This window comes from Nostocoides sp. HKS02, assembly GCF_009707485.1.
Lineage (GTDB): Bacteria > Actinomycetota > Actinomycetes > Actinomycetales > Dermatophilaceae > Pedococcus.
The window spans coordinates 3,359,301-3,416,056 of record NZ_CP046121.1 but is presented as its reverse complement, the minus strand read 5'-3'; the positions used below and the strand labels follow the sequence as shown (position 1 = coordinate 3,416,056).

At 69.0% G+C, this 56,756-nt stretch carries 55 protein-coding genes, 1 tRNA gene and 3 pseudogenes (2 of these 59 cut by a window edge); 13 read left to right on the top strand and 46 right to left on the bottom strand.

Annotation, left to right across the window (positions count from 1 at the left end; all coding sequences use genetic code 11):
• Positions 1-717 carry the 3' portion of a hypothetical protein gene (locus tag GKE56_RS16435; protein ID WP_154685459.1) on the top strand. It extends 3 nt beyond the left edge of the window, so 717 of the gene's 720 nt are visible here — the last part of the coding sequence; its start codon lies beyond the left edge, outside the window; it ends in the stop codon at positions 715-717.
• Between the two features lie 75 nt (positions 718-792).
• Positions 793-1,137 carry a hypothetical protein gene (locus tag GKE56_RS16430; RefSeq protein WP_154685458.1) on the top strand — a complete coding sequence of 115 codons (345 nt, stop codon included), beginning with the start codon at positions 793-795 and terminating at the stop codon, positions 1,135-1,137.
• A gap of 126 nt (positions 1,138-1,263) precedes the next feature.
• Here GKE56_RS16430 and GKE56_RS16425 read toward each other — a convergent pair whose 3' ends face one another.
• Entirely contained in the window at positions 1,264-1,887 is a 624-nt protein-coding gene (locus GKE56_RS16425; protein WP_154685457.1) for an antibiotic biosynthesis monooxygenase, read from the bottom strand.
• A 350-nt stretch (positions 1,888-2,237) separates the two neighbouring features.
• Positions 2,238-2,849, bottom strand: a complete 612-nt coding sequence (locus tag GKE56_RS16420) for an NADPH-dependent F420 reductase (protein WP_154685456.1) — start codon at positions 2,847-2,849, stop codon at positions 2,238-2,240.
• A 209-nt stretch (positions 2,850-3,058) separates the two neighbouring features.
• Here GKE56_RS16420 and GKE56_RS16415 point away from each other — a divergent pair, with 209 nt between their 5' ends.
• Positions 3,059-3,721, top strand: a complete 663-nt coding sequence (locus GKE56_RS16415; RefSeq protein WP_230209048.1) for a TetR/AcrR family transcriptional regulator — start codon at positions 3,059-3,061, stop codon at positions 3,719-3,721.
• Between the two features lie 69 nt (positions 3,722-3,790).
• On the opposite strand, the gene GKE56_RS16410 is transcribed toward GKE56_RS16415, so the two are convergent.
• The 6 genes and pseudogenes from GKE56_RS16410 to GKE56_RS16390 all read right to left on the bottom strand — a co-directional run bounded on the left by GKE56_RS16410 (position 3,791) and on the right by GKE56_RS16390 (position 10,052).
• Positions 3,791-5,896, bottom strand: coding sequence for a hypothetical protein (locus tag GKE56_RS16410; protein ID WP_230209047.1), 2,106 nt, complete (start codon positions 5,894-5,896; stop codon positions 3,791-3,793).
• A gap of 106 nt (positions 5,897-6,002) precedes the next feature.
• On the bottom strand, positions 6,003-6,236 hold the full coding sequence (locus tag GKE56_RS16405) for a hypothetical protein (protein ID WP_154685455.1): 234 nt from the start codon (positions 6,234-6,236) through the stop codon (positions 6,003-6,005).
• Positions 6,233-6,898, bottom strand: coding sequence for an FMN-binding negative transcriptional regulator (locus tag GKE56_RS16400; protein WP_230209046.1), 666 nt, complete (start codon positions 6,896-6,898; stop codon positions 6,233-6,235). The genes GKE56_RS16405 and GKE56_RS16400 overlap by 4 nt, the downstream gene beginning before the upstream one ends.
• 126 nt (positions 6,899-7,024) lie before the next feature.
• Positions 7,025-7,225: pseudogene (locus tag GKE56_RS18445) on the bottom strand (VanZ family protein); the annotation flags it as partial.
• 1,251 nt (positions 7,226-8,476) lie between these two features.
• Complete coding sequence (locus GKE56_RS16395; protein ID WP_154685453.1) at positions 8,477-8,680, bottom strand: hypothetical protein; 204 nt, start codon at positions 8,678-8,680, stop codon at positions 8,477-8,479.
• A gap of 448 nt (positions 8,681-9,128) precedes the next feature.
• A complete protein-coding gene (locus tag GKE56_RS16390) occupies positions 9,129-10,052 on the bottom strand; it encodes a hypothetical protein (RefSeq protein ID WP_154685452.1) in 924 nt (307 codons plus the stop codon).
• A gap of 315 nt (positions 10,053-10,367) precedes the next feature.
• Between GKE56_RS16390 and GKE56_RS16385 the strand changes: the two genes are divergently transcribed.
• Positions 10,368-10,646 carry a hypothetical protein gene (locus GKE56_RS16385; protein ID WP_154685451.1) on the top strand — a complete coding sequence of 93 codons (279 nt, stop codon included), beginning with the start codon at positions 10,368-10,370 and terminating at the stop codon, positions 10,644-10,646.
• A gap of 161 nt (positions 10,647-10,807) precedes the next feature.
• Here GKE56_RS16385 and GKE56_RS16380 read toward each other — a convergent pair whose 3' ends face one another.
• The 20 genes from GKE56_RS16380 to glmS form a co-directional block, all read right to left on the bottom strand.
• Entirely contained in the window at positions 10,808-10,984 is a 177-nt protein-coding gene (locus GKE56_RS16380; RefSeq protein WP_154685450.1) for a hypothetical protein, read from the bottom strand.
• A gap of 372 nt (positions 10,985-11,356) precedes the next feature.
• The gene (locus tag GKE56_RS16375; RefSeq protein WP_154685449.1) at positions 11,357-11,626 is read right to left on the bottom strand and encodes a hypothetical protein; all 270 of its coding nucleotides are present in this window, start codon (positions 11,624-11,626) and stop codon (positions 11,357-11,359) included.
• 856 nt (positions 11,627-12,482) lie between these two features.
• Positions 12,483-13,307 carry a class I SAM-dependent methyltransferase gene (locus GKE56_RS16370; RefSeq protein ID WP_154685448.1) on the bottom strand — a complete coding sequence of 275 codons (825 nt, stop codon included), beginning with the start codon at positions 13,305-13,307 and terminating at the stop codon, positions 12,483-12,485.
• 255 nt (positions 13,308-13,562) lie between these two features.
• Positions 13,563-14,522 (bottom strand): hypothetical protein, encoded by a 960-nt coding sequence (locus GKE56_RS16365; protein ID WP_154685447.1) that lies wholly within the window; start codon positions 14,520-14,522, stop codon positions 13,563-13,565.
• Positions 14,422-14,817 carry a hypothetical protein gene (locus tag GKE56_RS16360; protein WP_154685446.1) on the bottom strand — a complete coding sequence of 132 codons (396 nt, stop codon included), beginning with the start codon at positions 14,815-14,817 and terminating at the stop codon, positions 14,422-14,424. The genes GKE56_RS16365 and GKE56_RS16360 overlap by 101 nt, the downstream gene beginning before the upstream one ends.
• A 345-nt stretch (positions 14,818-15,162) precedes the next feature.
• On the bottom strand, positions 15,163-16,113 hold the full coding sequence (locus tag GKE56_RS16355; RefSeq protein ID WP_154685445.1) for a hypothetical protein: 951 nt from the start codon (positions 16,111-16,113) through the stop codon (positions 15,163-15,165).
• Positions 16,114-16,311: 198 nt separating this feature from the next.
• Positions 16,312-18,324, bottom strand: a complete 2,013-nt coding sequence (locus GKE56_RS16350) for a hypothetical protein (RefSeq protein ID WP_154685444.1) — start codon at positions 18,322-18,324, stop codon at positions 16,312-16,314.
• 120 nt (positions 18,325-18,444) lie between these two features.
• Positions 18,445-20,430, bottom strand: coding sequence for an ATP-binding protein (locus GKE56_RS16345; RefSeq protein WP_154685443.1), 1,986 nt, complete (start codon positions 20,428-20,430; stop codon positions 18,445-18,447).
• Entirely contained in the window at positions 20,427-21,098 is a 672-nt protein-coding gene (locus GKE56_RS16340; protein WP_230209045.1) for a hypothetical protein, read from the bottom strand. Before GKE56_RS16340 ends, GKE56_RS16345 begins: the two co-directional genes overlap by 4 nt.
• A gap of 352 nt (positions 21,099-21,450) precedes the next feature.
• On the bottom strand, positions 21,451-22,299 hold the full coding sequence (locus GKE56_RS16335) for a PfkB family carbohydrate kinase (RefSeq protein WP_154685442.1): 849 nt from the start codon (positions 22,297-22,299) through the stop codon (positions 21,451-21,453).
• Positions 22,299-23,282: a nucleoside hydrolase gene (locus tag GKE56_RS16330; protein WP_154685441.1), complete on the bottom strand. Its 984-nt coding sequence runs from the start codon at positions 23,280-23,282 to the stop codon at positions 22,299-22,301. Before GKE56_RS16330 ends, GKE56_RS16335 begins: the two co-directional genes overlap by 1 nt.
• A gap of 4 nt (positions 23,283-23,286) precedes the next feature.
• Complete coding sequence (gene tsaD, locus GKE56_RS16325; RefSeq protein WP_154685440.1) at positions 23,287-24,336, bottom strand: tRNA (adenosine(37)-N6)-threonylcarbamoyltransferase complex transferase subunit TsaD; 1,050 nt, start codon at positions 24,334-24,336, stop codon at positions 23,287-23,289.
• Complete coding sequence (rimI, locus tag GKE56_RS16320; protein ID WP_154685439.1) at positions 24,336-24,785, bottom strand: ribosomal protein S18-alanine N-acetyltransferase; 450 nt, start codon at positions 24,783-24,785, stop codon at positions 24,336-24,338. Before rimI ends, tsaD begins: the two co-directional genes overlap by 1 nt.
• A complete protein-coding gene (tsaB, locus tag GKE56_RS16315) occupies positions 24,782-25,357 on the bottom strand; it encodes a tRNA (adenosine(37)-N6)-threonylcarbamoyltransferase complex dimerization subunit type 1 TsaB (protein ID WP_230209044.1) in 576 nt (191 codons plus the stop codon). Before tsaB ends, rimI begins: the two co-directional genes overlap by 4 nt.
• 81 nt (positions 25,358-25,438) lie before the next feature.
• Complete coding sequence (tsaE, locus tag GKE56_RS16310) at positions 25,439-25,945, bottom strand: tRNA (adenosine(37)-N6)-threonylcarbamoyltransferase complex ATPase subunit type 1 TsaE (protein WP_154685438.1); 507 nt, start codon at positions 25,943-25,945, stop codon at positions 25,439-25,441.
• Complete coding sequence (locus GKE56_RS16305; protein ID WP_154685437.1) at positions 25,938-27,110, bottom strand: alpha/beta fold hydrolase; 1,173 nt, start codon at positions 27,108-27,110, stop codon at positions 25,938-25,940. The genes tsaE and GKE56_RS16305 overlap by 8 nt, the downstream gene beginning before the upstream one ends.
• The gene (gene alr, locus GKE56_RS16300) at positions 27,107-28,285 is read right to left on the bottom strand and encodes an alanine racemase (RefSeq protein WP_154685436.1); all 1,179 of its coding nucleotides are present in this window, start codon (positions 28,283-28,285) and stop codon (positions 27,107-27,109) included. Before alr ends, GKE56_RS16305 begins: the two co-directional genes overlap by 4 nt.
• Positions 28,286-28,352: 67 nt before the next feature.
• A complete protein-coding gene (locus tag GKE56_RS16295; protein ID WP_154685435.1) occupies positions 28,353-29,810 on the bottom strand; it encodes a bifunctional ADP-dependent NAD(P)H-hydrate dehydratase/NAD(P)H-hydrate epimerase in 1,458 nt (485 codons plus the stop codon).
• Positions 29,811-29,813: 3 nt separating this feature from the next.
• The gene (locus tag GKE56_RS16290; RefSeq protein WP_154685434.1) at positions 29,814-30,164 is read right to left on the bottom strand and encodes a holo-ACP synthase; all 351 of its coding nucleotides are present in this window, start codon (positions 30,162-30,164) and stop codon (positions 29,814-29,816) included.
• A 22-nt stretch (positions 30,165-30,186) separates the two neighbouring features.
• Positions 30,187-32,046: a glutamine--fructose-6-phosphate transaminase (isomerizing) gene (gene glmS / locus GKE56_RS16285; RefSeq protein ID WP_154685433.1), complete on the bottom strand. Its 1,860-nt coding sequence runs from the start codon at positions 32,044-32,046 to the stop codon at positions 30,187-30,189.
• Between the two features lie 78 nt (positions 32,047-32,124).
• Between glmS and coaA the strand changes: the two genes are divergently transcribed.
• Positions 32,125-33,096: a type I pantothenate kinase gene (coaA, locus tag GKE56_RS16280; protein ID WP_154685432.1), complete on the top strand. Its 972-nt coding sequence runs from the start codon at positions 32,125-32,127 to the stop codon at positions 33,094-33,096.
• 138 nt (positions 33,097-33,234) lie between these two features.
• Positions 33,235-34,597, top strand: a pseudogene (locus GKE56_RS16275) (class II fumarate hydratase).
• A gap of 36 nt (positions 34,598-34,633) precedes the next feature.
• Here the strand turns inward: GKE56_RS16275 and GKE56_RS16975 are convergent.
• From GKE56_RS16975 to GKE56_RS16260, 3 genes are all read right to left on the bottom strand, one after another.
• Positions 34,634-35,383: a hypothetical protein gene (locus tag GKE56_RS16975; protein WP_195908186.1), complete on the bottom strand. Its 750-nt coding sequence runs from the start codon at positions 35,381-35,383 to the stop codon at positions 34,634-34,636.
• Positions 35,384-35,749: 366 nt separating this feature from the next.
• Positions 35,750-36,985 carry a PhoH family protein gene (locus GKE56_RS16265; RefSeq protein WP_230209352.1) on the bottom strand — a complete coding sequence of 412 codons (1,236 nt, stop codon included), beginning with the start codon at positions 36,983-36,985 and terminating at the stop codon, positions 35,750-35,752.
• A 421-nt stretch (positions 36,986-37,406) separates the two neighbouring features.
• The gene (locus tag GKE56_RS16260) at positions 37,407-38,168 is read right to left on the bottom strand and encodes an isoprenyl transferase (RefSeq protein WP_154685430.1); all 762 of its coding nucleotides are present in this window, start codon (positions 38,166-38,168) and stop codon (positions 37,407-37,409) included.
• Between the two features lie 130 nt (positions 38,169-38,298).
• On the opposite strand from GKE56_RS16260, the gene GKE56_RS16255 reads away from it, so the two are divergent.
• The gene (locus GKE56_RS16255) at positions 38,299-39,006 is read left to right on the top strand and encodes a hemolysin III family protein (protein ID WP_154685429.1); all 708 of its coding nucleotides are present in this window, start codon (positions 38,299-38,301) and stop codon (positions 39,004-39,006) included.
• 34 nt (positions 39,007-39,040) lie between these two features.
• Here the strand turns inward: GKE56_RS16255 and GKE56_RS16250 are convergent, their stop codons facing one another.
• Genes GKE56_RS16250 through mca form a run of 3 tightly spaced genes read right to left on the bottom strand, consistent with a single transcriptional unit; the run spans position 39,041 to position 40,624 of the window.
• The gene (locus GKE56_RS16250; RefSeq protein WP_154685428.1) at positions 39,041-39,424 is read right to left on the bottom strand and encodes a VOC family protein; all 384 of its coding nucleotides are present in this window, start codon (positions 39,422-39,424) and stop codon (positions 39,041-39,043) included.
• A 19-nt stretch (positions 39,425-39,443) separates the two neighbouring features.
• A complete protein-coding gene (locus GKE56_RS16245) occupies positions 39,444-39,689 on the bottom strand; it encodes a hypothetical protein (protein ID WP_154685427.1) in 246 nt (81 codons plus the stop codon).
• A complete protein-coding gene (gene mca / locus GKE56_RS16240; RefSeq protein ID WP_230209042.1) occupies positions 39,686-40,624 on the bottom strand; it encodes a mycothiol conjugate amidase Mca in 939 nt (312 codons plus the stop codon). The genes GKE56_RS16245 and mca overlap by 4 nt, the downstream gene beginning before the upstream one ends.
• A gap of 95 nt (positions 40,625-40,719) precedes the next feature.
• On the opposite strand from mca, the gene GKE56_RS16235 reads away from it, so the two are divergent.
• Both GKE56_RS16235 and greA read left to right on the top strand, forming a co-directional pair.
• Positions 40,720-41,088, top strand: coding sequence for a DUF4307 domain-containing protein (locus GKE56_RS16235; RefSeq protein WP_154685426.1), 369 nt, complete (start codon positions 40,720-40,722; stop codon positions 41,086-41,088).
• Between the two features lie 177 nt (positions 41,089-41,265).
• The gene (gene greA / locus GKE56_RS16230; protein ID WP_154685425.1) at positions 41,266-41,760 is read left to right on the top strand and encodes a transcription elongation factor GreA; all 495 of its coding nucleotides are present in this window, start codon (positions 41,266-41,268) and stop codon (positions 41,758-41,760) included.
• Positions 41,761-41,829: 69 nt separating this feature from the next.
• Here greA and ilvA read toward each other — a convergent pair whose 3' ends face one another.
• From ilvA to GKE56_RS16200, 6 genes and pseudogenes are all read right to left on the bottom strand, one after another.
• Positions 41,830-43,077 carry a threonine ammonia-lyase gene (gene ilvA, locus GKE56_RS16225; protein WP_370518423.1) on the bottom strand — a complete coding sequence of 416 codons (1,248 nt, stop codon included), beginning with the start codon at positions 43,075-43,077 and terminating at the stop codon, positions 41,830-41,832.
• Between the two features lie 13 nt (positions 43,078-43,090).
• Positions 43,091-43,948 (bottom strand): ABC transporter permease, encoded by an 858-nt coding sequence (locus GKE56_RS16220; protein ID WP_154685424.1) that lies wholly within the window; start codon positions 43,946-43,948, stop codon positions 43,091-43,093.
• Positions 43,945-44,910, bottom strand: coding sequence for an ATP-binding cassette domain-containing protein (locus GKE56_RS16215; RefSeq protein WP_154685851.1), 966 nt, complete (start codon positions 44,908-44,910; stop codon positions 43,945-43,947). Before GKE56_RS16215 ends, GKE56_RS16220 begins: the two co-directional genes overlap by 4 nt.
• Before the next feature lie 135 nt (positions 44,911-45,045).
• Entirely contained in the window at positions 45,046-45,474 is a 429-nt protein-coding gene (locus GKE56_RS16210) for a VOC family protein (RefSeq protein ID WP_154685423.1), read from the bottom strand.
• Complete coding sequence (locus GKE56_RS16205) at positions 45,471-46,874, bottom strand: glutamate mutase L (protein WP_154685422.1); 1,404 nt, start codon at positions 46,872-46,874, stop codon at positions 45,471-45,473. The genes GKE56_RS16210 and GKE56_RS16205 overlap by 4 nt, the downstream gene beginning before the upstream one ends.
• Before the next feature lie 16 nt (positions 46,875-46,890).
• Positions 46,891-48,088 (bottom strand): annotated as a pseudogene (locus tag GKE56_RS16200) (cystathionine gamma-synthase).
• 102 nt (positions 48,089-48,190) lie between these two features.
• Here GKE56_RS16200 and msrA point away from each other — a divergent pair.
• Positions 48,191-48,877: a peptide-methionine (S)-S-oxide reductase MsrA gene (gene msrA / locus GKE56_RS16195; protein WP_154685421.1), complete on the top strand. Its 687-nt coding sequence runs from the start codon at positions 48,191-48,193 to the stop codon at positions 48,875-48,877.
• A 35-nt stretch (positions 48,878-48,912) separates the two neighbouring features.
• Here msrA and GKE56_RS16190 read toward each other — a convergent pair whose 3' ends face one another.
• Positions 48,913-49,377 carry a lamin tail domain-containing protein gene (locus GKE56_RS16190; RefSeq protein WP_230209041.1) on the bottom strand — a complete coding sequence of 155 codons (465 nt, stop codon included), beginning with the start codon at positions 49,375-49,377 and terminating at the stop codon, positions 48,913-48,915.
• A gap of 105 nt (positions 49,378-49,482) precedes the next feature.
• On the bottom strand, positions 49,483-50,859 hold the full coding sequence (locus GKE56_RS16185; RefSeq protein WP_154685420.1) for a cystathionine beta-synthase: 1,377 nt from the start codon (positions 50,857-50,859) through the stop codon (positions 49,483-49,485).
• A 200-nt stretch (positions 50,860-51,059) separates the two neighbouring features.
• Here GKE56_RS16185 and GKE56_RS16180 point away from each other — a divergent pair, with 200 nt between their 5' ends.
• Together GKE56_RS16180 and GKE56_RS16175 are read left to right on the top strand one after the other, a co-directional pair.
• Complete coding sequence (locus GKE56_RS16180) at positions 51,060-52,223, top strand: SGNH/GDSL hydrolase family protein (RefSeq protein ID WP_154685419.1); 1,164 nt, start codon at positions 51,060-51,062, stop codon at positions 52,221-52,223.
• 42 nt (positions 52,224-52,265) lie between these two features.
• Positions 52,266-53,489: an acetyl-CoA C-acetyltransferase gene (locus tag GKE56_RS16175; protein ID WP_154685418.1), complete on the top strand. Its 1,224-nt coding sequence runs from the start codon at positions 52,266-52,268 to the stop codon at positions 53,487-53,489.
• 46 nt (positions 53,490-53,535) lie between these two features.
• On the opposite strand, the gene GKE56_RS16170 is transcribed toward GKE56_RS16175, so the two are convergent.
• The 3 genes from GKE56_RS16170 to GKE56_RS16160 form a co-directional block, all read right to left on the bottom strand.
• Positions 53,536-54,450 (bottom strand): hypothetical protein, encoded by a 915-nt coding sequence (locus GKE56_RS16170; protein ID WP_154685417.1) that lies wholly within the window; start codon positions 54,448-54,450, stop codon positions 53,536-53,538.
• Between the two features lie 117 nt (positions 54,451-54,567).
• Complete coding sequence (locus GKE56_RS17720) at positions 54,568-54,738, bottom strand: hypothetical protein (RefSeq protein ID WP_230209040.1); 171 nt, start codon at positions 54,736-54,738, stop codon at positions 54,568-54,570.
• Between the two features lie 100 nt (positions 54,739-54,838).
• Positions 54,839-55,699, bottom strand: a complete 861-nt coding sequence (locus GKE56_RS16160) for a Bax inhibitor-1/YccA family protein (protein WP_154685415.1) — start codon at positions 55,697-55,699, stop codon at positions 54,839-54,841.
• A 191-nt stretch (positions 55,700-55,890) separates the two neighbouring features.
• On the opposite strand from GKE56_RS16160, the gene GKE56_RS16155 reads away from it, so the two are divergent.
• Positions 55,891-56,685: a hypothetical protein gene (locus GKE56_RS16155; RefSeq protein ID WP_154685414.1), complete on the top strand. Its 795-nt coding sequence runs from the start codon at positions 55,891-55,893 to the stop codon at positions 56,683-56,685.
• Between the two features lie 33 nt (positions 56,686-56,718).
• On the opposite strand, the gene GKE56_RS16150 is transcribed toward GKE56_RS16155, so the two are convergent.
• Positions 56,719-56,756, bottom strand: a tRNA-Leu gene (locus GKE56_RS16150) (it continues 37 nt past the right edge of the window).

Below are 56,756 nucleotides of genomic sequence, written 5' to 3'. Positions count from 1 at the left end.
CCTCTTGAGATGCAGCCAGTCGAGAACATCGTCGCGTGGTTGGCATTCAGGGCAGAGCCATACCCGACCATGTACCTCAACCCCGAAAGGATACGGCTGAGGTTCCGAGGCATGATCGGGTCCGTCCTCGAGTTCGTCCGCCGAGCCGAGACCTCCGGCAAGGCGTCCGCCGGGTTCCAGGCGGTGGTGGTCAGCGCAGGCATCGAAGGCAGCGGCGTGGACGCAGCTGAAGTTCGATACGACATGGCCGATCCCCAGGCGCAAGCGCTCGTCCTGAGGGCCTCCCTGCAGGGGCTGGGAGTCCTGGACGACGACCCCAGGGCTGCCACCGTCGCAGACTTCGCGGTAGCTCGCGGTCCAGGTGGAATCATCCCTGGTTTCGAGGTGAGCGACCTCGACAGCCGAGGGTGGGCCGACAGCACCATCGACCGCAACGTCCGCGAGGAGATTGTGAAGGCGCGAGAGGAACAGGTCCGCTGGGCGACTGCATCAGACCCCGCGCCGTCCTATTGGGTCTGTTACACGCACACCCCGAAAGGCCTGGTGATCAGCCTGCTCGGTGAGGGATCCATCATCGGAACCGAGGTTCGGCAGTACTCGCGTACGCCCATGTCCTACTGCGTCTTTGGCCACAAGGTGCAGAACTTCGAGTCCTGGACTCTCATGGCGCCGCTGCACGTCTGGGGCGAGCCGGAGGGCAAGCCGAAATGGGGATGATGGTCGTTGGCCCCGCCCGACTCCTCGTCCATGGCAGCCGAGACTGATGTCGGTGGCGAGTGTCAAGATGGGCACGTGGCGTCGGACACTCGCATGGTGGCCTTGGGGTTCGGCAAGTTCGCACGTGCCGACCGCATCTTCGCGCTCGAGCGAATCACCGGAGAGGAGCGCGGCGACGGCCGACGCACCCGGGTCTGGATCGATGGAGTCGCCGATCCCTTGATTGCATCAAGGACCGAGGCCACGATCCTTCGTGACATGGGGCAGGAGGCCGCCCTTGCCGCGCCTGAGTTGGACGAGGCGCTGGACCTGGCCGCTCGCCTGGCAGCCGCAGCTGACGCCGGCCGGGTGGACCTCAATGACCTGGGTCGACGCGCGCGACGGCTCTTGGCATCCACGACGACCACTGCGCCTTCTTAGGCGCGTGGGCTCGGAACCTCCGGTCATCCCGGAGCGCCCGATCGCGATGACCGCGATCGGGTGCTCGGGGTCTTCTGTCGCGTTGCCGTCCCCCACGACTGGTCACCCCCTCAGGACGGCGGGAGCTCAGACGAGCTCGGGCACATGCAGGTGCGCCATGGCCACGTCCATCTCGGCGACGTCGTCGACTGCTGCGTTCAGCCGTTCGCTGGCCCGTTGGCGCAGGTCCTTGGCGGCCTCACGGGTGGCCTCGAGGTGGGCCCGCGTCTCGAAGGTCACCGTGCCGACGATGCGACCGGACTCCCGGCTGATCATCAGGTTCGCGCTGCAGAAGCCGTCCCACTCCTGCAGCGTGGGGAGGATGAGCGTCCGGTAGACATCGGCAGCCCGGTCGGCCAGCCCCTGGTCCCCGCTGAGCCAGGTGACGCGAGCACATGCCCCCTCGGGACTGGCGTGGTCGCGGTGCATCACGGCGACCTCCCAGGTCGCAACCTCGCTGGAAGTCGCTCCGAAGCTCTGCTCCGCGCCGGTTCGCAGGGGCTTCACCTGTTCGGCGCTGGCCAGCATGGCGGCCTCCGACTCCCACGAGGTCGTGGCGATGCAGCGACCCGACTCGCGGTCGACGAGCAGGGACATCCCGGCACAGCCGTCCATGGCCGTGACGGCGGGGAAGACCTGGTCCCGGACGCGGGCGATCCCGTCCTCGACCTTGGAGCGGTCCGCCTGGATCGTGGTGGTGCGTGCGTGCACGACGTGCTCCCTTGATCGGGGCAGCGCCCCGACGGCGCTGCCGTCACCGCATAACCTTTCCTCTTTGACTTCGCGGCGGCAAGAGACAATCAGGGCATCCTCAGAGCGATTTCCGGCGGCCCGGCGATGGGCGGATGCGAAGGCGGAGCCCAGCAGATCCAGGAGCTGCGGGAACGCCTGCAGGGAGCGCAGGTCGGCCTCTATGCCGGGCACCTCTGCGCCCCGTCGCGCAACCTCGGTCCGCATGGGACCGGACCCGTCCACTGGCCCCCGGGCCCCCGACCCGGGAATGCCCAATGAACGCGCTACCGGCCCCTCGCTCGTGCTCGGCAAGCGGACCCAAAAGGACCTCAGTGGACCTCGGCGCCCAGGGCGAGGTCGAAGCCGGCACCATTACTGGCCAGCCCCACCAGCAGGAGGCTGGCCGACTCGAGGATCGAGGCTGCCTGCAGCCCTCCTGCGTCGAGGGTCCGCAGCTCCAAGCTCTCCAGGAACGCCGCGACCGTTGACTTCGCCTCAGCGCTGTCGCCCGCGATGAACGCGTCGAGCGGCGTGCCCTTGGCAAGGACCTGGCCGAAGATCGTGTTCAGCGCCTTCACGACGCGGGCGCTCTCAGGAGCGGCAGCCGCGATCTCCTGAGCAGCCGAGCTAGTGGTCACCAGCCCGCTGGCATCGGCGTTGAACGGGTTGGAGATGTCCACGAGGATCTTGCCGGCCAGTGCATCGCCGTACTTCTCGACTGCATCAACCGCGCCGCTGTACAGGACGGCCACGATGACGATGTCACCTGCCGGTGGTGCGCCGAACGTGCCCACGGTGGCCCCGTGGCCGATCTGGTCGGCGAGCGCCTGAGCCTTGGCGGTGTTGCGGCTCAAGAGCTCGACCGTGTGGCCGTGCTTTGCTGCCCGGGTGCCGATCGCGGCGGCCATGTTGCCCGAGCCAATGATGCTGATGGTGGTCATGATGACGGTTCCTCCGTGCGTTGTGGGCGGATGCCAGGAGAGGCACCTCGGCTTGCATGGATCACAACCGGAGGCACCCCTCATTCTATTCCGGAGGGGGCCCTCCGATTGGCAGATCAATCGTCGAATGCTCAGGAGCTGGGGGTTCGACCCCTCGCGAGCAGCCCAGAAACGGAGGCCGTCCTCACCATCGTCGGTAGACTGATGGAGTGAGCCAGAGCGAGGTCCAGCAGATGCAGAGGCCGCTGCGCCGGGACGCCCGGGAAAGCCGCGACAAGCTCATCGCCGCGGCGCAGGCCGAGTTCGCCGCCCACGGCGTGGATGCCTCCTTGGAGAAGATCGCCCGCGATGCCGGTGTCGCCATCGGCACGCTGTACCGGCACTTCCCCACTCGCCTGGACCTGCTCATGGCTGCCCTCAGGCCTCGGCTCCAGGAGTTCGTCGACGGGGCCAACAAGGCCCTGGCGATGGACGATCCCTGGGACGGGTTCGTCGCCTACCTGAACAACCTGTTCGCCGTCCAAGCAGGAGACCGCGGCTTCAACGACTTCCTCTCCCGCCGCTTCCCCGGCAACTCTGAGACCGAGCACATTCACGACGTGATGTGCCAACAGATCGATGACGTCCTCGCCCGAGCCCAAGAAGCCGGCAGGGCTCGCGCGGACATCACTCGGGCAGACATCGTCAACCTGATCTGGTCCAATGGCCGGATCATCGACGCCACCAGCGCCAAGGCGCCCACGGCCTGGCGGCGCCAGCTCCACCTCATGCTCGACGCCTACCGGGCCGAGCGGGCACACTCGATCCCCGAGCCGCCGATGACGGACGAGCAGCTCTACGACGCCATGGTCCATCTCAGCAAGGTGAAGTAGGGCCTCGCGCAACCCAGGTCGACCTCGACGCGTGATCGCCACCGCTTGAGCGCGACGTTGAAGGTGGACTCATGAGCGGCCGCGCGCATGGCTGCCTTGAGCCAAGCGTGGGACGACCAGGTGCCTGCGTCCGGTGAGCAGCGCTAGTCCGTAGAGGACCGCGACCAGGACAAGCAGCGCGTTGAAGCCGAAGATGAGCGCGAGGTACTCAAGCGCCCCGCCCACCATCGCCCCGAGGAGGTTCGCCGCGAAGGCGACCGTGCTCGAGCCGATGCCCTTGAACCGCACCGCGAAGAGCAGGTTGGCTATGAAGACCGGCAGGAACGCGATCGTCACTCCGGCCAGAAACCGGGGGATCAGGGAGAGCTCCAGCAGCGCGTCCTGAGGGATCAGCCAGGCCGCGGCCAGGGCGGCCAGGAGGCCCGCATAGAGCAGGATCGGCCGACGGAACGAGACGCGACGCGCGACCTCGATCGCCGCGAGGACACTCAGGAGCACGCCGGCGAACACCGCAGCGTTCACCGCCCACGTTGTGCCGAAGAGCAGCGCGAACTGGACGACGTTCTTGGTCTCCAGGAGCAGGAACGCAGCGCCCATGAAGAACAGGTCGGCATACGGCCGCATGGTGCGCAGTGGACCCGCGACCGAACGCACCCCGACGACGGAGGCCAGCAGGACGAGGCCGAGCATCCAGAGGTAGAAGGACGGGATGGACCGCGACGCGAGGTAGGGAAACGGGCGGTCGTCGACCGACGGCTCGAGCGCGGCGGTTCGCGGCGCCCAGGTGGTCGTGCACCCACCGGTGCTGGCGTCCTTGCGCAGGCTGAGCACGGCCTGCTGACGCGGTCCGTAGCTCGGGCCGAGCTGGACGCACGGGGCCGTGCCGTACACGGTCCGCACCGTGTTGGCGTAGCGGTCGAGCAGCCATGGCTCGTAGTAGTTGTACATGGCGAACGTGCCGTCCGCCTTCAGGAGCGAGCGGGCCCTTTCCAGGGCCTGCGTGGTGAAGAGGTAGTTCTCGAGCCGCAGTGCCGACTGGCCCGTGACGATGGTCGCCGAGTCGGGCAAGGCGAGCAGGATGAGGTCGTAACGGCGTTCGGTGCGCTCCATGAACGCCCGGCCGTCGTCGACGTAGGTGGTCACTCGCGGGTCGGAGTAGGGCCGGTCAGGGTGGCGGTCCCGGCCGAGCTGCAGGAGCGCGGGGTCGATCTCGACGGCGTCCACCCGTTTGGCGCCCTGGTCCAGGGCCACCGCCACATCGTTGCCTGTCCCGGCGCCGATGACGAGGACGTCGTCGCGCGAGCCGGCATAGGTGTAGGGGTAGAGGTAGAACGGCGAGCTGCGCCGGATCACCGAGAGCGGGAGGGCGGTTTGCAGCGGAGTGTCGTTGACCTCGACGCGAACGAGGCCGCCGGCCATCTCTGTCGTGTGGATCTTGTAATAGGGCGACCACTGGAAGGTGCCCACGAAGGACTCCGCCCCGAGCATGAGGACGAGGGCGCCGAGTGCGAGCGCAGGCCCGGGCCGGGCCCGACGGCCGAGCAGGACGACGAACAGCGCTACAGCGACAGTGCCCCAGCCCACCGGCGGAAGCCAGAGGAACGACAGGGCAGCGAAGCAGGCGATGCCGGCCAGGCTGCCGACGACGTCGAGCCGGTAGGCCTCGAGCGGCTCGAAGGTGCCGAAGGTCCGGGCCACCTCCTGCCCTAGCGCCATCAGCGTCGCCGAGGTGAGCACGAAGACGACAGCAAGGCTGAGCGGGCGCGGCAGGGGCGGCAGGTCGAACAGTCCCACGAGCTCCCACTGGCCACCGCGTCCGGTCCCCGTGCGGACGGGAAACGCCAGGACAAAGCCAACCAGGCCCGCGAGTAGCACTGGTGCCAGCGGGAAGAGGTCGCGGCCGGCTTTGGCGCGCAGGAAGCCCAGGCCGATGCCGAGGAAGCTGGCCAGCAGGACGAAGTTGGTCATGTGGACCAGGTAGAGGTTGTTCGAGGACGTCCAGCGGATCAGGGCCAGTTCCACGAACAGCATGAGCGCGCTGGCGAGCACCAGACGCGTGCGATTGCCGGGGCTGGGGACACGCGGCATACGTGCTGGGGCTGCCGACCCGACGTCACCGGCCAGCTCACGCTCGTGCTCCTGCTGCATCGTGTCGCCTCCGTCAGCGGTCGGCACCGCCGAGGGAACCGTAGCAAGCGGCGGATGCCTCTGCTGCCTGGATGAGGACGGCAAGCGCCGGGCGTCGCGACAGCTGGGAGACCGAGACCGGAGACCGAGACCACTAGCTGATGGAGCTCACGAGGTGGGGTTCGAGCCCGCTGTCGGCCTTCGTTGGCGACCAGCCCCGTGGTGGTTCCGAGCCCAACCAGCGCCGGGATGTCCTGTCGGCGTACCCGGCGGCTCCGACGTCGTGGATGAGGTTCACCGACAGGGCTGAGCCGAGCTGGACGGAGAACATCGCGGTGAGGGCCAGGGTCCATGGCGGGACCGTGTTGGCTGGGACGACGGTGGTCATGACGTGGCTCGCCGGGACTTCCACTCCCCGATCCGGCCCAGTCGGCGGCGCTGCTGGGTGGCGGCGCCCCGGTCGAGGGCGTGGTCGCGGTGGTCGAGGTGGTCGCTGACTCGCGCTCGGTGGTCGACGGGGTTGGCGTCGTCGTACTTGAACTTCGCGTCGACGCCGAGGATCTGCAGGCGTATGCCGCGGATCCCGGCGAGCATGCGCCCGTAGGGCGGTACGTCCACCGCGACCTTCGCGTGTCCGCCTTCGGGCTGGAGGTCCGCGAGCTGGGTGTCGAGGATGGTCACCTTGCCGGCAGGGTCGTCGACGACGGTGGGGCGGCACACGAACTGCACCGAGGTGTAGTAGCTGGTGGGGACGCCGTCCTCGTCGGGGCCGCCCGCCTTGGCGCGCCAGTGGCTGGGGATGTACGCGTAGTCGCCGACCACGGCCAGGCGCACCTGCGCGGCGGCCTCAAGGTGCGGCCAGACAGGGTTTGGCCGGGCGAGATGAAGCAGAAGCTCGCCCGCCACGATGGTGAAATGGGTGGGCACCACGAGCGGCGCCAACGTCGGGTCAATGTTGTTGACCGCAACGACCCCGAACCGGTCTGTGCGGGCCAGCCATTCCTGCCACTCGGCCGTGTCCAGGGCGGCGTCCCACGGGTGGATGAGCATGTCGGTGTCCTTCGAAAACGATGGGAGGAGGTCGAGGATCGTCCCGGGTGGGGGCGGGTGGGCTGGTCGGGCGACGGCAGGCGTCGCTGCGCGCCGAAGCCCAACCGCCACCACACCAATGACAGTCCCGATGACGCCCCCAGAGACGTTCGACAGCCAGTCAACCGACGAACAGTCATGAGACACCAAGAAGACCTGCGCCAACTCGATCCCCAACGAGAACACGGTCGCCCCTGCGACCGCGACCATGGCCCTGCGGGACATCACATAGGCCAGCACCCCGAGTGGGACAAAGAGCGTCACGTTCAACCTGCCGCCCGGGCTCATGAACGCCTCCCGCAAGACCGCCACGGCGATCAGTCCGCGCCAGCATTGACGCAGCCGACCGGATGGGTCCCCGGACAGCCCAAGGCCGGGGTTCAGCGTCACGGACACAATCAGCCCACACGCGACCGTCACCGCGGCCGGGGTAACCCACGCCCGGCCCCGAGCCGCCAAGCGAGCAGCCACCACCACGGCAACACACGCCCACAACACCAGCAGCAGCTGCACATCACGCTGCGACCACATCACCTCGATGGAGGCAAGCACACACCCTCCCGACTCACACCACCCCGAGCGCCCAGTGCACGCACCACAGTAGGCGCGAACAGAGGCCAACGAACGTTCCACACGCCAATACGCGAACCAGCAGAGGCGAGCCACCCGCTCCGTCGTCGGCGCCCTCAGGGTCCACGAGCTCGACGGCGCGCAACAGCTAGCCACTAGGGAACCCCAGCTGTTTCCGCATCTCCGATACCAATCGCACAACCCAGATCGATCCCAAGAAGTACCGCGGACGTCCTCACCTCAAGAGATCGAGGGTGGCATCTTCCGCCCTCGCGTTGAACGACTCTCGTCGGCACGCGCGACTGCACGAAGCTCGTTGATGGAGTGCTCAAACAGGTCGACGTCGTGCGCGCGGTGCTGGAGGACGACGTTCCAGTGCACGGGGCGCTTCCTCGAAGCCGACTGGCCACTCATCGGTGGCGCCTTCACCACGCGCGGCGTGCAGGCTTTGTGGCCCAAGTAGCTCTATCCCCAGCTGCAAGGAGGCCAGCTCACGGCCGATGTGATCGCTGAGATCCACCGAACGCTCGCACTGTCGCTGCGAGCGGCCTGATCTCTTGCGCCGCAACGCGGCGACAAGACGCGGCTCGTCACCACCGCTTGACGAGTGGATCGCGGCATGAGCGGACGGTCAGTGCCAGTCAGCCACTGCAGGTCCCGGGGCGAACTGGTCGCTCCAGCCAGTCGTCTTGTAGAACCGGCGAACCTCCGGCTTGGGGTACTTCGAGACCCGAACGCTGACGAGGCTGGGAGCGCCTTCGAAAGCACGAAGGGACTTGTCCACCGGGCGAACGCCGAAGAGTTCGAGATGGGCGAGGCGAGGCAGTCTTGCAAGTGGATCCAGGGAGTCAACCGTTGGGACCTTTCCCGACGCGTCCCAGCTGGGCAGCGTGGAAAGACGCAGCGTACGCAAGCGAGTCAGCCCCGCCAGAGGCGCGAGGTCGGTCACAGCGGGCAGATGCAACAGCCTCAGGTACTCCAGTCGCTCCAGGTCAGCAACCGCTCCAAATTGTCGTCTGGGTATGTAGCGACCACCAGGGTCTCCAGATTCGGATAGCCGCGAAGAGCGTTCAGCGACTGATAGTTGCAGTGCCAGATGCGGAGAGCCGAGACGCCCACAGCCCCGTCCTCCGGCATGGACCGCGCCTTGTCGCGCATGAGGTCAACGTGCACCAGGAGAGGCTGGCAGACACCCTCAACTCGGCAGTTCCGCTCGCCCGCAGCCACACGAGCGGATCGCGGCATGGTCGGGCGTTGTCGGCTGACGTGACTCTCTACCTCGGGCGCGTCCCCGTGCTATGGCGACCGGGCCCCGGATTGCGACGCGACGCTTGGCCTCCGAGCACCAGCGCGGCCAGAAGGATGGCGGCGCAGACTCCCGCCGCCGCGAACCATCCTGCCGCAGCCCAACCGCTGGATTGGCTAGCCAGTCCCAGGGCACACGGGATGCCGATTGCTGCGGCAACGTGCAGCCTCCAGAAGTCCCGATACATGATGAGTCAGTGTGGGCCTTCCAAGGTCCGGCAGAAGACCATCGCCCGCACATCGGGCCGAGCGAACCGCGGCATGGTCGGGCGAACCGCCCCGACAGCGGCATGAGTGGGCTTGCCCGCAGGACCTCTCAGGCGTCGGGGAGCGCGTCAAGCCGTTCGGCGAGGTCCGGACTGACTTCGATCCTGACTCCATCGTCGGAAAGGCGAGACACCCGCTCGATCGAGCCTGGACGCCACCAATAGACATCTGGGCTGAGTGGTCCGGTTGCATCGCGATAGCCAGCTGCCGCGAAGCCGGCCAACAGCTGTAGTGAAGGTACGGCTGACCGCTCGCGCAGCACGTGAAAGTCCAATTGATTCCGATTTGGCAAAGCTACGAATGCGCCGAGCTCGGGGTCGATCGCGAAATCATGTCGATCAAGTACCTCGTCCAGAATCAGCAGCAGGGATGCAGTGAAGACCGATTCGCCGAGCAGGACCTCGATCGATCCGCCTTGATGCTGAAGCGCCTCACGCTTGTCCTCGCGGACCGTGCGCAGGTTCTTCATACCGGCTGCCATCAGGGCGGCGCGCCCAAACCTCTCGATGTGCTCGTCCATGAAGTACTGAACGGTCTCTGGAAGGTCCAGGTTGAGCACCAACGCGAGACCCGGAGCGATCTCTTCGGCGTACGACATCGCCGGGATCAGGTCCGCTGTTGGCATCACGCGGCAGTACGTCGCAGATAGCACGTCCTCGTCGTCGAGTTGGTCGAAGGCGGACGGGCCGCCCATGGATGACGTGATTCGGCGGACGTGCTCTTGAACGAGCTGCGCCCACGCCTTTCGGCCGCGCTCGTCGCTGTGGCACGACGCGGCGAGATTGGCGAGGCCGAATTGCGTCCCCTGGGAGTCGACGACGTGATCCGGGAAGACCTGGACCTCGCGGCCGACTTCAGCGAACGCGGCCCGCACCATTCTCCGGAACTCGCCGGCCGCAATCGAGCTCCAGTACGGGAATGCGTCATCGGGTGCGGTGTCCGGAACGCGCGGTCGCCGCGAGAAGAGTGCCACGCGCCCGATCCCACCATCCGCGCACTGGGGCGTCAATTGTCGCACGGTCGAAAAATCCGGCGGCGCTAACGGACTGTCATCGGCATGACAGGACGTTCCCAAGAGCGAAATGCCAGGGGACTGCGGGCTCAACCAAGTTCGCCTACGTGTATATGCCTCGGAGAACGGCATGGTCGGTCGAGTTCATGCGAACATCTGATCCGACAAGAGGAGTCTCGCGTGATCTCACGGCACAGAGGAGCTGTTTTCGTCGTTGTCAATCGCGAGGTCCAGTTTTATCGGGCAGCTGCTGCGTTGCTCCGCCTCGTTCAACGCATGGAGCGGGATGAGGCCCAGTCGGCCACGTTCTATGACCTCGACGGCCAGGTTCTCCAGCTGTCGTTCGCCGGGGACTCCGCAGCGCTCTGGCCTTCGGGCCGGTCGGGTGTCGATGAGCTGAAGACGGCCTTGGCCCAAGTCAGCGGCGGGGAAGGCGATCCCGATCCTCGGGTCGTCGCGAACCAGGTGCTGGATAACCACTGGCTCAACCGTTGGCCACGTCGACCCGGCTGGTTGCGCCGACTCGTGCTCGGGTCAAAGCCGCCCACCGTCTAACCCTGGAACGTGGCTGTCACCTGCCCACACAGCGGCTTGTGAGCGCCACGACGGCACGGTTCCATGACGGCATCCCAGGAGACTGCGGGCTCAAGCAAGTTCGCTCACTTGTATTAGTCGACTGCGCGCGGACAGCGACAGCAACGCCCGACGGCACGCGATCACGTCAGCCAGCGAATGACCGTAACGAGGCCCACCACCGCAAGCGCGACCGCCAGCCCGAGCCCACCGAAAACCGCAATGTCGTCAAGGAGCTCGCGAACACGATGCGTCGGTAGTGGCTCCGCAGGAGAGAAGTCAGGCGGCGGCAACAACCCCTCCCGCAGGTAGTCGGTCATGTGCTGCTCAGAACAGAACGACAGGTTCAGGAGATCCCCCGGCCATGGGTCCGGCGAATCTGGGTCCTCGCGCCCCAGCTCCATATGGTGCCAAAGCGGCTCCTGGACACTGTCATGGCAGTAGGCGCACTCGATTGGCGGAGGTCCAGTTCCCTTGCTCACCGCCACAGTGTGGGGGATGGCGCCGAAGGCGCCCAGTCGTTTTGTCTTGAAGCCGTCCGTGCAGTCGCCAGATGGGTGGGGGCTCAGATCCGCTCATCGGCCATGTCCGGGCTGAGCTACGCAGGAATACCAGGGGACCGCAGGCTCAAGCAAGTTCGCTTACTTGGATTTGGCGCGGCGAGCGCGGACGCGGCAGTTGAGGGCGGTCCCTCAGAAGAAATCGAGGATGAACCGCCCGGCAGCCTTCAGCGTCCGCCCCAGCGTCGAGAGCCAACTCGCACCTGAGGAACGGGACGTCCGCCACACCGAAACCATGACGATCAGCAGACCAGCCAGTGCAATGAGCCAAGCAGCCGTCAGGACAGGATCTGGATAGTCCACCATGAACGACGTGGCGAGGACGATCCCTTCGGCGCACAGGGCCACCAAAGCCGTAAGGAAGGGAACGTACACACCACGTCGGGCCGGCTCGACACTCACAGTCGCATCCTCCCATCCACGCGGCTATGCGAGGGCTCGCGTTGCTCAATCAAGTTCGCTTACGTGTGTATCCCCGGCGAGCTCGGACTGCGGCAGATGAGTACGGCGCCGTCGTCCTATCGCGATTGACGTGCGCGAGCGCGTCTCCACGCGACACCGATGCCAGCGCCCGCAGCGACCAGGACACCCAAGCCCAGCAGCGAGGGGATACCGAGGAGGACAACTCCGACTCCGGCCTCTTGGTCCGCGTTTGAATCAGGTCCAAGGATGAAGGCCAACACGTAGGCACACCCCAGAGCCACGGCTCCGACGGGAACTGACACGGCGGCGATGACCCAACGGGAGGCCCGACCCATGCGGGCGCCCCACGCTAGCGTCGAAGGGATCGGCAGCAGCAGGGCCGCGACGAAGAGGACGCCGATGACGTCCCAACCGGACGAGTCGTCCCTCATCGCCGCAAGGCCAATCGGCATCCACAGCGTGAGCGACACCAGCCACAGCACGCCCCACACGGCGGTCCGGAGAGTCAAGGGCAAAGGTCGGGACGACGTGGGCACCCACCGGGACCCGGTCCACCGCCAACGACCGTCCGGTGATACCAACTGCAGCTCCCCGACTACTGGGGGACCGAATGCCTCGCGCTGTGTTAGTGCCGACATCGGGGTGAAATCCATGAACGCATTATCACCGCTCGCCCGCGTTCAGGCTGGCACTCGGCACAGGCTGCCATGTCAGATGCGAGCGCACATCGGCAGATCCGGTAATCCGAAGCACACTCACGTAGCCCGCTTGCGGCGGTATGACGCACCGAGTGGCCGCCGGTTTGAGTCGATCATCGGCATGTGAGCTGGGAGGCTCAGCCTCGTACGGCGGTGATCACGACGAAGCGGCCTGTGCTCATGAACGCGTCCGGGGATTCGTTGCCGTCTTCGAGAATCGCTAGCATCCGGGCGCGAGCCACCTCGCCCTGACCAAGCCGCTTGAGAACCCCGATGCCCATAACGGCCATGGGGTGCGTGCTGGCGCTATCCATGTAGGCCTCTGGTGACAGCGCAGTGAACGCCAGCTCGTGCGGTTCGGCTGTAACGGTCATGTCGTGGGTCGCGAAGAGGGTCGTGAGCGCCGCGGTGTCGTGCCAAGCGAAGGGGGGCGGCGGCGCAGGGGCGCCCAACGCCGCACGAACCATCTCCGCCGCGGCCTGGTTCAGCTGGCCGATCGCTCCGCCCGGCAGCCAGGCGGTGAAGATGATTCGTCCTTCTGGCGCCAGCACCCTGACCATCTCGTTGACCGCGGCAACGGGATCGGGACAGAAGATCACCCCGAAGTTCGACAGGACCGCGGTTACGGCGCCATCGGGAAGGGGCAACGACGCGGCCTCCCCGGGAAGGAACTCGATGTCCAGCCGCTCGCCTGCAGCCTGGGTGCGTCCGACCTCCAGGAGGCGAGCGGCCGGGTCCACCGCGATAGTGACCGCGCCAGCGCGTGCCGCCATCAGGGCCACGGTGCCAGTCCCACAGCCAAGGTCGAGGACGTGCTCTCCTGGCACGAGATGGGCCGCTGCGACCAAGGCCTCCGCGGCCGGCACAAGCGCTGAGGCCGACCGCTCGTACTCGCCCGCGCCCCAGTCGATTGCACCCGGCGTGGAGTGGGGGGCCGTGGTTCCTTCTGGGACGTCGGACATATGCGCTCCCTAAGAGTCACCTCGCAACGTAACACTGATGCGAGCCCCGAAACGGTCAGCAAGACCGCGGCGCCGGACCGCACTCATCGTAGGCCATGGGCGCGGTCTGACGCGGCGGAATGACGCGCCGCGCCGATAACGGCAAATGCGCGCCTTTGCGGGAGCCCCACCCACCTTCGGCTGGTGCTAGAGGGCCCCCAACGCCGAAGCGCGTCAGGGCATCGATGCGACCGATGTGGTGGCGCCACACGCCAGCTAAGGGAGCACGAGGAGCTGCTGCCGGACCTCGTCGATCAGATCTGCAATTCGGATGGCGTCCCGGGCTGTAAATGCTGAGGCGGGTCCTCTTCCAGGGTGTACAAAATTGCGATAGTCGCGCGCCCGAGATGCGTAGTCAGCGCTCGTAGCGTCGATGAGTCCCAAGCGGCGTGCGGTTTGGATGCGCTCGTCCAAACTCCACGCGGAGATGGGCTTGACTGAGCCCTTGGTCTTTGGGCACCCGTCCAACCCGGCGAGGTCCCTGGCCGGGACGCGTTCCAATCTTGCTCCTAGCAGACCCTCCAACACTCCCCCGAGCATGATGATGCAGGCCAGCGTTGCCCCCGAGCCTAGGGAGGATCTGGCCTCATCCCAGCGATGTGCCAAGTCCTCGATCAGGCCGGGATGCATGATCCCTTCCAGTCCGTCCTTGACCAAGGGGGCGGTCAGTACGCCGATGTCTGCCGGGCGAGGCTTCCCAAGAACATATGAGTGTTCGTCAAGGCTGGCGAATAGTTGTATTAGCCATTTTGAGTTGTCTGGACAGTGGTCCAAGACGGTATCGCGGGTGATCGTACCGGCGATCGAGACGACATGCCCGAGCCGTAGAGGACGGCAGTGGGCCCAGACCATCGGAAGGCCGGGCTCCTCGAATAAATCACGATCGCTCAGAAGACGCGTTGTCTTGGGCGTTGTCGCCAAGATGTCTCCGGTGAAGTGCAGGGCCGTCGGCGATGCCACGCCGACGCCTCTCAGCCCGTCAAAACTCTGTCGGACGTATGGAGTGTCGACACCCCACAGCTCCTCGACACCGCACCAGATGAACGACGGATCGATGTCGACGGCGGAGATCTCGTCATGGCCGCGCAGGTACGTGCCCCCCGTTCGCTGGGGCCTCCCATGAGAACGGGAAGACGCCAGCTCCAGGGTCGGGGTCGTTGGCGTCCGGAAAGACATTGAGCATGACTGCCTGCGCCCCTTGCGATATCCGTTCGCGCAGCCAGTCGATCGGAACCCGAGCCTCACCATCGGTGATGAGCCATCGATCGACGAGGATGATGTCGGGTGGGTCGATGTCCTCAACGCAGATGAAGTCGTCGCGGTGATCCGGGGACAACTTTTCGATCCGTGCCTTGCTAACCCAGTAGGTCGCCCGGACGTCGTAGTGCTTTTGCATCTCGGCTATGAAGGTGTTCGACGACCATCCCTGGGCGCGTGGGGTGGACGTCAGGATCAACATCTGCTTCGTCAAGCTGGATGCTCCGTAGGCTCTCGGATCGGGCGGCATGCATTGCTGAGTGTAAGGATGCCTACTCTGTGCATCCTCGGCGCGCAAAACAACGCGATTCGGCTCAAATGCGTTGAGGACCGAAAGAGCCGCTCACCGGCGAAGAACGGGCAAACGTCCGGTGGCGCAACTTTGGGGCCGGGCGGTGTGACGGTCCCGACCGGTTAGACAGCTCGTCGGACGATCGGATTCGCATGAAGTCTCCGATGCGCGATCTCCCGCTGAGGCTGGCGGCAGGCCCGTAGACCATCCGCCCAATAGAAGCTGAGGAGTCTGACGGCTACTAACGCGGCGGAATGATGGCGCTAGTCAGTCTCCAGCGAGATTGGCGCCGGCAGCTTGGGCTGCTGCGTAGAGCCGCGCGAGGTATCGATGGGTCTCCATGAGGACTAGCAGACATCCGGTCTCGGTGAAGGCATGTTCTTGCCCGGGATCGAATTCCCCGCGTGGGTGAACCCCGTAGTTGCGCAGGTCTCTGAGGTAGGCCGCGTGGGTCCTTAATTCGGTAACGGCCAGCCTTTGTCGTTTCACGGAGCTGAGCGCCTCGCCAACGAGGTGCTGAAGGAGTGCTGTTCGATTCTCGGCGAGGGCCTTTTCGAGTTCCGGATACGAGGGGAGCAGCGCCTCACCGATGGAGTACCAAGCGGCCTCGCTGACAGCGCCGATGAGGTTGACGGCGCTTAGATACAGGCCACGCCTTGAGGCAGCGAGTGCTTCTTCCAGGCAGCGACGTGCCCGGTCGTCCAGCAGCCCGTCGAGAGTATCGACGAACGCATTGGCATCGAGGATTGGCAGCTCACCTAGAGCATCGCGGCCTGGGGTCAGCCGGAACGTGTCCGCAAGGCTCGGAGTTGCGACCGGAACTCGTTCGCCGCCGCTGGTGCCTGCTCGGTGCACCGCGACGCTGAGGTAGTCGTTGCTCGGTGACGCCGCGGGGATGAGGACGCCGTCGGCGACCAACGTAGCGACTGCGAGCTTGGTCGCGTATCCGAGTCGCTGACGTGCGATCTGAGGAGCGTCCCTATCGACATCGGCGGCCGTTGACCCTGGCCGCACGTCGTACGGTTCCTCCGGGTGCCCGGGGCGCGGAACGTCGAAGTGCTCCAAGACCGCGTATTCGACGCTCGAGAGCGAGACCGAATCTCCTGTTGCGAGCTTCGCGAGTGCGACTTGCTTTGCCACAAGGACATCAGCATCTGTGGGCATCACGGCCAGGCAGATGCCAGCGTAAACGTCAGGCTCGACGATGGTTGGTTGCACGAACAGACCCTACGACTCAACTGCGGTGCTCGGTGGCCCTGCGTCGCGAGGGTCAGCTCAGTCCTCGGTGGGAAGCGTGCTGCGAGTCCAACGGGCGCGACCCGACGCGGCGAAAGGACGCACTTCAATGCCGTCGCCTACTTGATGTCCGCAACCTTGCCCGCGCGCCTAACTACAGGCCTCCCGCCGGCTCGAGAACTACTTGGCTACACCTGTCCTCGTCTGCCGGGGAGTGGGTCGGTTCCCGCGGACGACTACAACGACAACGTGACGGGTCTCCCCGCCAGCTAGGACCTCATCGACCCACACCGATTGCGCCAACGAGGCCACCCCCTCGGTGTGGTCGGTCAGGTCCAACACCATCTCCACGGAGATGCGCGGACCGCCTGTCGAGTAGGCGGCAGCCTGACCGCCATACGCCGCGTGAAGTGCCTCACGGGAAGCATCCGACAGTTCGCGCTTCACCTCGATGACGAACCGATGCGACCGGGTAACCGTAAGGTCCGCACGACCAGCTGCCACATCGCGTTCCTCCAGGCGCGTGTAAGGCCGAAGTCCCGAGTTGCTCAGCCACCTATACACGTCCTTCTGCAGGACCTCCTCGCCGAACGGCGCGGCGCCGGGCGCCGGCGGAAACAGGTATGCGATGTCCTGCTTCCAGCTCTCTCGGCCCGCATCAACACGGTCGGCTGTGAACCGTAGGACGGCGGTCACCACCTCGACGAGCTCCTCACGAACCGTTCCGTGGAAGTCTTCACAGTTCGCCAGGCCATCCAGCACCGTCGCGAGGAGGCCATCAACTACCGGGTCGGTAGACCGAGCTAGGGCCCTTGCTCGCGCCCCAGCCTGGTCGTTGAAGAACGCGACAACGTCCGGCAGCTCGTCGACTGCACGTGCCAGAGCGTCGGCGCCCTTAAACTCCGCGTCGACGCCGAGCGCGGCGGCCAACGCGGGCGCGGAGCTCCAGACTTTTCCCACCGCATCACCTACTGCCGCGCCATCATTAGCACTCACCGATTCGAGCAGTTCCCGAGCAGCACTTACTTGGTCCTCGGCCAAGTCTCCGGCCTTGACTGCAGCGCGCAGATGCTCCAGCAGCCCCTCATGCGCAATGAAGGCCGCGCGGACAGGCGGCTCAAGAACAATCCGCAGTCCGTCGGCCGAGATGACCGACACTGATCGCGACGCCTGATACGCGGCGAGCACCTGCGACAACGTCTCCGCAGGCGTGCGCCACGACGCCTTCCCCAGCTCAGGAACCGACAGGCGCAAGGTGTTCGCAAGAGCGAACCACTCCGCTTCGGCCAACCGACGAGGAGCAGCCCATCCACCCATCACAGACCGAGCTGAGAACGCTGCACGGCGACCCAGAGCCTCCGACAGAGCCGTCACCGCATTTAAGGGTTCGTCTACCAAACCGGTCGGTGCAGCACTGAAGGCCAATAGGACGTCCAGTGCTGCGCGGTAGATGGTGGCGTCGTCCCGCGCCTCTTCCGCGGCCTCCACATCGGCGAATCGCGAACGAGCCTCAACCAGACCATGCATTACAGACTCGACCGAGTCTGATTCCAGCGCCGATCGCAGCATCTGTTGACCAAGTTCGAACAACGCGTCTGTATGTGCATCCGGATGTTCCAGCAACGTCGTCAACAAGGTCCCGAGCGTGTCCTCACGCCATTGGTCCATAGCTAGACCGACAAGGCGAGGTAGGCGCTCCAACAATTCGGCCGAGTCGTCCAGCGTCACGGAAGCCATGAACGCCAGCGCGCGAAACCTGCCCGTCGCCTCCGTTAGCCCCAGACGCGTCAGCACCTCCAAGTATGCGTACGCCTGGAGACCCTGACTTGATCTGGTCTCTTGTGCCCGGTCCGCCAACGCACCCGCCAGGGGCTTCCCGTGGGCGGCAAGGAAGCACGGCGACGACAAGGCAACGTCGGCGGCATCCATGAACATCAGGCTCTGCAAACCGGGCAAAGCCTCGGCCACAGCCGCGAGAAGGTCTGGCGCATGGGAATCATCCGCCCTGGCCGCAGCTTCGGCCAACGACACAAACTCAGGTGCAAGGGTCCGAACGGCAGATGAAACCACTGCAGCATCATCGAAGTCAGCCTTGTCAACCCGCGCGTAAAGCTCATCGCCAAAAGCGTGCAGCTTACCCAGGTCGGAGCCGTCCGGTGCGGCAAGCACGCCGAGCACATCCATCAAAGACACGACCTGACCTCCTCACCAGTCGACCGACCTGAACGCCCTACTAACCTGCCCGCACATCACCTCGCGGCAACGATCTCGAGCTCCAAGACTGATGGTGCCGCAGGCCGCCGACACAGGCGCTCACCACAGCGGACCGCCCTCGAGGTTCGAGTAGATGCTGTCCGCCGGCACATGGTCCACGACCGCAGCCGGCTCCGCAGACGCAATAACGACCTGCAATCCGGGCAGTTCGGACTTCAACGAGTCAAGCTCCTCGAGCAGGGTCGCCTCGTCATGAACCGTCAGCTCATCCGAGCCAGGCGAGTCCAACAAGATGAGCCCCGGGTGCGATCCCACACCCGCACGTGCACCGACCCGGAGAAGGGCGATGATGACCGCCACCCTCAGACGCAGCCGCTCACCACCGGACACCTTCTTGAATGGCACCTCCGCACCGGCGGTCGTCACCTGCATCCCACCATTTCGCTGCAGGTCGACCTTCTCCAAGTTCTGGATGTTGAACTTCCGCCCCAACGCCAGAATTTCGGCGTTTAGGTCGATGAATATTTCCTTCGCGGCCTCCGCCGTCACCTCCGTAAGCACCTGATTAGCTGCCTCGATGACCACCAGCGACTCGGACGGCTGCAGCTGTTCGCCGCCCTCGGGCATGCTCTCGAGCCGGCCATTAAGCCGAGCCTCCACTAGCCGCAACGCCATCCGGTTGGTGAACTCGTCCGCCCGGCTCGCACCTGCGAGTTCACGCGCCAACCGCTCAACAGTCCGGCGCATCTCGGCCACGTCATCTGCAGCAGTGTCAGCCGAGGCGCGCGCGGCCTCCTCGGCCTCCTTTAACGCTTCCAGAGCATCGCCGGTGTCCTCAGCCTCACCCTCGTCACCGGTGTCAGAGTCCGTGAGCGGGAACGGCTTCGTGCACACCGAACACTCGTGGTCGCTCTCCTCGCGCACCACCCGTGCCTTCTCGAAGCTCTGCTCACACCGCGGACAGTGTCTGGGCTTCAGCCCTTGGAACAACAGCTCCGCGAGCTCGGTCTCACGGTCACCGCTGGCGCGAACCTCTTCAGCCTGGCGGGCAGCCTTCGCCTCGTCGAACGTCGCACCAGCCGAACGGTTCACTGCCGCAAGCTCGTCCAACCGGAGTTCCGCTTTACGAAGCTCGGCAGCAATCACCTCATACGACCGGTCGCCCTCCGACGGCAACGCCGCGAACTTCGCCTGCACATCAGCAAGTTCCGCCGCCAGCGCCCGGCGCTCCTCAGCGCGCGCGGCTGCATCCTGAGCGACCCGCCGGGTCTGATTCGCCTCATCCTGCCGAATCACCTTGCCCAGAGTGGAGAGGCGGATCTGCGTGCTCATCAACGGCACGTTGCAAAAGAGCTGCAGGATGCGAGCTGGCAAGGCCGCGAATACCACGTCTCCGAAAAGAATCTCGGAACCAGCACGCGGCAGATAGATGCCGCCGAAGTACGCCGGCCACGTGTTGTCGTGAGCGGCACCCTGGTCACTGTTCGGACGCTTCTGAAAGTTGGTGATCGGCTCCAAGCTCAACAAGGTCAGCATTAGCTGGTCCTGCTGCTCCTTGAACTCCGCCTCCGACAACCCGGTCGCGATGAAACTCACCGATTCCGCTGACGTCTCGCCAGCCAAGGCCGCCGACAGCACGTCCGCGTCGGAGGCGCGCACGATGTCGGCAACGAAGCCCGTCTCCTGCTTGGTCAACACCACTGCCATCGGAACACCGTTGACCGAGTACTCCAAGACGATGCGCTCGAACCACAACCGCACGTCGGCACGCAGACCCCGCGGACTCCCTCGCAGAGCCCACGCGATGAGCTCCAGCACCGACGACTTGCCCCGCAGGTTCTCATTCGTGATGAGCGCGGTGACCCCGTCGGAGAACTCGAATATCGCCTCGAACGGGCCATCCCATTTCGTCCGCGACCGCACACCCGAAAACGACAGACGCCGCACATCCAATGCGCGCTGCGCCGGCGGAACCGGAACTAGCGACACGGCATTCGCCTTCAATACCGTCTCGACCACATCAACACCGACGCGGGCCTTCGACGCAATCTTCTCTGTCAGTTCGCTAGAACTCGGAACGCTCACGCCGACTCCCCCTCAAGACCTGCACGGATCTCGGCAAGCCGCACGCGCGCACGGTCAGTAATGGACGGGATACGCACCCCGTTCTTAGTCTGCAGGTACTCCTCCTGGATGTACTGCCGGTCCTTCAGTTCCGTCGCGCCCTGACCACTCGCCAACTGGACAACCAAAGCCGACCGGTACGAGTACCAGGCCAGGTCCTCGTACTCCGTCCGGATACGCGCCACCATCTCCCGGCCCGCCTGCAGCAGAAAGTAGTTCGTCTGGACCACATGGCCCGGCCGGCCCTTCTTCCGGCGAACCATCAGGTCCGCCTGCCGCAGCACTGCCAACGCATCCTCAAGGTCCTCGTAGGCACCGAACAGGTAGCGGAGCATCGGGTAGCGCCGTAGTTCCGGTTCCTCGCTGTCCAGAATTTCACCGGCCATCTGCAACAAGGCGGGGTCCTGGTCACCGTTCACGTAGTCGGTCAGCAACTCGTTCGCGAGGTAGTCAGGGTTCCGGACCCAAAAGTCCAACTTCTGCAGACGGACTTGGGTACGGACCACCCCGATGGCGGTCTCCAGCGCAGGGTCACCCGCGATGTCCTTTCCAGACACTGGCTCGACCGCTTCGTTGATAAGCATCAACAGACGCACCGCGTCCTGCATGCGCGTGGTCGGGCCACCCATCAACATCCTCCGAGGTCGGCGACACGCAACGGCCCAACCCCGAGACCACCACGTCGAAGTCCCATGAAACCAGAGTTGGTCACCGAAACGGGCGCAATCGGACCGTCCCCGCACCGCCTTCGGCCTGGGTCAGCCCCAGACAGCGTCGGTATCGCGACGGTTCGTCATCCAATCGATGTTCGGATGCGCGAAAGCTGCGGGTACACAAGCCAGGAGTCAGGAGCCCGGAAACCGCACAGCGCCCACCCCTGCCGGAGGCATCCGTTCAGCAGGACGTCCGAGCGAGCAAGCGATGCGTCAATGTGGGCGAAAGGACGCACGCCCACGACCCCTCGACCGAGCCTCGAGCCCGTCAGAGTTCGGGGTCGACCTGCGCCCCGGCGTGACGCACCGCCGCTGCCCCCGCCACGCTGGCCCGCCGCACAGCTTCAACCCGATCGGCCCCATCCGCGAGCGCCGCAGCGAGCGCCCCGCAGAAGGCATCCCCCGCTCCGGTGGTGTCGACGACCTCCTCGTCCGGCACCGGCATACCCTCGAACCGTTCACCGTCCCAGTCGCAGCCAGCCGCACCAAAGGTCACCAGCAGCGAGCCCGGCACGACCCCGGAGTCGGCCAGCAGCAGTGCCTCGTGCTCGTTGACCACCACGTCGGCGAGCGCGGCCACGTCGGGCGGCAGCGCGGCATACGGGGCGGCGTTGATGACCACCCGCGCACCCGCGCTGTGAGCCGCACGCGCCGCCCGGGCCACGGTGGCCAGAGGGATCTCGAGCTGCATGAGCAGGACGTCGCCCGAGCCCAACCCCGAGCCCAACCCCGAGCCCAACCCCAACCCCGACAGGTCGGGAGGTGAGACCTCGGCGTTCGCGCCGGGGATCACGACGATGGCGTTCTCTCCGCCGTCGTCGACCGTGATCCACGCCTGACCCGAGGCGTGGCCGGCCAGGGTGCGCACGCCGCTGACGTCGATGCCCCGCCCCTCCAACCGCCGCAGGTACGCCTGGCCACCCTCGTCGTCACCGACCGCACCCACCATGGCCACCGCGGCTCCGGCGGCAGCAGCGGCGACCGCCTGGTTGCCGCCCTTGCCGCCGGCATACCGGTGCAGCCCCTCGCCCAGCACGGTCTCGCCCGGCCGCGGGTGCCGCTCGACGGACGTGACGAGGTCGACGTTGAGCGAGCCCAGCACGACGACGCGGCCCATCAGCGCATCCCGCCGCTGACGGTGTCGAGCCACAGGGTCGCGAACCGCTGCGCGTCGACCTCGAGGCACACGTCGATGGTCGAGCGGGCCTGGCCGTGCGGGTCGTGCGAGAGGTCGCCGCCCCAGTCGCGCAGGTCGACGATGGTCCTCCCCCGCGACCACGTGCCCGCCAGCTCGACCCGCACCGGAAGCCGTTCGCGCCGGACCGCGCCCGGCTCGATCACGGCGCACACCGCGCCCGCGTCGCCGATGGTCGCCGAGTCGCTGCCGAACCGCTCGCACTGGAAGGCGATGAGCCGCCCCGCGAGCTCGCTCGCGCCATGGCCCCCGGCCGACACGAGCAGCTCAGCGGTCCCGCGCGAGATGCGCGGGGCATAGAAGACGTCGAGGCCGTACATCGTCACGGCGATGTCGAGGTCAACGCAGGCGTCGAGCACGACCGCCGCCGCCTCGGGGTCGTGGAACACGTTGAACTCCGCCGACGCCGTCGCGTTGCCCGCCTGTGCGGCGCCGCCCATGAAGACGATCTCGCGAATCCCTTGTGCCACCTGCGGATACGTGCGCAGCAGCAGCGCGATGTTGGTGAGCGGGGCCAGCGGGACCAGCGTCACCCGGTGCTCCTCGTCGGCGTATGCCGCCGCCTCGAGGAGCACGTCGCGCAGCACCTCGACGGCGTGCGCGACGACCGGCTGGCGCGGCGACTTCGGCCAGTCGAGGTCGGCCATGCCGTCCAGGCCGTGCACGTGGCGGGCGTCGACCGCCTCCTCGAGCAGGGGGCGTTCGGCGCCGCGGGCCACGACGAGGTCGGGGCGACCAGCGGCGTCGAGCACCGTGAGCGTGTTGGCGACGACCGCGTCGACGTCGGCGTTCCCACCGACACACGTCACGGCGCGCAGGTCGAGCGCGGGGTGCAGGGCGGCGAGCAGGATCGCGCAGGCGTCGTCGACTCCGGTGTCGACGTCGAGGACCACAGGCAGAGCCATGCGATCAGGCCTGGATCTGGGTGACGGGCATCGAGGAGTCCGCCGGCAGCGCGAGGTCGGACGGCATACGCCTCTTGAGCACCATCTGCGCCCCGAGCGAGGCCACCATCGCGCCGTTGTCGGTGCACAGCCCGGGCCGCGGCACCCGCAGGACGACGCCCGCGTCGTCGCAACGCTCCTGGGCCATCGCCCGCAGCCGGGAGTTCGCGGCAACTCCGCCGCCGATCTGCAGGTTCATGACGCCGTGCTCCTTGCACGCGAGGATCGCCTTGCGGGTCAGCACGTCGGTCACGGCCTCCTGGAACGACGCTGCGACATCCGCTACCGGCACCGGCTCACCGGCGGCCTCGCGGGCCTGCACCCACCGGGCGACCGCCGTCTTCAGCCCCGAGAACGAGAAGTCGAAGCGGTGCCGCTCCATGTCGCGCCCGGTGGTCAGCCCTCGGGGGAAGTCGATGGTGATGCGCCCGCCGTCGCGAGCCGCGCGGTCGATGTACGGCCCACCGGGGAACGGCAGGCCGAGCACCCGGGCGACCTTGTCGAAGGCCTCACCCGCCGCGTCGTCGATCGTCGACCCGAGCGAGGTGATCTCGGTCGTCACGTCAGGCACCAGCAGCAGCGACGAGTGCCCCCCGGACACGAGCATCGCGATGGTGGGCTCGGGCAGTGGACCGTGCTCGACGATGTCGACGGCGACGTGCGACGCGAGGTGGTTGACGCCATAGAGCGGCACCCCCAGCGCGACGGCCAGTGCCTTCGCGGCAGCCACCCCCACCATGAGCGCGCCGGCCAGCCCAGGCCCGGACGTCACCGCGATCGCGTCGAGCTGGTCGAGCCGCACCCCCGCCTCGCGAGTGGCGCGCTCGATGGTCGGGACCATCGCCTCGAGGTGGGCACGGCTGGCCACCTCGGGCACGACGCCGCCGAACCGCGCGTGCTCGTCGACACTGCTCGCGATCGCGTCGACCAGCAGGGTCTCGCCCCGGACGATGCCGACACCGGTCTCGTCACACGAGGTCTCCAGACCCAGCACCAGCGGCTCGTCGGCGCGCATCAGGCCTCACCTCCCAGCGACAACCGCATGACCTGGGCATCGACGTCGCCTGGCTGGTAGTACCTGCGGCGGATGCTCACGACCTCGAACCCCTTGGAGTCGTACAGCTTTCGGGCGGCGGCGTTGTCGGCCCTCACCTCGAGCATGAGGTATGCCGCGTGGTCGGCCTGCGCCCGCGCCACCAGCTCGTCGAGCAGCTGGCGCCCCAGCCCCTGACCCTGGGCAGCTGGCGCCACCGCCATGGTCATCACGTCGGCCACCTCGCCCCCGAGGTCGAGCCCGCCATACGCCAGCAGGTCACCCGACGAGGACTCGTGCACGACGTAGGACCGGCGCGGCCGACCGGCGAGTTCGGACCACCACGTGGCCGCAGACCACGCGTCCTGCGGGAACAGCTCGAGCTCGAGCGCGCTCAGTGCCTCGATGTCGGTCCACCGGAGGTCTCTCATGAGCGGGCTCGTTCCGCCGTGGTCAGCGCGTCCGGGCGACGCAGGTAGAGCGGCTCGACCGGCATCGCGACCCCCGCCGCGAGGCGCTGCGCCGCGAGCGCGGCCAGCGAGGTGGCCTGCACGTCGTGCACCGGGACGACCGAGCGGAAGAGCTCGGGGAACAGCAGCGGCCCCCGACCCGCCGTGGGCACAGCGCGCACGTGCTCGGGCAGGTCCGCGGGCCGGTCCACCGCAGGCTCGGTGAGCCGCTGGGCCGCGCCGTTGCGCGCGGCATACCGAGCCCAGTAGACCTCCTTGCGGCGCGCGTCGGTGGCCACCAGGAACTCGCCCTCTCCCACCAGGGCCGCCGCGTCGTACGCCAGGGCGTCGAGGCTGCACACGCCGTGGACGGGTACGCCGCGGGCATGGCCGAACACCAGCGCCGTGACCATGCCGACGCGCAGGCCGGTGAAAGGCCCGGGCCCCGTGCCGACGGCGACATCGGTGACGTCGGCGGGCGAGCGCTCGGCCGACTCGAGGACCTCGGTGACCAGCGGCGCGAGGTGCTCGGTGTGGCCGCGGGCATCGAGCACAGTGGCCGCTGTGGCCAGTCCCCTCACCGCGCAGGGCGACGGTGATGGCCGAGGTGGAGGTGTCGATCGCGAGGAGCAACATCAGCTGGGCTCCGTGAGGGTGCCGAGGCCCGGCTCCGTGAGGACGCCGAGGTGGTCAAGGTGGTCACTGGCCCAGCGGTCGCCGTGCACCGCGACGGATGCTGTCCGGGTCTCTTCGCCCTGCAGGGTGACCTCGAGCCGGTCGTCGGTGAGGTCCTCGGCCAGACCATGACCCCACTCGACGACGGTCACAGAGTCCTCCAGCGCGGTGTCGAGATCAAGGTCGTCCAGCTCGGCGAACCCGCCCAGCCGGTAGGCGTCCACGTGGACGAGGTCGGGGCCACCGACCAGCGACGGGTGGACCCGGGCGATGACGAACGTCGGCGAGGTGATCGGCCCGCGGACGCCCAGCCCCTCGGCAATCCCCTGGGTGAGGGTCGTCTTGCCCGCCCCGAGCCCACCGGTCAGCACGACGAGGTCGCCGGCGCGCAACAGCCGGCCGAGTCGGGCGCCCCAGGCCCGGGTCTGGTCCGCCGTGGGCAGCGGCGGGCTGACCAGCTCACCCATGCCTGCCCCCGCGGCGCGCCTTCGCGACGCGACGGCGCTTGGCGATGTCGGTGACGGTGCGGCGCACGCGAGGCTTGCGATCCATGGCGAGGCCCTCGGCAGCGGCGCGGCGGCCCCGCTCGATCAGCGCCAGGAGCTGCTCGCTCAGCACGTCGGGGTGTTCGAGCATGATGATGTGGCCGGCGTCCTCGACGACCAGGTGCTCGGCGCCCGGCACGAGTCGCACGATGGCGTCGGAGTGGTCGGGGGGCGTGAGGAGGTCCTGCATGCCGTTGACGACGAGGGTCTCGACCCCGTGGAACTGCTCGAGCGCCGCGCGCTTGTCGTGCACGTTGATCGAGGGCAGGAACTCGGCCATGACCTCCAGGGGCGTGCCCATGATCATGTCGCCGGTGTAGCGCACGGTCTGCTGCGACACCGGTGAGGCGAAGCTGTAGTGCTCGACGATGAGGTCCTCGACGTCTCGGCCGAACCGGCGTGCGGTGTTGACCAGCTGCTGGCGCGCCCCGAGCCTGGCCAGGAACCGTGGCCCCAGCCGCCCGACGAACCGACCGAGGAGCTGGCCGAAACCGAGGTCCACCATGTTCTGGCCACCGGCGCTGGTCGCGACGAACGCTGCAGCGACGACCCGATCGCGCACCACCTCGGGGAACTGCTCGGCGAGCGACATCATCGTCATGCCACCCATCGAGTGGCCGATCAGGACGAGGGGGCCCTCGGGAGCGGCCTCCTCGATGACGCGGCGCAGGTCTGCCCCGAGCTGGTCGATCGTGCACGACTCGGCGGGCGCGCGCTCGGACTGGCCGTGGCTGCGCTGGTCCCAGAGCACGACGCGGTAGCCCGCTGCTGCGAGCGCCTTGCGCTGGAGCACCCAGCTCTTGAGGCTCAGGGTGTACCCGTGCGAGAAGACGACGGTGGGCTTGTCGGCCGAGGCCTCGTCGGCGTCGGGCTCGTCGACCTCGACGTGCAGTGGCACACCGTCGTCAGCGAGGACGACGAACTCCTTGTCGGCGGTGTGGGCATAGAGGCCCTGGGGCGCGAGCACCGACAGCCGGGCCTGGCGCTCGCGGGTGGCCCGGCCTGCCGCGACCCCCACAGCCGTGGCGGCACCTGCTGCCGCGAGGCCGATGCCCAGTCCGGTCAGGCTGCGGTTCGACGGGCTCACTGCTCGCCCCCGAGGTGGATCCGCGGGACCCGCGCGCCCACCCGCGTGACGATCTCGTAGTTGATGGTGTCGATGGCGGCGGCCCAGTCCTGCGCGGTGGGCTCACCGGCCGCCCCGACACCGAAGAGGACGACCTCGTCACCCGGCTGGGCGGTGGTGTCGGGGCCTAGGTCGAGGACGAACTGGTCCATGCAGACGCGTCCGGCCACGGCATACCGCTGACGGCCGACCTGCACGGGTCCGACGTTCGTGGCGTGGCGGGGGACGCCGTCGGAGTAGCCCATCGGCACGAGGCCGAGCTTGGTGGCTTGCGGCGTGGTGTAGACGTGGCCGTAGGAGACGCCCTGGCCGGCTGGCGCGTCCTTGACGCTCGACAGCCTCGCCACCAGCCGCATGGCCTCGCGCAGCCCGAAGTCCTCGGGGGCGCCGAGGTCGGGCACCGGCGACAGCCCGTAGACGGAGACTCCGGGCCGGACCAGGTCGTAGTGGGCGGAGGGGTTGGTGAGCGTGGCTGCCGAGTTCGCGAGGTGACGCACCTGCGGGCGGATGCCGGCCCGCGCGGCCTGCTCGAGGATGCCCTCGAACCGCTCCTGCTGGGCCTTGACGGTCGGGTGCTGGGGGGCGTCGGCATACGCGAAGTGGCTGAACAGGCCCACGACCTCGACCGAGCCTGCTGCCTGCGCCGCCGCCAGGTTCGCGAGCAGCAGCTCGAGGTCGGCGTCCCAGGCGCCGTTGCGGCCCAGCCCGGTGTCGACCTTGAGGTGCACCCGCGCCGTGCGGCCGGTGGTGGTGGCAGCCGCCAGCACCTGGTCGAGCGCCCACGCGGTGGAGATGCCCAGGTCGATGCCCTGCTCGAGCGCCGGGGCGAAGTCCTGACCCGGCACGTGCAGCCAGGACAGCACCGGCGCCTGGACTCCTGCTGCACGCAGGGCGAGCGCCTCGGGCAGCTGGGCGACGCCGAGCCAGGTGGCGCCACCGCGCAGCGCGGCGAGGGCACTGGGCACCAGCCCGTGACCGTAGGCGTCGGCCTTGACCACGGCCATCACCTCGGCGTCGCCCGCCCGGGCGTTCAGCGCGGCGACGTTGTCCCTGATCGCGTCGAGGTCGACCAGGGCACACGCGGGAAGCCCCGGCGGGGCCGGGGCGACGGTTGTGCTCACGGGGTGCTCACTCATCACCGTCAAGTCTGTCAGAACCACGACGCCGGAGCCTCTGGGGCCCGCCACGTGCGGCGGGTTGCCGTCAGCGAGCGAGCAGGTGCGCCACCGTCGCCGGTATGCCGTGCGCCACCGCCAGCGCCCGCAGCGGGCCGCCGGGGTTGGCCCGGTCCGCGGCAACACCGTGGACGAGCGCACCGAGGCTGCCGGCATCGAGCGGGGAGAGCCCGGCCGCGAGCAGCACCCCGCACAGGCCCGCAAGCACGTCGCCCGCACCAGCGGTGGCGAGCCAGGGCGGGGCGTCGTTCTGGGAGCGCACCGGCAGTCCGGCGTCCGAGGGCGCGACCACGAGGGTCGTGCTGCCCTTGAGCAGGACCGTGGCCCGGGTGAGGTCGGCAGCCCGTCGGGCGTGCGCGAGGGGGCTGGCGCTGACCTGCTCGCGGGTGACCTCGGCGCCCTCCAGCCGGCTCAGCAGCCGGGCGAGCTCGCCGGCGTGGGGCGTGAGCAGCGTCGGGGCCGATCGGGTGCCCTCGAGCAGGTCGAGACCGCCGGCATCGAGCAGGACCGGCAGGTCGCTGGCCAGCGCCTCGCGGGCTGCGGACAGCTGCTCACGGGTGCCCGCCGCCGACGAGGAGGCGTCGATACCGGGCCCGACGACGTAGGCCTGCACCCGCCCCGTGCCCATGACGGCTTCGGGCACGGCGGCATGGACCAGCGACACCGGGGTGGGAGGGCCGATGTACCGCAGCATCCCGGGGCCGGCCCCGACGGCCGAGGTGCAGCAGAGCACGGCGGCGCCCGGGTAGTCCTCGGTGCCCGCGATGACCCCGAGCACCCCTCGGGAGTACTTGTCGTCCATCGGACCTGGAACGGGCCACAGGTCAGCCACGTCGTCGTGACCAAGGCGCTCGACATCTGCCGACCCGTCGACGGCCAGCCCGATGTCGACCACGGTCAGCCGCCCCACGGCCACCTCGGTCGCCGGGAGCAGGTGCACCGGTTTCGCGACGCCGAACGTCACGGTCTCGTCCGCGAACACCCCGGTCTCCGTGGCGCTCTCGCCACCAGGGTCCTGACCCGACGGCAGGTCGACCGCCACGACGTAGGCCGACTCGGGGATCGCGTCGACCCACGCCACCGCCTCGTCGGGCAGCCCCGGGCGCCCCCCGATGCCGAGCACGCCGTCGACCACGAGATCGGCCCCCCGCAGTGCCGACGCCCAGTCTCCGGACCGGTCGAGGATCCGCACGCCGGCGGCCTGCGCGGCGGCCACAGCCGCTTGGTGCACGCGCCAGCCGCCGTGCAGCGCCACGCAGTCGATGCCGTCCTCAGCGAGCTGGGCCACGGCATACAGCGCGTCCCCGCCGTTGTTGCCCGGCCCCACCAGGGCGACCACGGTGCTGCCGCCGCGCTCGCTCAGCCGGGCGGCGCAGACCGCGGCGAGCCCCCGCGCCGCCCTGCCCATCAGCTCACCCTCGGGGAGCCCGTGCATGAGGGTGGACTCGGCGGCACGGACCCGGTCGGCGGAGTAGGCGGACAGCATGGCTCAGCCCTCGGCGACCACGACGGCCGAGGCGATGCCGGCGTCGTGCGACAGGGAGATGTGCATGGCGTGGACCCCCAGGGCGTCGGCGCGCGCCTCGACCGTGCCCGTGACCTGCAGGTGGGGGCGACCGTCCTCACCGCGGCGAACCGTGCAGTCGTGCCACTGGAGGCCGACCGGGGCGCCGAGCGCCTTGGCCAGGGCCTCCTTGGCCGCGAACCGGGCGGCCAGGGAGTTGAGCGGCAGGCCGCGCTCCTCGGCGGTGAAGAGGCGGTCGAGCAGACCGGGGGTGCGCTCGAGCGTCTGCCCGAAGCGCTCGACATCGACGACGTCGATCCCCACCCCGACGATCACGCCCGCCCGCTCACTCGACCGCTCACTCGACCGTGACCGACTTGGCCAGGTTGCGCGGCTGGTCGACGTCGAGACCCTTGGCGGTGGCCAGGTGCAGCGCGAACACCTGCAGCGGCACCACGGTGAGCAGCGGCGCGAGCAGGGGCGATGTCGCCGGCACCCGGATCACCTCGTCAGCGAACGGCACGACGTCCTCGTCGCCCTCCTCGGCGATCACGAGGGTGCGGGCACCACGGGCCCGGATCTCCTGGATGTTGGAGACGACCTTCTTGTGGAGCTCGTGCGGGGTGCCCGGGCCGGGGACGACGATGAAGACCGGCTGGCCTGCCTCGATCAGCGCGATCGGCCCGTGCTTGAGCTCGCCGGCCGCGAACCCCTCGGCGTGGATGTAGGCCAGCTCCTTGAGCTTGAGCGCGCCCTCGAGGGCGACAGGGAAGCCCACGTTGCGGCCGAGGAAGAGCACCGACCGGGTGTCGGCCATGAACCGCGCGATCTCCTTGACGCGACCCATCCGGCCGAGCAGCTCCTCGAGCTTGGCGGGGATCTCGTGGAGCTCCTTCATCACCGCCTGGGCGTCGTCGGCGAACGTGCCGCCGCGCAGCTGCGCGAGGTAGAGCCCGAGGATGTAGCAGGCGGTGATCTGGGCCAGGAAAGCCTTGGTCGACGCGACCGCGATCTCCGGGCCGGCGTGGGTGTAGAGCACCGCGTCGGACTCGCGCGGGATCGTCGAGCCGTGGGTGTTGCAGATCGACAGCGTCAGCGCGCCGAGAGCGTGCGCGTGCTTGACGGCCATGAGGGTGTCCATCGTCTCGCCGGACTGGCTGATGGACACGACGAGGGTGCGCTCCGTGGCGATGGGGTCGCTGTAACGGAACTCGTGCGCGAGCGCGACCTCGACCGGGATGCGGGTCCAGTGCTCGATCGCGTACTTGGCGACCATGCCGGCGTATGCCGCGGTGCCGCAGGCGACGATCGTGATGCGGTCGACGTCGCGGAGCTGGTCCTCGGTGATCGACATGTCGTCGAGGACGAGGCGTCCGTCGAGGTCGGTGCGCCCGAGCAGCGTGTCGCCCACGGCGTGGGGCTGGTCGTTGATCTCCTTCTCCATGAAGGTCGCGTAGCCGCCCTTCTCGGCCGCCGCGGCGTCCCAGGTGACCTCGTAGTGCTTGCCCTCGGCCGGGCTCCCGTCGAAGCTGACGACCTCGTAGGAGTCAGGAGTGATCGTGACGATCTGGTCCTGGCCGAGCTCGAGGGCGTGACGGGTGTGACCGATGAAGGCGGCGACGTCCGAGCCGAGGAAGTTCTCGCCATCACCCAGGCCGACGACCAGTGGGCTGTTGCGCCGGGCGCCGACGACGACGCCGGGGCTGTCCGCGTGGACGGCGAGCAGCGTGAAGGCGCCCTCGAGCCGGTTGACCACGCCGCGCATCGCGGCCGTGAGGTCACCGGTCGCGGCATACTCACGGGCCACGAGGTGGGCGGCCACCTCGGTGTCGGTCTCGCTCGCGAAGCCCACGCCCTCGGCGAGGAGCTCCTTCTTGAGCTGGTGGAAGTTCTCGATGATGCCGTTGTGGATGAGGGCGAGCTTGCCGTCCTCGCCGCCACGGTGGGGGTGGGCGTTCTCGTCGGTCGGGCCGCCGTGCGTCGCCCACCGGGTGTGGCCGATGCCCGTCGACGCGCCGGGGAGCGCGTCGGCGTCGAGGGCCTCCTGGAGGTTCACGAGCTTGCCGGCGCGCTTCTCGCTGGCCACGCCGTCCTTGGTGACCAGGGCGACGCCAGCCGAGTCGTAGCCGCGGTACTCGAGCCGGGCCAGGCCCTCCATGACGACGTCGAGCGCCCTGCCGTCCGCGTTCGGCCCGACGTATCCCACGATTCCGCACATGCCCCGAAGCCTAACCGGCACCAGCCGTGGGCACGCCATCACACCGTGTCCGCACGCCCTGACCCGCCGTGGGCAACAATGGCGCCCGTGAGCCACCCCGCGAACGGCACCGGCGCCCTCCCCTCGCCCTACGTGGAGATGGACCGTGCCGCGTGGGCGCGACTGCGCCAGAACCAGCCGCTCAGCCTCGGGGCCTCCGACGTCGCGCGGCTCCGCGGCCTCGGCGACCGGGTCGACCTCACCGAGGTGGAGGACGTCTACCTCCCCCTGTCGCGCCTCCTCAACTTCTACGTCGGGGCCACGGCCGGGCTGCACCGCATCACCAGCGACTTCCTCGGCGAACGCCCGGAGAAGACGCCCTTCGTCATCGGCGTGGCCGGGTCGGTGGCCGTCGGCAAGTCCACGACCGCGCGGCTGCTCAAGGAGCTGCTGTCGCGCTGGCCGGGGACCCCCGAGGTCGAGCTGGTCACGACCGACGGCTTCCTCTACCCCAATGCCGAGCTCGAGCGCCGAAACCTGCTGCAGCGCAAGGGGTTCCCCGAGTCGTACGACCGGCGTGCCCTCCTCCGCTTCGTCGCCGAGGTCAAGGCGGGCAAGGCCGAGGTGCAGGCCCCGGTCTACTCGCACCTGACCTACGACATCGTCCCGGACCAGCAGATCGTCATCCGGCAGCCCGACGTCCTCATCGTCGAGGGCCTCAACGTCCTTCAGGCCCCTCGCCTGCAGGCGGACGGGCGCACCGGCCTGGCGATCAGCGACTTCTTCGACTTCTCCGTCTACGTCGACGCCCACCTCGACGACATCCGGCACTGGTACGTCGAGCGCTTCCTGCGGCTGCGCGAGACCGCCTTCGCCGACCCCGACTCGTACTTCCACCGCTATGCCGGCCTCTCCGACGAGGAGGCCCGCGACACCGCCGCCCACATCTGGGCGACCATCAACGAGGTCAACCTGCGCGAGAACGTCCTGCCCACGCGCAGCCGCGCCACCCTCGTCCTGGCCAAGGGCAAGGACCACAGCGTGCGCCGGATCCGGTTGCGCAAGCTCTGAGCCGCTGGGCGCGACTCGCGCCATGATGGGGGTATGCCGCCTGCTTCCGACGCCTCCCCCGCCTCCTCAGCTTCCCCCGCCTCCCCTGCGTCGGCTCCGTCGACCACCGGGGCCCCGACGCGTACCGAGCACGACTCGATGGGCGACGTCGAGGTGCCGGCCGACGCGCTCTGGGGCGCGCAGACGGCGCGCGCCGTCGAGAACTTCCCGATCTCGGGCGAACGGGTGCCGTCCGGGGTGATCCATGCCCTGGCCCTGCTCAAGGGCGCGGCTGCCGAGGTCAACGCCGAGCTGGGGGTGGTCGACGCCGCCCGCGCCCAGGCCATCGGGGTCGCTGCCCGCGCCGTGGCCGACGGCGAGCATGACGACCAGTTCCCTGTCGACGTCTTCCAGACCGGGTCGGGCACCTCCACCAACATGAACGTCAACGAGGTCCTCGCACGGTTGGCGCACCTCGCGACCGGCGAGGCGGTCCACCCGAACGACCACGTCAACGCCGGCCAGTCCAGCAACGACACCTTCCCGAGCGCGTTGCGCATCGCCGCGACCCTCGCCGTGCACCGCGACCTCGCGCCGAGCCTGGTCCACCTCGCGCAGGCCTTGCGGGCCAAGGAGTCCGAGTTCGCGACGGTGGTGAAGGCGGGCCGCACGCACCTCATGGATGCCGTGCCGGTCACCTTGGGTCAGGAGTTCGGCGGCTACGCCCGTCAGGTCGAGCTCGGCGCGGAACGGGTGCTCGTCGCCGCCCAGGCCACGGCCGAGCTCCCGCTCGGCGGGACGGCGGCCGGCACCGGCCTCAACGCGGCCCCCCGGGTTCGCCGCCGCCGTGATCGAGCGCGTCACCGAACGCACCGGGGTCACCTTCCGGGAGGCTCAGGACCACTTCGAGGCGCAGTCGGCCCAAGACGCCGTGGTCGAGCTGAGCGGCGCGCTGCGGGTGGTGGCGGTGAGCCTCACCAAGATCTGCAACGACCTGCGCTGGATGTCCTCCGGTCCGCGCTCTGGCCTGGGCGAGATCCACCTGCCCGACCTCCAGCCCGGCTCGAGCATCATGCCCGGCAAGGTCAACCCGGTCATCCCCGAGGCGACCCTCATGGCGTGCGCCCAGGTCATCGGCAACGACCTGACGATCACGATGGCCGGCGCCTCCGGAGCCTTCGAGCTCAACGTCATGCTGCCGGTGATGGCGCGCACCATCCTGGAGTCGGCTCGCCTGTTGTCCACGACCTCGCGGCTGCTCGCCGACCGCTGCGTGGCCGGGATCGAAGCCGACCGTGAGCGGGCCCTGGAGCTGGCACAAGGGTCACCGTCGATCGTCACGCCGCTGAACCGCTACATCGGCTACGAGGCCGCCGCGGCGGTGGCCAAGCAGTCGATCAAGGAGCGGCGCCCGATCCGCGACATCGTGATCGAGCGCGGCCACGTCGCCGCGGGCGAGCTCACCCAGGAGCAGCTCGACGACGCCCTCGATGTGCTGGCGATGACCCGGCCGCCTCGGTAGCGCGGCCGGCGTCGGGATTCGTGGAGCTCGCCGAACTCAGTACCAGTGGGGCGAGCGGCTCTGCCACTGGTCCCAGGCGCCACAGGGAGTGCCGTACGACGACTTGATGTACTGCAGACCCCAGCGGATCTGGGTCACCGGGTTGGTCTGCCAGTCGGCGCCGACGCTGGCCATCTTCGAGCCGGGCAGCGACTGGGGAATGCCATAGGCGCCCGAGCCGGAGTTGCTGGCGCTGTAGTTCCAGCCGCTCTCGCCCATCCAGAGGTTGTCGAGGCAGCCCCACTGGCTGTCATCGAACCCGAACTCCGAGAGCAGCGCCCGAGCGGCGGCGCGGGGGTCGCTCTGGGCGTTGGTGAGCAGGGCCTGCTTCTTGGCCTCGAGGGCCAGCCGGGCCTTGTCGCGGGCGGCCTTGTCGGAGGCCTCGCGGCGGGCCTTGTCGGCCAGGGCTGCTGCGGCGACGGCGGCCTGACGGTCCTTCTCCTGGGAGGCGGCGAGGCTCGAGTTGACCGCGTTGCGGTCGGCGGCCAGACGGGCCGTGTCCTCGATCTGGGCGTCGGACAGCTCGTTCGCCTGGGCGATGGCCTCGGTGCTCACCGTGAAGGCGGCGGAACCGGTCTGGCGCTTGTCGGCGGCCTGGTAGCCGGCCGCGGTCGTCGCGATGACGGCCAGCAGCAGGCTCGAGGTCACGGCGGGGCGGCGGATGGCCCGGGTGAGACCTGAGCCGTGGGAGGCGGTCCTGCCGGAGGTCTTCACCTGGCGGTGTCGACCCTGGTAGGGCTGGCTCATACGGTGGTCCTCCAAGGGAAAGGCCACCAGATGGTGGCCTCAATCGGTGCCGGATGGGTCCTGCAATGGGGTCCTGCGAGGTGGCCAAGTCGCCCAGGGACATCTGCGATCCGGCACGTTATGAAACCGAGACCTTACCCCAGGCCTGGGGCATATCTCCAATTCGTCCGGCCCGGATGTGACTGGTGTGACGAATGAGGCGAATATCTCGTCCTTTTGGATGACCCGGTTCTGGCGCCCACCGCTCTCGGGGGCGCACGCAGGCGTCTGCGCATACGCCCGTCCCACTGCGCCGAGAGCGGCTCGGGGCGCAGTGGGACGGGTGTATGCGCAGACGGGGCGACCCGGCTCAGACCGGGCGCACCCTCAGACCTCCAGGCCCTCGAGCAGGTCGGTGACGAGCGCGGCAATGGGGCTGCGCTCGCTGCGGGTGAGCGTCACGTGGGCGAACAGCGGGTGCCCCTTGAGGGCCTCGATCACGGCGGCGACCCCGTCGTGCCGGCCGACCCGGAGGTTGTCGCGCTGGGCGACGTCGTGGGTGAGCACCACCCGAGAGTTCTGGCCGATGCGCGACAGCACGGTCAGCAGGACGTTCCGCTCGAGGCTCTGGGCCTCGTCGACGATCACGAACGCGTCGTGCAGGGAGCGTCCGCGGATGTGGGTGAGCGGCAGGACCTCGAGCATGCCGCGGTCCATGATCTCCTCGACGACCTCGTGGGAGACCAGCGCCCCGAGGGTGTCGAAGACGGCCTGGGCCCAGGGGCCCATCTTCTCGGACTCGCTGCCCGGCAGGTACCCGAGCTCCTGGCCGCCCACGGCATACAGCGGCCGGAAGACGACGACCTTGCGCTGCTGGCGTCGCTCCATGACCGCTTCGATGCCGGCGCACAGGGCGAGCGCGGACTTGCCGGTGCCTGCGCGGCCACCGAGGGAGATGATGCCCACGTCGGGGTCGAGGAGGATGTCGAGGGCGATCCGCTGCTCGGCGCTGCGCCCGTGCAGCCCGAACGCGTCGCGGTCACCCCGCACCAGCCGCACCTGCTTGTCGGCACCGACCCGCCCCAGACCGCTTCCCCGCGGCGAGAGCAGGACCAGCCCGGTGTGGCAGGGCATCTCGGCGGCGGCGGCGCTCTCGAGGCGGCCGTTCTCGTAGAGCGCGTCCATCTCGGCGACGGTGACGTCGAGCTCGGCCATGCCGGTCCAGCCGCTGTCGACGGCGAGCTCGGCGCGGTACTCCTCCGCGTCGAGGCCGACCGCCGAGGCCTTGACCCGCATCGGCAGGTCCTTGCTGACCACGGTGACCTCGAAGCCCTCGCTGGCGAGGTTCTTCGCCACCGCGAGGATGCGGGTGTCGTTGTCGCCCAGCCGGAAACCAGCCGGCAACGAGCTCGGGTCGGTGTGGTTGAGCTCCACCCGCAGCGTGCCGCCGTCCTCGCTCACCGGTACGGGCGCGTCCAGACGCCCCTCACGGATCCGCAGGTCGTCGAGCAGGCGCAAGGCCTGGCGCGCGAAGTACCCGAGCTCGGGGTGGTGTCGTTTCGCCTCGAGCTCGGTGACCACGACGACCGGGAGGACGACTTCATGCTCTTTGAACCGCAGCATCGCGCGGGGGTCCGACAGCAGGACCGAGGTGTCGAGGACGAAGGTCCGCCGGCCATCTGGCGCGGCGGTGCGGGTGCGTCGTGCGGGGACCCTGTTCGAAGCGTTCGAGGCCAATGTCTCTCCTTGGCACAGCGCGCCGTAGCCCGGCGCAGTGCGCCTACTCGCGACCGAGGTGCCGGGACCAGGCCACCATGCGGTGGGACCGGTGCCGGCCCTCCGCTCGGAGCTCGAATCGCTCCATCAGGTGGGCCTCCCGAACGCGGGGCGGGCGCTCCACGTCACTGCCGACGGTACGACCCCGCTGGCGTCGCCGTAGGCAACCTCGCGGTGTGTCGCCGAGAGTTCACCCGTCCGTCGGATGCCCGTCTCAGGAGGACGTATGCCGCGCCGTCGGCTACCGCCCGCGAGCCCCTGGTCGGAGCTAGCTCCCGAAGCGCCGGTTGCGGTCGGAGTACGCGCGCAACGCCCGGAGGAAGTCGACGTGCCGGAAGTCGGGCCAGTAGGCCTCGCAGAAGTAGAACTCACTGTGCGCGCTCTGCCACAGCAGGAACCCGGACAGCCGCTGCTCGCCCGAGGTGCGGATCACCAGGTCGGGGTCGGGCTGGCCCTTGGTGTAGAGGTGCTCGGCGATGTGCTCGACCTGCAGCGTCTCGGCGAGCTCCTCGATCGTCGTGCCGTGGGCGGCATGAGCCATGAGCATCGACCGAACCGCGTCGGTGATCTCCTGGCGGCCGCCGTAGCCCACGGCCACGTTGACGGTCATGCCCTGGACGTCCTCGGTGAGGTCAGCGCTCTCTTTGAGCCGGCGCGCGGTCTCGGCCGGGAGCAGGTCGAGGGACCCGACCGGGTTGATCCGCCAGCGCTTGGTCTGGGCGAGGTCCGACACCGCGGTCTCGATGATCGACAGCAACGGGACGACCTCGGCGGCGGGCCTGCTCAGGTTGTCCGTGGACAGCAACCAGAGGGTCACGACCTCGACCCGCGCCTCCTCGCACCAGTCGAGGAAGTTCGCGATGTTGTCGGCGCCGGCCTGGTGGCCCTCTTTGGTGCCGTGGCCCCGCGCAGCCGCCCACCGTCGGTTGCCGTCGAGCATGACGCCCACGTGCCGAGGGAGGGTGGCCTTGGAGAGCCGGCGGCTGAGACGCCGCTCGTACGCGGCATACAGGACGTCGGAGAGAGCCACGCCACCACGCTACCTCCGAGACGGGCTCGGCGTGGCACCCATCGACCGGCAACCCGCCATCGGATGCGCTGAGGCCAGCCTCACAACCTACGCGCTAGTAACCTACGGAACCGTAGGTTACAGTGGAGGCATGACCACGACCCACGGAGCTGACGTCCCGCACTCGGAGCAGGGACCCATCGAGACCGTCGTCGCCGCCGTCAAGCCCCACCTGCGTGGCTGGCTGCATGCCGGCATGGTCCCCCTCGCCGTCGCTGCGGGCATCGTCCTCATCGCCCTGGCCCCCACCACGTCGGGCCGGATCGCCGCAGCCGTGTTCTCGGTCACCGCGTGGCTGTTGTTCGGCACCTCCGCCGTGTACCACCGGGGCAACTGGTCACCGAGGGTCGCCGGGATCCTCAAGCGGATGGACCACTCGAACATCTTCCTCATCATCGCCGGCACGTACACGCCGTTCGCGCTGCTGCTGCCGCCCCACGATGCCCGCACGATGTTGCTCATCGTGTGGATCGGCGCGGCGGCCGGCGTGCTGTTCCGGGTGTGCTGGGTCGGCGCTCCACGCTGGCTCTACACGCCGGTCTACGTCGCCCTCGGCTGGGTGTCGGTGTTCTACCTCGGCCCGATGCTGCACTTCGGTGGACCGGCGATCGTCACCCTGATCGCGGTCGGCGGCCTGCTCTACACCGTCGGTGCGCTCGTCTACGGCATCAAGCGGCCGAACCCCTCACCGCGCTGGTTCGGGTTCCACGAGATCTTCCACACGCTCACCGTCGCGGCCTTCACGGTGCACTACATCGCCGCGTCGATGACCGTGTACGGGCACCACCCGATCAGCTGAGGGCCCGCGCCCACCGGCCCTACGGGGCCTCGGCTCACTGCGCGCGGTTCGTCTCCCAGAGACCGATGACGTTGCCCTCGGGGTCGGTGAAGTAGGCGGTCCAGCCCATCTCGGCGACGGGCCGCTTGCCCATCAGGACGGCCCCGCCCTTGGACTCCACCTCGGTCAGGGTCGCCTCGATGTCGTCGACATCGATCACGACGGTCGGTGTGGCGAAGCCCTCCGCCCGCGGACCCATCCCACCGTTGATGAAGCCCGGCTCGGTCGGCCCCTGGTCGCCGGTCGGGCCGGTGGAGACCATCGTGTAATCCATGCCCGGGTAGGACTGCACGTCCCAGCCGAACAGGCCCGAGTAGAACGCCCGCGCGCGGTCACCGTCGTCGAACGGGATCTCGAAGTGGACGATGCGACCGCTCATGATGACCTCCTGCTGGGAGCTACGGGCTGGGGTTCCCAGTCTGCCCGTCCGACCCCGGCTCGTCATCCGCCTCGGGCGTGTCGGCCTCGGTGCCGGTCTTGCCCTCGGCTTCGGCCCGGCGCTGAAGCTCCTCGGCCCGGTAGGACATCCGGCGCATCCGGGCGTTCATGTTGCGCATGAGCAGGTAGAGCGCCACCGCGAGCACGAAGAAGGCCAGGAAGCCCCAGATACCGGGCGAGATCAGGGTCGACGGCTCGCCGTTCACACCGTCGCTCCCTTGCGGCCGTCATAGGCGATCTCGAGGTCCCGGCGGGTCGCGAGCGCGTCAGCAGCAACCACCTCGGTGACGCCCGCGAACAGGTCGTCCTCGACCGGCTCGATCGGGACGTAGGACAGCGCGGCCTCGTAGTCCTCCGTCGGCCAGGCCTTGGCCTGCAGGTCACGCGGCACCTTGAACCAGGGCCCGTCGGGGTCGACCTGGGTCGCGTGGGCGAGCAGTGCCTGGTCCCGTTGGTCGAAGTAGTCGGCGCACGGGACGCGCGTGGTGATGGTCCGGGCCGGGCGGTCGCCCCAGTTCTCGAGCCACTCGGCATACGGGCTCTCCTCGCCCAGCGCGGTGAGGGCCTCGTGGAAGGCGACGATCCGGTCCTTGGTGAAGGTCTGGTGGTAGTAGATCTTCAAGGGCTGCCAGGGCTCACCCGCATGGGGGTATGCCGCGGGGTCACCCGCGGCATCGAACGCCGCCATCGACACCCGGTGGCACATGATGTGGTCGGGGTGCGGGTAACCACCGATCTCGTCATAGGTCGTCATCACGTGGGGTCGGAACCGGCGGATCTCGCGGACCAGCGCCTCGGTGGTGACGTCGAGCGGCTCGAGCCCGAAGCACCCGTCGGGCAGTGGCGGCAGCGGGTCGCCCTCAGGCAGTCCTGAGTCGACGAAACCGAGCCAGGTGTGCTGGACCCCCAGGATCTCCTGGGCGCGCTGCATCTCCTCGCGCCGCACCCGGGGCAGGTCGCGGGCGATGTGCGGGTCGTCCTTGAGCCGGGGGTTGAGGACGTCGCCGCGCTCGCCCCCGGTGCACGACACGACGAGCACGTCGCGCCCTGCGGCGACGTACTTGGCCATCGTCGCCGCCCCCTTGCTCGACTCGTCGTCGGGGTGCGCGTGCACTGCCATGAGCCGCAAACGGTCAGCCACCTGCTCAACCTCTCTCACCATCACGGACAATGGGGTGTCCGTCCCTGCGGACACCAGCCGTTGGACATCCTCTCACCAGTCAGAAGGGCTCCGTCATGCCACTCCCCCGCCCCGCCCCCGGCACCGGGAAGTGGTGGGTCGTCGGCATCATCGGCTGCACGATCGGGGTCGCGCTCGCCACTTGGCTCGGCCTGGCGAACACCCTCGGCCAGGTCACCTGGACCGACACCGGCTACAAGGTCATCGACGACCGGTCGGTCCGCGTCGACTTCGACGTCCACCGCCAGTCCGGTCAGGCGGTCACCTGCCGGGTGCACGCGCTGGACCGGACCTTCGCCGTCGTGGGCGTGGTCGACGTCGCCGTGCCCGCCACGGCCGCGCCCTCCGTGCACCGACAGGTGCTCGTGCGCACCGCCTCGCGGGCCGTGACGGGAGTCGTCGAGACCTGCTCACCCACGCCCTGAACCGGGTCTCGTCGTCGGGGTCGAAATGGACCGTTTCCGGCGTCTGGCTGTAGTCTTGTCCTTTCACCGAGCGGTCTGGACCTGAGCACGCGAACGTGTCAGGGTCCGGGCCGTTACGCGTAGGACCCCTCTCTGCGGCGCACCCGCGCCCCCGGGAACCCAATCAAGGAGTACGACGTGAGCGACACCGCGACCCCCACCGCGAGCTATCTGACCCAGGAGGCCTTCGACCGTCTGAAGGCCGAGCTGGACCAGCTCTCCGGCGAAGGCCGCACGGAGATCGCCAAGAAGATCGAGGCGGCCCGTGACGAGGGCGACCTCAAGGAGAACGGCGGCTACCACGCAGCCAAGGAGGAGCAGGGCAAGATGGAAGCCCGCATCCGCCAGCTGACCCAGCTGCTCGAGAACGCCACCGTGGGCGAGGCCCCGGCCGACAACGGGGTCGTCACCCCGGGCATGGTCGTCACGGTCGAGATGTTCGGCGACGAGATGGAGTTCCTGCTGGGCTCGCGCGAGATCGCCGATGGCTCCGACCTCGAGGTCTACAGCGAGAAGTCCCCGCTGGGCGCGGCCATCGCCGGCAAGAAGATCGGCGACGCCGCGACCTACCACGTGCCCAACGGCAAGACCATCAAGGTCACCGTGAAGGCCGCGAAGCCCTACGTGCCCTGATCGGGCCGCACCTGCGCGCGACGACGAAGGGCCGCACCCTGAGGGTGCGGCCCTTCGTCGTCGCGACAGTCAGCTGAACTTGAGCTGGTACCCCTTGCCGCGGAGGGTGCGCAGCACCTCTTCGCAGTGCTGGGGACCGCGGGTCTCGAGCTGCAGGCCGATCTCGACCTCGTCGACCGTGATGGTGGTGCCGGTGCGGATGTGCTCGACCTCGAGGACGTTGGCGTCCACGGCGGCGCAGTCGGCCAGCAGCTTGGCCAGGTGTCCGGGACGGTCGGACACCCGCACCCGGAACTGCAGGTAGCGCCCGGCCGCGGCCATGCCGTGCCGCAGGATGCGCAGCAGCAGCAGGGGGTCGATGTTTCCACCGGAGAGCACGGCGACCACGGGACCCTCGAGCCGCTGGCCAGCGCGCTCGAGCAGGTGGGCCACGGCAGCCGCCCCGGCCGGCTCCACGACGAGCTTGGCCCGCTCGAGCAGGAACAACAGCGCCCGGGAGAGCGCCTCTTCGCTGACCGTCTCGACGCCGTCGACGAGATCGCGGACCAGAGCGAACGGCACGTCGCCCGGCATACCCACGGCGATGCCGTCAGCCATGGTCTGCATGTTCTCGAACGCCACGGGCTTGCCCGCGGCGAGCGAGAGCGGATAGGCGGCGGCCTGCTCCGCCTGCACGCCGACGATCCTGACATCAGGACGCGAGGCCTTGACCGCCACCGCGATGCCGGACAGCAGTCCGCCGCCGCCCGCGCTCACGACGATGGTCTTGACGTCGGGGCACTGGTCGAGGATCTCCAGGCCGGCCGTGCCCTGGCCCGCGACGATGTCGGCGTGGTCGAAGGGATGGATCAGCACGGCTCCCGTCTGCGCCTCCCACTCGCGCGCCTTCACCAGGCACTCGTCGATCGTGGTGCCGATCTGCTCGATCGTGGCGCCGTAGGCCCGGGTCGCCGTCAGCTTGGGCATCGGCGCGCCATGGGGCATGTAGACCTTGACGTCGATGCCGAGGAGCTGCCCGGCCAGGGCCACCCCCTGGGCGTGGTTGCCCGCGCTCGCCGCGACGACGCCACGTGCCTTCTCCTCCTCGGAGAGCCGGGCCATGCGGGTGTAGGCGCCACGGATCTTGAAGGAGCCAGCGCGTTGGAGGTTCTCGCACTTGAGGTAGACCTCGGTGCCGACGCGGTCGGCGAGGGCCCGGCTGTACTCGAGGGGGTGGGACGGACGACTCCGCTGAGCAGGTCTTGCGCAGCGCGGATGTCGTCGACGGAAACGGACAGCGACGGTGATGCCATGGGCGCAGGCTAGTCCCTCGCCCATGGCACCACGACGGCTACTGGTGCACCCTCCGCTGGAACGCCCGGATCGCCAGTGGCGCGAGGATGACGGTGAGCCCGACCGTCCAGATCAGGGTTGTCAGGATCGGATGGTGCAGCGGCAGCTGGGCGTCGGCAGGCACCGGTTGGTCGTTGCCCCACAGCTGTCGAACCGCCTGGACCAGCGACGAGATGGGGTTCCACTCGGCGATGACGCGCAGCCAGTGCGGCATGTTCCCGGTCGGCGCGAACGTGTTCGCCAGGAACGTGATCGGGAACATCGTGGTGAACATCAGGCCGTTGACCGACTCGACCGAGCGCATCGCGGACCCGACCAGGATCCCGACCCAGATCATCGCGAAGCCCCACATGAGCAACAGCAGGTAGGCCAGGACCGCATGCGGCAGGCCGTCGCGGACCCGCCACCCGACGAAGAGGCCGGTGACGGACATGACGAGGATGCCGATGCTCGAGTGCATGAGGCTGGAGATGCTCCGGCCGACCAGCACGGCTGCGGGGTTGATCGGCAGCGACCGCATGCGGTCGACGATGCCCTTGTCGATGTCGGCGGTGAGCCCGACCGCCACGACGAACGAGGAGAAGGCGATCGTCTGGCCCATGATCCCGGCCATCAGCCACTCGCGGTAACCCGCCGGGGAGCCGTGGACGGCGATGGAGCCGCCGAAGACGTACGCGAACAGCAGCACGAACATCACCGGCTGGACGGTGACGTCCATCAGCATCTCGGGCATCCGCTTGATGTGGATCAGGTTGCGTCGCGTGATCGCCAGCGACTGGCGCAGCAGGCCGGTCGGGCGGATCTCGGGTCGGGCCAGGCCACTGGCCGTGGCGCGGACGGTGGTGTCGGTGCTCATGAGGCCTTCTCCTGAAGCTCGCTGCCCTCGGCCTGTTCGGCCCGGTGGCCGGTGAGGTTGAGGAAGACGTCGTCGAGGCTCGGCCGCTTGAGGCCGAGGTCGTCGAGCTGGATCTGGCTGCCCTCGAACACGGCAGCGATGCGGGTCATGTCGCGCAGCCCGTCGGCCGGGGCAGTCAGCTGGCGGGCGCCAGCGTCGACGTGCACCTCGCTGACGTGGGTGCGCAGCAGCCCCTCGGCCGCCTCGAGGTCCTCGGCCTTGGACACCGTGAGGACGATCGCGGCCTTGCCACTGCGGTCCTTGAGCTCGAGCGCCGTGCCCTCGGCGATGACGCGGCCCTTGTCGATCACGACGATCCGGTCGGCGAGCTGGTCGGCCTCCTCGAGGTACTGGGTCGTCAGCAGCAGGGTGGTGCCGTCGCTCACCAGGCCGCGCAGGACCTCCCAGAGCTCGACGCGACTGCGTGGGTCGAGCCCGGTGGTCGGCTCGTCGAGGAACAGTACCGGCGGGGTGGCGATGAGACTGACCGCGAGGTCGAGGCGCCGCCGCATGCCGCCGGAGTAGGTCTTGACCACGCGACTGCCGGCCTCGGTCAGCGAGAAGCGCTCGAGCAGGTCCTCACTGGCCTGCTTGACGTAGGAGCGGGACAGTCCGTAGAGCGAGCCGATCAGCCGCAGGTTCTCGCGACCGGTGAGCAGCTCGTCGACGGTGGCCGCCTGACCGGTGAGCCCCATCGACCGTCGCACGGCATCGGGGTCGGTCAGCACGTCGTGCCCCGCCACGCGGGCCGTACCACTGGTCGGCCTGGCGAGGGTGGTCATCATGCGCACGGTTGTCGTCTTGCCGGCGCCGTTGGGACCGAGCATCCCGAGCACGGTGCCCTGGGGCACCGAGAAGCTCACGTCGTCGACGGCCCGCTGGTCCCCGAAGGTCTTGACGAGGTGCTCCGCCTCGATCGCCATGGTGGTCACCTGATGACCCTATGCGGGTGGCGTGCTCGAGTTCGATCCATTTTCTCCCCTTCGATCTCGCGTTATATCGCGTTTAGAACACGTTATATCGCGTATGGCGTGCAGCACAAGACCCCACCCGCCTGGTCACCCGCGGCACAGACAGAACGGATGCCCAGCCGGGTCGAGGTAGACCCGGAAGCTGCCGGTCTCGGACGGCTGGTGCTCGTGCACCGTCGCACCCGCGGCGAGCACGGCGGGCTCGGCAGCGTCGATGTCGGGGACGGTGAAGTCGAGGTGGAAGTGCTGCGGGCGTGGCCCCTCCGGCCAGGTCGGTGGCTGGTAGCCCACGACCTGCTGGAACGCCAGGCTGATCAGGCCCGGACGCCGGCCTGGCTCACCCTCGCTCCCGGACGGAACCAAGGTCACCCAGTCGTCGGACGACTCGTCCTCGACCGACCAGCCGAGGATCTGGGCGTAGAAGGCGCCGAGCGCCCGCGGGTCGGGGCAGTCGAGGACCACGAGGTCCAGCACCGGGCGGAGCGTCGGCGTCTGCGTCCGGGAAGTCTGCGTCATGGGGCGACGCTACGACCACCCACCGACAACGGGCCCGGCTCGCTCCCCGAGACCTCCTCCGGGACCTCCCCCGCGATCTCCCCCGCGACCGCCGCGACGAGGTGCGCGGCCAGGTTCCGCGAGGCCTCGGGGTGGGCCTCGCGGAGCAGCCCGACCGCGAAGACCAGGTAGGCGGCATCGGTGACCGTCACCGCGTCGCGGGGGACCTTCCAGCCGCCTGCGTGGTCGGTGGTCACTGCGCCGAGCACGGTGTCTCGCTCCTGCGGCGATGCGTGCCGCAGCACGCCTCCGGACCCGATGACGAGCCGCACGTCCGCGAGCGGGCGGGGCCCGGATCCCTGTGCTGGGGGACGCGCATGGCGGCGGACCGCGACGAGCGCCGCCGTCCGCGCGAGGGCGAGGTCGAACGCGTGCTCACCCGCGTCGAGCGGGAGGTGGCCGGGGCGCGCCGCGACGTGCGCGGCATACGCCTCGAGCCCGTCGGGAACCTGGAGGTGCTCACGCCCAGCCGCCTCGACGACGCCCTCGGCGTTCCACCGCATGCCGAGGTCGGCCTCGACCGTGCGCGCCTGCCACAGCGGCGCCACGACGTCCTTGGCGAACCCGGCGTCCTCGCCCTGCGGTCGCAGCGCGGAGTAGACGTCGGTCGTCGCACCACCGATGTCGACCACCATGACGTCGGCGTCGATGAGGTCGGCCAGCACTTCGACGCCGCCGAGGACGGCATCCGGCGTGGGGGCCTGCACCATCGCCGCGAACCGCGGGCCGCGGGACAGCCCCTTGCCGCCGATGACGTGATCGAGGAAGGCGTGGCGGATCGCGGTGCGTGCGGACTCCGGCGCGATGACGCCGATGGCGGGCAGCACGTTGTCGGCCATGCTGACGTGGCGCCCCGTCGATCGAAGCACGGCGGTCACCTTCGGACGGGCTTCGACGTTGCCGGCGACCACCACCGGCGCTCCGATCCGAGCCTTCGCCAGGCGAGTCGCGTTGTGCAGCAACACCTCCGCGTTACCGCCATCGGTGCCGCCGACCAACAGGACGAGATCGGGCTCGCTCGCCCGCAGCGCCGCGACGTCGGGCCCGGACATCGGCCCGCAGGCCACGTGGACGACGCGCGCACCGGCGCTCAGCCCGACGCGGTGGCCGGCCTGAGCCGTGACGTCGCGCTCGTAGCCGACCACGGCGAGGCGCAGTCCGCCGCCGGCGCTGGAGCAGGCGAGTACCTCCTCGACCTCGCCATGAGGCTCGAGCTCGCGGCACAGCGCGTGGTAGCCGTCGAGGACGTCGGTGTCGATGGTCGTGCGGGTCGCCGCGGTCGCGACCACCGCGCCGGAGGAGTCCACGAGCACGGCCTTGGTGAACGTCGACCCGAAGTCGACGCAGAGCAGCAGCGCCACGTCAGGTGACCGCGGCTCAGCCGAGCCGGTCGAGCGCCTGCGCGAGGTCGGCAATGAGGTCCTCGACGTCCTCGATGCCGACCGACAGCCGGATCAGGTCGGCGGGGACCTCGAGCTCGGTGCCCGCGACCGACGCGTGCGTCATGCGAGCCGGGTGCTCGATGAGGGACTCGACGCCGCCGAGGGACTCTCCGAGGGTCCACAGCTGCGTCTCGCCGCAGATCTTCACCGCGACGTCCTCGCCGGCCTTGACCTGGAACGAGATCATGCCGCCGAACCGCTTCATCTGGCGCTTGGCGACCTCGTGACCCGGGTGGGACTCCAGCCCGGGGTAGTGCACGGCGCTGACCGCCGGGTGGGCGCTGAGGAACTCGACGACCCGCTCGGCGTTGTCGCTGTGCTTCTCCATGCGGATGGCCAGCGTCTTCAGGCCACGCAGCACGAGCCACGCGTCCATCGGTCCCGCGACGGCGCCCATCGAGTTCTGGTGGAACGCCACCCGGTCCGCCGCGTCCTCGAACCCGGGCACGGCGATGTCGCGACCCACGACGACGGCGCCACCCACGACGTCGGAGTGGCCGCCGCAGTACTTGGTCGTCGAGTGCGTGACGACGTCGGCGCCGAGGCTGAGCGGCTGCTGGAGGTAGGGCGACGCGAACGTGTTGTCCACCACCAGCAGCGCGCCCGCCTCGTGGGCGACGGCGGCGAGCGCCGCGATGTCGGCGATCCCGAGCAGGGGGTTCGTCGGCGTCTCGACCCACACGATCTTGGTCTGTCCCGGGCGGATCGCGGCGCGGACGGACTCGACGTCGGCGATCGTCGCGATGGAGTGCTCGACCCCCCACGTCGTGAGCACCTTGTTGAACAAGCCGGTAGGTGCCGCCATACGCATCGCTGGGCACGACCACGTGGTCGCCGGGCTTGAGCAGGGCGCGCAGCACGGTGTCCTGCCCGGCGAGCCCGGACGAGAAGGCGAACCCGCGAACGCCACCCTCGAGCGCGGCGAAGCACTCCTCGAGCGCGGTCCGGGTCGGGTTGGCCGAGCGGCTGTACTCGTAGCCGCCGCGGAAACCGCCGATGCCGTCCTGCTTGTAGGTCGACACCTGGAAGATCGGGGTGATCACCGCTCCGGTGCCAAGGTCAGGCTCCTGGCCGGCGTGGATCGCACGCGTGGAGAAGCCCGCTACGTCAGGGGTACCGCTCTGCTCGTTCATGCGGGCAAGGCTAACGCGGCGCGGAAACGCCGATGGAGGAACACCCGCGCCCCTGCTCACGTTGGACCGGGCGTGATATTCGGATCGCGCGCCAAGACCACCATGCCCACCGCGGACACCGCCCTGCGGGGCCGCGAGGTCCGCCCCTTCCAGATCGCCCGGGACCACGCCGTCCTGCACACCCCGGTGGAGGGGCCGTGGCCCGACGGCACGGAAGTCCTCTACATCGCGATGGGGTGCTTCTGGGGAGCCGAGCGGATCTTCTGGCGGCTCCCGGGAGTCGTCACCACGGCCGCCGGCTACATGGGTGGCCTCACCCCGAACCCGACGTACGAGGAGACCTGCACGGGTCAGACCGGCCACGCCGAGACCGTCCTCGTCGCGTACGACCCCGAGGAGACCACCCCTGAGCTGTTGCTCAAGGAGTTCTGGGAGAACCACGACCCCACCCAGGGCAACCGACAGGGCAACGACGTCGGCACGGCATACCGGTCGGCCATCTACTGGACCACCCCGGAGCAGGAGCGGGCGGCCCACGCGACTCGGGACGCGTTCCAGAAGGTGCTCACGGACAACGGCTTCGGCACGATCACGACCGAGCTGCGGTCAGCGCAGGACGCCGGGACCTTCTACTACGCCGAGGACTACCACCAGCAGTACCTGTTCAAGAACCCTGGCGGGTACTGCAACCACGGGCCGAACGGCATGACCTGCCCCGTGGGGATCGTCAAGCAGGACCAGCTGCCCTCGCAGCAGAGCGTGCTGTCACCGCAGGCCACGACAGACTGAGCCCGACCATCGTCCGCGTGCGTTGCGCGGGCGGGTCAGCAGTAGCGGTACCCGACGCCGACGGACGTCCAGGCGCACGAGTGGACGAGCGTCCCCGCGGAGTTGCGCAAGTATGCCGTGTCGCCCGTGTTGTTCCAGATGTACCAGGAGTGGTTGTAGTAGCGGTTGGTGGCCGTCGCCGTGCCCTTGCCGGTCCGCACCGCGACCGTTGCACCGGCACGCAACGTGAAGGTCGGGAACCGGTAGGTGTAGCCGGTGCGGTCCCTGAGGGTCCAGCCGGTCAGTGACCTCGCGGTGGTCGTCGTGTTCTTGATGACGACGTACTCGGAGTTGAGGCTGGCGTTCGTCCCGGTGTCGGGCCCTGGTGAGTCGTACCGGACGAACGAGATCTTCACCGCCGGCGTGGTGGCGTCGGCCGATCCCGGGGCCGCCACGGCGCCGACCCCGACGGTCAAGCCCATCAGGCAGAGTACTGCTGCGGCACGGCGAAGGCGGGACATGCGACCGACCCTACGCACGCACGGCGCCCGGAAAATCCACCGAAAGTACGATCCTGGAGCTCAAGGACTGTCGTGGGGCCGCTGGCCATGGCCGCGCCCGGGCGATCAGCTGACCAGGGCGATGAGCAGGTCCGCGCGGGTCAGCACACCGACCGGCTTGCCGTCCTCGACGACCATGATCGCGTCGTGCTTCTCGAGCTCGATACGCGCTGCGCTCACCGGCTCGCCGGCGCCCACGAGCGGCAGCGACGGCTCCATGTGCTTCTCGACGGAGTCGGTGAGGTGGGCGCTGCCGTTGAAGAGCGCCTCGAGCAGGGCGCGCTCACTGACCGAGCCCGCCACCTCGCCGGCCATCACCGGCGGCTCGGCCTTGACCACGGGCATCTGCGACACCGAGTACTCGTGGAGGATCTCGATGGCGTCGCGGACGGTCTCGGTCGGGTGGGTGTGCACCAGCGCCGGCAGGTCGCCGGCCTTCTGGTGGAGCACCTCGCCGACGGTCGTCTGGTCGACGGTGCGCATGAAGCCGTAGGAGCTCATCCACTCGTCGTTGAAGATCTTGGACATGTAGCCACGGCCGCTGTCGGGCAGCAGCACGACGACGACCGCGTCGGCCGGCAGGTCCTCGGCGGCGCGCAGGGCGGCGACAACGGCCATGCCGCACGAACCGCCGACGAGCAGCCCTTCCTCCTTGGCGAGGCGACGCGTCATCTCGAACGAGTCGGCGTCGCTCACGGCGATCACCTCGTCGACCACGGCCGGGTCGTACGCGGTCGGCCAGAAGTCCTCGCCCACGCCCTCGACGAGGTAGGGCCGGCCGGTGCCACCTGAGTAGACCGAACCCTCAGGGTCCGCACCGATGATGGTCACGCGCCCGCCGTCGCGGTCCTGCGAGGCGTCGCGCAGGTAGCGGCCGGTGCCGGTGATGGTGCCACCGGTGCCGACGCCGGCGACGAAGTGCGTCACCCGGCCGTCGGTGTCGTTCCAGATCTCCGGACCCGTGGTCTCGTAGTGCGAGGCCGGGCCGTTCTGGTTGGCGTACTGGTTGGGCTTCCAGGCGCCCTCGATCTCACGGACCAGCCGGTCGGAGACCGAGTAGTAGGAGTCCGGGTGGTCGGGCGCGACGGCGGTCGGGCAGACCACGACCTCGGCACCGTACGCCTTCAACACATCGCGCTTGTCCTGGCTCACCTTGTCGGGGCACACGAAGACGCAGTGGTAACCCTTGCGCTGGGCCACCAGGGCCAGGCCGACCCCGGTGTTGCCCGAGGTGGGCTCGACGATCGTTCCGCCGGGCTTGAGCTCACCGGACTCCTCGGCCGCCTCGACCATCTTGAGCGCGATCCGGTCCTTCACGGAGCCGCCGGGGTTGAGGTACTCGACCTTGGCGAGGATCGTCGCGGCAACCCCCTCGGTGACCGAGGTGAGCTTGACGAGGGGCGTGTTCCCGACGAGGTCGGTGATGTGCTCTGCATACTTCACGGCGCCATCCTCTCAGATGGTGGACAGCGCTCCCGCAAACGGCTGAGCCCCGGGGCCGCCCCGCGCGCACCATCGAGGTCAGGGGCAGGCATCCTTGGGGGCACGACATGTCGGCATCGGGCGTTACCGTCACTGGGTCGAGCGACGACCGAGTCGAGCGGTGGAGCGACCACCGCGTCGAGCAAGCGAAAGGATCCGCCATGGGCCGAGCGCGACGCGCACGCAAGATCGCCGCCACGGCGGCATACGGCGGTGGTGGGCTCGCCGCCGGGATCGGCGCGGTCGGCATGCTCGGCTACGGCCTGCTCAAGGCCGAGGCGCGCGTGGCGCGCAGGCTCGTCGGCCAGCCCTTCGAGGGTGCTCCCGACGACAACGGCACCTATGGCGCCGGCGCCGGGGACCCCGTCGAGCTCCTCGTGCTCGGCGACTCGTCGGCCGCCGGCATGGGCGCCGACCACCGCTACCAGACGGTCGGGGCCATCATCGCCAACGGCGTCTCCGCCCTCACGGGGCGCCCTGTCCGCCTGACCAACACCGCGGTCATCGGCGCCGAGTCCTCGGGCCTCGAGCTGCAGCTCGCCAACGCGCTCGACCAGGTCCCCCGGCCGCACGTCGCGGTGATCATGATCGGCGCCAACGACGTCACCCACCGGATCGACAAGTCCGTCGCAGTGCGCCACCTCGAGGACACCGTGCGCCGCCTGCACGAGCTGGGCACCGAGGTCGTCGTCGGCACCTGCCCCGACCTCGGCACCATCCAGCCGATTCCCCAGCCGTTGCGGCTCCTGGGGCGCCGGTGGTCGCGCGACCTCGCGGCGGCCCAGACGGTGGCCGTCGTCGAGGCCGGCGGTCGCACGGTCTCCCTGGGCGACCTGCTCGGGCCCGAGTTCGCCGAGCGACCGCACGAGATGTTCAGCGCCGACCGCTTTCATCCCTCACCTGCGGGCTACGCGCGGGCCGCCGCAGCCCTGCTCCCGAGTGTGTATGCCGCGCTCGGCGTGTGGGCCGGCGCGCCCACCGACGAGCGGGTGCCGGACACCCGGCGCGGCGAGGGCGTCGGTCCGGTGGCCGTGGCGGCTGAGTACGCGGTCCGCGACCCCGGCACCGAGGTCAGTGCGACCGAGATCGCCGGCCAGAGCCGAGGTCCGCGCGGCCGCTGGGCGGTGTTGATGCGTCGTCCGCACAAGGCTGTGCCCGACCGCCAGGACGAACGGGTCGAGGCCGACGAGATCGACGCCACGGACTTGGTCACCGTCGACGATGCAGTGGCGAGCTACGGCATCGAGGGCGACGGCGTCGGCGAGAGCGAGAGCAACGCCACACCGCCGGACCCAGCCGCACGGCATACCATCGACACCGACTAAGCGGCCGCTCACCTGGCGGCCCCTCGACGAGGAGGAACCCCCGTGACCGAAGCCGTGATCGTCTCCACCGCCCGCACGCCGATCGGGCGTGCCTTCAAGGGCTCGCTCAAGGAGATGCGGCCCGACGACCTGTCGGTGCAGGTCATCTCAGCCGCGCTGGCCAAGATCCCCGAGCTCGACCCGACCCTCGTCGAGGACCTCTACTGGGGGTGCGCCGAGCCCTCCGGGCGGCACGGCTCCAACATGGCCCGGGTCATCGCGGTGCTCGCGGGGTTCGACGGCCTGCCGGGCTCGACCATCAACCGGTTCTGCGCGTCGTCGGTGCAGACCACCCGGATGGCCTACCACGCGATCAAGGCCGGCGAGGGCGACATCTTCATCTCGGGCGGGGTCGAGTGCGTGTCGCAGTACACCAACTTCGCGGGGGCTGGCGGGTCGAAGGCTGACGACATGAACCCGCGGTTCGCCGACGCGGCCGCGCGCAGCGTGCAGATCGCCACCGAGAACCGCACCTGGACCGACCCCCGCGAGGAGGGCCTGGTGCCCGACGTCTACCTCACGATGGGGCAGACCGCCGAGAACGTCGCGACCCTGCGCGGGATCTCGCGCGAGCGCCAGGACGAGTGGGGCGTCTCGAGCCAGAACCGCGCCGAGAAGGCCATCGCCGACGGCTTCTTCGCGCGCGAGATCGCACCCGTCACCCTGCCCGACGGCACCGTGCTCAGCAAGGACGACGGCCCCCGTGCAGGCGTCACGCTCGAGGCGCTCCAGGGCCTCAACCCGGTGTTCCGCGAGCAGGGCACCATCACCGCCGGCAACTGCTGTCCCCTCAACGACGGTGCGGCCGCCCTGGTCGTCATGAGCGACACCAAGGCGGCGGAGCTCGGGCTGACCCCGCTCGCCCGCGTGGTCTCCACCGGCGTCTCGGGGCTCTCGCCCGAGATCATGGGGCTCGGGCCCGTGGAGGCGTCGCGCCAGGCCCTCGCCAGGGCGGGCATGACCATCGACGACATCGACCTCTACGAGATCAACGAGGCGTTCGCGGCGCAGGTGCTGCCCTCGGCCGACGACCTGGGCATGGACTTCGACAAGCTCAACGTCCACGGCGGGGCGATCGCCCTCGGCCACCCGTTCGGGTCGACCGGAGCCCGCATCACGACCACGCTGCTCAACGGCCTCGAGGCACGCGACGGCCAGTTCGGCCTCGAGACCATGTGCGTCGGTGGCGGCCAGGGCATGGCGATCATCTACGAGCGCCTCAGCTGAGCCCCACCTCGGGTCGAGGTGAACTCGCGGGGAGCTTTCGGCGAGTTCACCTCGACTCGGCGTGGAATGCCACGCAGACCTGGTCCATGAAGGCGTCGGGCATCAGCCGGAGGCCCATCAGGGTCATCCGGAGCACCCGATCACCCCTGATGACCACAGCGTTCTGCCGGAACTGGTCGTCCGTCGGCGCCATCCCCCAGGTGTGCTGCGATCCGTCGATCTCAACGACGAGCCCGATGCCGTCCCACCGCGCATCGAGGTAGACAGAGCCCCGCGGGCCTCGGCGCACGGCTTGCCTCGTGGGTTCCGGGAGACCACGCGCCCGACAGAGGCCGGCGAAGTCCAGCTCGCCCAGGGACTGAGCGCCGTCGGCGATGTCGCGGGCGACGGCGTTGACGAAGGCCCGCCGGTTCCGGCCTGGGACCCTGCGAACCGCGTCGAGCAGCTGGGCCCCAGTGACCATCCGCTGCTGCACCGGCATGACGAGCAGCAGGGCGGCCTGCCGGTTGCTCACCGCCCAGTGCGCGGCGCGCACCGCCGCGACCGCGGGGACGGTGCGGGGTATGCCGGCCAGCGCCAGCTCTCCATCGACCCGGCGGATCACCTTGTGGAGCCGAATCCCTTCGAGTGGCTTGAGCCGCGCGGTGTGCTTGACCGACACATGGACCTCGTCGTCGGCATAGCCACGCAGACCACTGGCCTGGAGTGCGGTCACTCCATCGAGCGCGGCCACGCGATGGCCCACCTCCCAGATCGCCCGCCACCGTTGAGCCCGCGGGCTGAGCGGAGCCGTGTGCAGCGCCACGGTCTGACGCCCGTGGATCGCCCATCGGTCTGCCGCAACCTGACGTGCGACCGCATCTCGATCCCAACCATGCTCACGCAGCACGGCGCGCGGCAGGACGCCGTCGGGTGCGAGGTCCCGCAAGGTCGAGCGCTCCGTGCGGACGATCGAGGGCATTGTCGAAGCATGGTGGCTCGCCACGTTGCCAGCCGCTCGGTATCCACAGGTCCCCCCGGTCGAGGTGAACGCGCCGGTCCCCACCGGCGAGTTCACCTCGACTGCGGGTATGCCGCGTCAGCCCAGCGCGCGGCGGAGTGCGGCGAGGCGGGCCCCCAGGTCCGCTGGGGCTCCCGCCTCGCTCGCGTCGTAGACCAGGACGGTGAGCTGGTCCATGAGCACCTCAGGCCCGAGATCGGGCACCGCACGGCCGGCGAGGGCGTCGAGGAGCTCGCGAACGGCCGGCATACGCGACTGCGCGTGGTCCAGCGGCAGTTGCTGCCACCGCTGGACCACCCGCCGGAGCTCTAGCGAAACCTCCTGAGGCACAGGGGATTTCGGCGGCACGTCAGTTGCTGCGCATGCGGCCCAGCAGCCGCAGGATCTCGAGGTACAGCCAGACCAGCGTGACGATCAGGCCGTGGGCCAGCAGCCACGAGTACTTCTCGGGGGCACCGGCTGAGATCGCCCGGTCGATGGAGTCGAAGTCGACGGCCAGCATCGCCGAGGCGAGCCCGATCGCGAAGATCGACACGAAGAAGCCCAACGGACCGGTGCCACCGATGCCGAACGTGTGGTTGCCGATGACCGCGTAGAGGAAGTTGATCAGGGCGAAGACGGCGTAGCCGATGACCGCCATCGTGACGATGCGACGGAACTTCGCGGTGACCCGCACCAGCCCGGTCTTGTAGGCCAGCAACATGCCGGCGAACACCGACAGCGTGCCGAGGACGGCCTGGGCGACGATGCCGTGGAAGACGTCGGTCTGGCCGATCGGGTCGAACCGCAGGCTGTAGAACTGGCTGATCGCGCCGACGAACAAGCCCTGGCCCGCGGCGTAGACGAGGATGAGCGGCACGCTGATGGTCTTGCGCAGGGCGATGACCAGGCCGAGCCCCAGGATGATCGCGATGCCGCCGATGACCAGGAGCGGGCCGTACGTGGGGGCGAGCTGCCACCCGACGACGGCCCCGACGATCACCAGGGCGAAGAGTCCGGACGTCTTCATGACGACGTCGTCGAGCGTGAGCCTGCGCATCTGCACCGGCCCCGCCGAGGGCTGGTTGTAGAGGTCCTGGAGCTGCTGGGGAGTCAAGCCGTCGCCTGCGCCACCTGCAGCCGACGCCGGCCGCTCCGGGGCCCCGCCGAACCCGGCATACCCCTGACGGGATTCCTTGTCGATCCGGTCGAACACCGGGTTGCTGGCCATCTGTCGTCCCTCCTGGACCTCGGTACGGCTATGCAGAACGCCGCTCATTCCAGAGTACGTGGGGAGAGCCCTCGGAGTTCCCGCAGTGTCCCCCATCGGCATGACGCGATGCCGGGCCCGATGCCCGAGTTCAGCCCCCCGAGCGCCGTTCAATACTCGGTAATCCGCTCAATCGAAGGCAGGCGAGAGCCATGGGCATCGACGACGAGCAAACATCACTGGCGTGGGGGCGCATCGTCCTGCTGCTGGTGGCGGGGTTGCTGGCCCTCATCCTTCCATTCGTCCTGGTGACCCGGTTCCTGAACACCAGCGCGACGGCGGGGGGCTCGACCGGTCCACCGACGGCGGCCGGGTCAGGCGCGGCGCACGGGACCTCGGGCTCGGTCGCCCACCCGGTGGCGTCGACCGCAAGCGGGAAGGCCAGCTCGGGCGCGACCACGACGGGTGGCGCTCTCGACGGCGCCACCGAAGCGTGCCGGCTCGCGAACCTGCGCCAGCAGGCCGACCTCGCGGCGGCGGCGGTGTCCCTCGAACAGTTCCAGAAGCACATCGACGCGATGAACCTCCTGGTCGCCGGGAAGATCACCTTGGCGGTCGCCAGGACCTACTGGGAGCAGAGCCGGGTCGATGCGGGCGCGAAGGCGGCGGCGTTCCGCACTGCTGACAAGGCGCTGAGCACGAGCAAGGCCGACTGCCCCGAGCTGGGACCGACCGCGGCCTGCTCGGCCCCGATGGCGCAGGTCAATGCGATCTCGGCCTGCGTCAAGGCGACCCGCGCCCGGGTCGCGGTGCTCGAGCGGGCGAGGAGCGCGATCACGACCTGGGAGCACCACATCCAGGACATGGACATGTTCCGGGCGGGGCACCTCACCGCCAGCCAGATGGGGGCCATGTGGACACAGTCCTGGAAGACGGGCCAGGGCCAGGTGGACACCTACTCGGCGGCGCTGCTGGCCGCGAACCTGGTGAAGTGCCCGCTGACCTGAGGTCAGGCCAAGATCGCGCAAGGTCACGCTGGGTGCCCCCGACGGGGGTCGAACCCGCACCGGTGGCGATT

Bases quoted from the DNA above. Each gene is read 5' to 3' on its own strand.
- GKE56_RS16420 (WP_154685456.1), bottom strand. From the start codon at position 2,849: ATGACCACCATCAGCATCATTGGCTCGGGCAACATGGCCGCCGCGATC.
- GKE56_RS16405 (WP_154685455.1), bottom strand. From the start codon at position 6,236: ATGACCACCGTCGTCCCAGCCAACACGGTCCCGCCATGGACCCTGGCC.
- GKE56_RS16400 (WP_230209046.1), bottom strand. From the start codon at position 6,898: ATGCTCATCCACCCGTGGGACGCCGCCCTGGACACGGCCGAGTGGCAG.
- GKE56_RS16385 (WP_154685451.1), top strand. From the start codon at position 10,368: ATGGAGCGGGATGAGGCCCAGTCGGCCACGTTCTATGACCTCGACGGC.
- GKE56_RS16380 (WP_154685450.1), bottom strand. From the start codon at position 10,984: ATGACCGACTACCTGCGGGAGGGGTTGTTGCCGCCGCCTGACTTCTCT.
- GKE56_RS16370 (WP_154685448.1), bottom strand. From the start codon at position 13,307: ATGTCCGACGTCCCAGAAGGAACCACGGCCCCCCACTCCACGCCGGGT.
- GKE56_RS16365 (WP_154685447.1), bottom strand. From the start codon at position 14,522: ATGTCTTTCCGGACGCCAACGACCCCGACCCTGGAGCTGGCGTCTTCC.
- GKE56_RS16340 (WP_230209045.1), bottom strand. From the start codon at position 21,098: ATGGGTGGCCCGACCACGCGCATGCAGGACGCGGTGCGTCTGTTGATG.
- GKE56_RS16335 (WP_154685442.1), bottom strand. From the start codon at position 22,299: ATGGGCCGCGTCGTCGTGCTGGGCTCGCTCAACGTCGACCTCGTCACG.
- GKE56_RS16330 (WP_154685441.1), bottom strand. From the start codon at position 23,282: ATGGCTCTGCCTGTGGTCCTCGACGTCGACACCGGAGTCGACGACGCC.
- tsaD (WP_154685440.1), bottom strand. From the start codon at position 24,336: ATGCGCGCCGACGAGCCGCTGGTGCTGGGTCTGGAGACCTCGTGTGAC.
- rimI (WP_154685439.1), bottom strand. From the start codon at position 24,785: ATGAGAGACCTCCGGTGGACCGACATCGAGGCACTGAGCGCGCTCGAG.
- tsaE (WP_154685438.1), bottom strand. From the start codon at position 25,945: ATGGGTGAGCTGGTCAGCCCGCCGCTGCCCACGGCGGACCAGACCCGG.
- alr (WP_154685436.1), bottom strand. From the start codon at position 28,285: ATGAGTGAGCACCCCGTGAGCACAACCGTCGCCCCGGCCCCGCCGGGG.
- GKE56_RS16295 (WP_154685435.1), bottom strand. From the start codon at position 29,810: ATGCTGTCCGCCTACTCCGCCGACCGGGTCCGTGCCGCCGAGTCCACC.
- glmS (WP_154685433.1), bottom strand. From the start codon at position 32,046: ATGTGCGGAATCGTGGGATACGTCGGGCCGAACGCGGACGGCAGGGCG.
- coaA (WP_154685432.1), top strand. From the start codon at position 32,125: ATGGCGCCCGTGAGCCACCCCGCGAACGGCACCGGCGCCCTCCCCTCG.
- GKE56_RS16975 (WP_195908186.1), bottom strand. From the start codon at position 35,383: ATGAGCCAGCCCTACCAGGGTCGACACCGCCAGGTGAAGACCTCCGGC.
- GKE56_RS16265 (WP_230209352.1), bottom strand. From the start codon at position 36,985: ATGCTGCGGTTCAAAGAGCATGAAGTCGTCCTCCCGGTCGTCGTGGTC.
- GKE56_RS16255 (WP_154685429.1), top strand. From the start codon at position 38,299: ATGACCACGACCCACGGAGCTGACGTCCCGCACTCGGAGCAGGGACCC.
- GKE56_RS16250 (WP_154685428.1), bottom strand. From the start codon at position 39,424: ATGAGCGGTCGCATCGTCCACTTCGAGATCCCGTTCGACGACGGTGAC.
- GKE56_RS16235 (WP_154685426.1), top strand. From the start codon at position 40,720: ATGCCACTCCCCCGCCCCGCCCCCGGCACCGGGAAGTGGTGGGTCGTC.
- ilvA (WP_370518423.1), bottom strand. From the start codon at position 43,077: ATGGGCGAGGGACTAGCCTGCGCCCATGGCATCACCGTCGCTGTCCGT.
- GKE56_RS16220 (WP_154685424.1), bottom strand. From the start codon at position 43,948: ATGAGCACCGACACCACCGTCCGCGCCACGGCCAGTGGCCTGGCCCGA.
- GKE56_RS16215 (WP_154685851.1), bottom strand. From the start codon at position 44,910: ATGGCGATCGAGGCGGAGCACCTCGTCAAGACCTTCGGGGACCAGCGG.
- GKE56_RS16210 (WP_154685423.1), bottom strand. From the start codon at position 45,474: ATGACGCAGACTTCCCGGACGCAGACGCCGACGCTCCGCCCGGTGCTG.
- msrA (WP_154685421.1), top strand. From the start codon at position 48,191: ATGCCCACCGCGGACACCGCCCTGCGGGGCCGCGAGGTCCGCCCCTTC.
- GKE56_RS16190 (WP_230209041.1), bottom strand. From the start codon at position 49,377: ATGTCCCGCCTTCGCCGTGCCGCAGCAGTACTCTGCCTGATGGGCTTG.
- GKE56_RS16180 (WP_154685419.1), top strand. From the start codon at position 51,060: ATGGGCCGAGCGCGACGCGCACGCAAGATCGCCGCCACGGCGGCATAC.
- GKE56_RS16170 (WP_154685417.1), bottom strand. From the start codon at position 54,450: ATGCCCTCGATCGTCCGCACGGAGCGCTCGACCTTGCGGGACCTCGCA.
- GKE56_RS17720 (WP_230209040.1), bottom strand. From the start codon at position 54,738: ATGCCGGCCGTTCGCGAGCTCCTCGACGCCCTCGCCGGCCGTGCGGTG.
- GKE56_RS16160 (WP_154685415.1), bottom strand. From the start codon at position 55,699: ATGGCCAGCAACCCGGTGTTCGACCGGATCGACAAGGAATCCCGTCAG.
- GKE56_RS16155 (WP_154685414.1), top strand. From the start codon at position 55,891: ATGGGCATCGACGACGAGCAAACATCACTGGCGTGGGGGCGCATCGTC.